The sequence below is a fragment of the Neobacillus citreus genome (genome assembly GCF_018343545.2).
Lineage (GTDB): Bacteria > Bacillota > Bacilli > Bacillales > Cytobacillaceae > Neobacillus > Neobacillus citreus.
Genome location: NZ_JAGYPE020000001.1, coordinates 293601 through 349469 on the forward strand (window position 1 = coordinate 293601; position 55869 = coordinate 349469).

General features: G+C 40.2%; 44 protein-coding genes and 1 pseudogene (1 of these 45 cut by a window edge). 11 read left to right on the forward strand and 34 right to left on the reverse strand.

The window, feature by feature from the left end:
* Positions 1–1258, forward strand: partial view of an erythromycin esterase family protein gene (locus KHB02_RS01405; RefSeq protein ID WP_213140560.1) — the 3' portion only. The gene continues 8 nt to the left of window position 1, outside the view; only the last 1258 of its 1266 coding nucleotides appear in the window; its start codon lies beyond the left edge, outside the window; the stop codon is at positions 1256–1258.
* Positions 1259–1303: 45 nt separating this feature from the next.
* On the opposite strand, the gene kduD is transcribed toward KHB02_RS01405, so the two are convergent.
* The 14 genes from kduD to KHB02_RS01475 all read right to left on the reverse strand — a co-directional run bounded on the left by kduD (position 1304) and on the right by KHB02_RS01475 (position 17500).
* Positions 1304–2086, reverse strand: a complete 783-nt coding sequence (gene kduD, locus KHB02_RS01410; protein ID WP_213140561.1) for a 2-dehydro-3-deoxy-D-gluconate 5-dehydrogenase KduD — start codon at positions 2084–2086, stop codon at positions 1304–1306.
* Positions 2087–2130: 44 nt separating this feature from the next.
* The gene (gene kduI / locus KHB02_RS01415; protein WP_213140562.1) at positions 2131–2961 is read right to left on the reverse strand and encodes a 5-dehydro-4-deoxy-D-glucuronate isomerase; all 831 of its coding nucleotides are present in this window, start codon (positions 2959–2961) and stop codon (positions 2131–2133) included.
* A gap of 267 nt (positions 2962–3228) precedes the next feature.
* Entirely contained in the window at positions 3229–4044 is an 816-nt protein-coding gene (locus KHB02_RS01420; RefSeq protein ID WP_213140563.1) for a sulfite exporter TauE/SafE family protein, read from the reverse strand.
* A 62-nt stretch (positions 4045–4106) separates the two neighbouring features.
* On the reverse strand, positions 4107–5678 hold the full coding sequence (locus KHB02_RS01425) for a class I adenylate-forming enzyme family protein (protein WP_213140564.1): 1572 nt from the start codon (positions 5676–5678) through the stop codon (positions 4107–4109).
* A gap of 28 nt (positions 5679–5706) precedes the next feature.
* Positions 5707–6879, reverse strand: coding sequence for an acyl-CoA dehydrogenase family protein (locus KHB02_RS01430; protein WP_213140565.1), 1173 nt, complete (start codon positions 6877–6879; stop codon positions 5707–5709).
* A gap of 158 nt (positions 6880–7037) precedes the next feature.
* Positions 7038–7946, reverse strand: coding sequence for a LysR family transcriptional regulator (locus tag KHB02_RS01435; RefSeq protein ID WP_213140566.1), 909 nt, complete (start codon positions 7944–7946; stop codon positions 7038–7040).
* A 103-nt stretch (positions 7947–8049) separates the two neighbouring features.
* Positions 8050–9285 (reverse strand): MFS transporter, encoded by a 1236-nt coding sequence (locus tag KHB02_RS01440; RefSeq protein ID WP_213140567.1) that lies wholly within the window; start codon positions 9283–9285, stop codon positions 8050–8052.
* A 326-nt stretch (positions 9286–9611) separates the two neighbouring features.
* Positions 9612–11603 carry an alkyl/aryl-sulfatase gene (locus KHB02_RS01445; protein ID WP_213140568.1) on the reverse strand — a complete coding sequence of 664 codons (1992 nt, stop codon included), beginning with the start codon at positions 11601–11603 and terminating at the stop codon, positions 9612–9614.
* A gap of 205 nt (positions 11604–11808) precedes the next feature.
* Complete coding sequence (locus KHB02_RS01450; RefSeq protein ID WP_213140569.1) at positions 11809–12924, reverse strand: M20 metallopeptidase family protein; 1116 nt, start codon at positions 12922–12924, stop codon at positions 11809–11811.
* A gap of 102 nt (positions 12925–13026) precedes the next feature.
* Positions 13027–14448 (reverse strand): amino acid permease, encoded by a 1422-nt coding sequence (locus KHB02_RS01455; RefSeq protein WP_213140570.1) that lies wholly within the window; start codon positions 14446–14448, stop codon positions 13027–13029.
* Positions 14449–14625: 177 nt separating this feature from the next.
* Positions 14626–15270, reverse strand: a complete 645-nt coding sequence (locus KHB02_RS01460) for a GntR family transcriptional regulator (protein WP_213140571.1) — start codon at positions 15268–15270, stop codon at positions 14626–14628.
* 90 nt (positions 15271–15360) lie between these two features.
* Positions 15361–15684, reverse strand: coding sequence for a hypothetical protein (locus tag KHB02_RS01465; protein ID WP_241113653.1), 324 nt, complete (start codon positions 15682–15684; stop codon positions 15361–15363).
* Between the two features lie 58 nt (positions 15685–15742).
* The gene (locus tag KHB02_RS01470) at positions 15743–16711 is read right to left on the reverse strand and encodes an NAD(P)H-dependent flavin oxidoreductase (protein WP_213140572.1); all 969 of its coding nucleotides are present in this window, start codon (positions 16709–16711) and stop codon (positions 15743–15745) included.
* 63 nt (positions 16712–16774) lie between these two features.
* Positions 16775–17500: a metallophosphoesterase gene (locus tag KHB02_RS01475; protein ID WP_213140573.1), complete on the reverse strand. Its 726-nt coding sequence runs from the start codon at positions 17498–17500 to the stop codon at positions 16775–16777.
* 669 nt (positions 17501–18169) lie between these two features.
* Between KHB02_RS01475 and KHB02_RS01480 the strand changes: the two genes are divergently transcribed.
* The 3 genes from KHB02_RS01480 to KHB02_RS01490 are packed head-to-tail and all read left to right on the forward strand — an operon-like array spanning position 18170 to position 20061.
* A complete protein-coding gene (locus KHB02_RS01480) occupies positions 18170–18370 on the forward strand; it encodes a PLD nuclease N-terminal domain-containing protein (protein WP_213140574.1) in 201 nt (66 codons plus the stop codon).
* A 30-nt stretch (positions 18371–18400) separates the two neighbouring features.
* Positions 18401–19306 (forward strand): ABC transporter ATP-binding protein, encoded by a 906-nt coding sequence (locus KHB02_RS01485; RefSeq protein ID WP_213140575.1) that lies wholly within the window; start codon positions 18401–18403, stop codon positions 19304–19306.
* Entirely contained in the window at positions 19303–20061 is a 759-nt protein-coding gene (locus tag KHB02_RS01490; RefSeq protein WP_213140576.1) for an ABC transporter permease, read from the forward strand. Before KHB02_RS01485 ends, KHB02_RS01490 begins: the two co-directional genes overlap by 4 nt.
* A gap of 81 nt (positions 20062–20142) precedes the next feature.
* Here KHB02_RS01490 and KHB02_RS01495 read toward each other — a convergent pair whose 3' ends face one another.
* Positions 20143–20580 carry a universal stress protein gene (locus KHB02_RS01495; protein WP_213140577.1) on the reverse strand — a complete coding sequence of 146 codons (438 nt, stop codon included), beginning with the start codon at positions 20578–20580 and terminating at the stop codon, positions 20143–20145.
* 200 nt (positions 20581–20780) lie between these two features.
* On the opposite strand from KHB02_RS01495, the gene KHB02_RS01500 reads away from it, so the two are divergent.
* Both KHB02_RS01500 and KHB02_RS01505 read left to right on the forward strand, forming a co-directional pair.
* Entirely contained in the window at positions 20781–22538 is a 1758-nt protein-coding gene (locus KHB02_RS01500) for a glycoside hydrolase family 27 protein (protein ID WP_213140578.1), read from the forward strand.
* 481 nt (positions 22539–23019) lie between these two features.
* Positions 23020–23694, forward strand: a complete 675-nt coding sequence (locus KHB02_RS01505; protein WP_213140580.1) for a YetF domain-containing protein — start codon at positions 23020–23022, stop codon at positions 23692–23694.
* A gap of 119 nt (positions 23695–23813) precedes the next feature.
* Here KHB02_RS01505 and KHB02_RS01510 read toward each other — a convergent pair whose 3' ends face one another.
* The 6 genes from KHB02_RS01510 to KHB02_RS01535 form a co-directional block, all read right to left on the reverse strand.
* Complete coding sequence (locus tag KHB02_RS01510) at positions 23814–24107, reverse strand: Dabb family protein (protein ID WP_213140581.1); 294 nt, start codon at positions 24105–24107, stop codon at positions 23814–23816.
* Complete coding sequence (locus KHB02_RS01515) at positions 24107–25369, reverse strand: flavin-dependent oxidoreductase (RefSeq protein WP_213140582.1); 1263 nt, start codon at positions 25367–25369, stop codon at positions 24107–24109. The genes KHB02_RS01510 and KHB02_RS01515 overlap by 1 nt, the downstream gene beginning before the upstream one ends.
* 137 nt (positions 25370–25506) lie before the next feature.
* Positions 25507–25794: a putative quinol monooxygenase gene (locus KHB02_RS01520; protein ID WP_213140583.1), complete on the reverse strand. Its 288-nt coding sequence runs from the start codon at positions 25792–25794 to the stop codon at positions 25507–25509.
* Between the two features lie 276 nt (positions 25795–26070).
* A complete protein-coding gene (locus KHB02_RS01525) occupies positions 26071–27267 on the reverse strand; it encodes a DUF3880 domain-containing protein (RefSeq protein ID WP_420848055.1) in 1197 nt (398 codons plus the stop codon).
* The gene (locus tag KHB02_RS01530) at positions 27268–28455 is read right to left on the reverse strand and encodes a DUF3880 domain-containing protein (RefSeq protein WP_213140584.1); all 1188 of its coding nucleotides are present in this window, start codon (positions 28453–28455) and stop codon (positions 27268–27270) included.
* Between the two features lie 25 nt (positions 28456–28480).
* Complete coding sequence (locus KHB02_RS01535; RefSeq protein WP_213140585.1) at positions 28481–30454, reverse strand: DUF3880 domain-containing protein; 1974 nt, start codon at positions 30452–30454, stop codon at positions 28481–28483.
* A gap of 285 nt (positions 30455–30739) precedes the next feature.
* Here KHB02_RS01535 and KHB02_RS01540 point away from each other — a divergent pair, with 285 nt between their 5' ends.
* Positions 30740–31351, forward strand: coding sequence for a polysaccharide deacetylase family protein (locus KHB02_RS01540; RefSeq protein WP_213140586.1), 612 nt, complete (start codon positions 30740–30742; stop codon positions 31349–31351).
* A gap of 143 nt (positions 31352–31494) precedes the next feature.
* A complete protein-coding gene (locus KHB02_RS01545) occupies positions 31495–32022 on the forward strand; it encodes a lytic transglycosylase domain-containing protein (RefSeq protein ID WP_241113655.1) in 528 nt (175 codons plus the stop codon).
* A 45-nt stretch (positions 32023–32067) separates the two neighbouring features.
* Here KHB02_RS01545 and KHB02_RS01550 read toward each other — a convergent pair whose 3' ends face one another.
* Positions 32068–32856, reverse strand: a complete 789-nt coding sequence (locus KHB02_RS01550; RefSeq protein WP_213140588.1) for a sulfite exporter TauE/SafE family protein — start codon at positions 32854–32856, stop codon at positions 32068–32070.
* Between the two features lie 210 nt (positions 32857–33066).
* Positions 33067–34923 carry a C40 family peptidase gene (locus KHB02_RS01555; RefSeq protein WP_241113656.1) on the reverse strand — a complete coding sequence of 619 codons (1857 nt, stop codon included), beginning with the start codon at positions 34921–34923 and terminating at the stop codon, positions 33067–33069.
* A gap of 123 nt (positions 34924–35046) precedes the next feature.
* Between KHB02_RS01555 and KHB02_RS01560 the strand changes: the two genes are divergently transcribed.
* Positions 35047–39804, forward strand: a complete 4758-nt coding sequence (locus KHB02_RS01560) for a LysM peptidoglycan-binding domain-containing protein (protein ID WP_213140589.1) — start codon at positions 35047–35049, stop codon at positions 39802–39804.
* Positions 39805–39942: 138 nt separating this feature from the next.
* Here the strand turns inward: KHB02_RS01560 and KHB02_RS01565 are convergent, their stop codons facing one another.
* The 3 genes from KHB02_RS01565 to KHB02_RS01575 all read right to left on the reverse strand — a co-directional run bounded on the left by KHB02_RS01565 (position 39943) and on the right by KHB02_RS01575 (position 41631).
* Complete coding sequence (locus tag KHB02_RS01565) at positions 39943–40080, reverse strand: hypothetical protein (RefSeq protein ID WP_213140590.1); 138 nt, start codon at positions 40078–40080, stop codon at positions 39943–39945.
* 90 nt (positions 40081–40170) lie between these two features.
* Positions 40171–40314 (reverse strand): hypothetical protein, encoded by a 144-nt coding sequence (locus KHB02_RS01570; RefSeq protein WP_213140591.1) that lies wholly within the window; start codon positions 40312–40314, stop codon positions 40171–40173.
* Positions 40315–40527: 213 nt separating this feature from the next.
* The gene (locus tag KHB02_RS01575; RefSeq protein WP_213140592.1) at positions 40528–41631 is read right to left on the reverse strand and encodes an AI-2E family transporter; all 1104 of its coding nucleotides are present in this window, start codon (positions 41629–41631) and stop codon (positions 40528–40530) included.
* Positions 41632–42172: 541 nt separating this feature from the next.
* Here KHB02_RS01575 and KHB02_RS01580 point away from each other — a divergent pair.
* Positions 42173–42643 carry a hypothetical protein gene (locus tag KHB02_RS01580; protein ID WP_213140593.1) on the forward strand — a complete coding sequence of 157 codons (471 nt, stop codon included), beginning with the start codon at positions 42173–42175 and terminating at the stop codon, positions 42641–42643.
* Between the two features lie 196 nt (positions 42644–42839).
* On the opposite strand, the gene KHB02_RS01585 is transcribed toward KHB02_RS01580, so the two are convergent.
* The 3 genes and pseudogenes from KHB02_RS01585 to KHB02_RS01595 form a co-directional block, all read right to left on the reverse strand.
* Positions 42840–45236, reverse strand: a complete 2397-nt coding sequence (locus tag KHB02_RS01585; protein WP_213140594.1) for a M14 family zinc carboxypeptidase — start codon at positions 45234–45236, stop codon at positions 42840–42842.
* Between the two features lie 296 nt (positions 45237–45532).
* Positions 45533–45640: pseudogene (locus KHB02_RS01590) on the reverse strand (hypothetical protein); the annotation flags it as partial.
* A gap of 293 nt (positions 45641–45933) precedes the next feature.
* Positions 45934–49539, reverse strand: coding sequence for a bifunctional 2',3'-cyclic-nucleotide 2'-phosphodiesterase/3'-nucleotidase (locus KHB02_RS01595; RefSeq protein WP_213140595.1), 3606 nt, complete (start codon positions 49537–49539; stop codon positions 45934–45936).
* A 212-nt stretch (positions 49540–49751) separates the two neighbouring features.
* On the opposite strand from KHB02_RS01595, the gene KHB02_RS01600 reads away from it, so the two are divergent.
* Positions 49752–49952, forward strand: coding sequence for a hypothetical protein (locus tag KHB02_RS01600; protein WP_213140596.1), 201 nt, complete (start codon positions 49752–49754; stop codon positions 49950–49952).
* A gap of 65 nt (positions 49953–50017) precedes the next feature.
* Here the strand turns inward: KHB02_RS01600 and KHB02_RS01605 are convergent, their stop codons facing one another.
* The 5 genes from KHB02_RS01605 to KHB02_RS01625 form a co-directional block, all read right to left on the reverse strand.
* Positions 50018–50590 (reverse strand): hypothetical protein, encoded by a 573-nt coding sequence (locus tag KHB02_RS01605; RefSeq protein ID WP_213140597.1) that lies wholly within the window; start codon positions 50588–50590, stop codon positions 50018–50020.
* Between the two features lie 235 nt (positions 50591–50825).
* A complete protein-coding gene (locus KHB02_RS01610; protein ID WP_213140598.1) occupies positions 50826–53909 on the reverse strand; it encodes an MMPL family transporter in 3084 nt (1027 codons plus the stop codon).
* Between the two features lie 181 nt (positions 53910–54090).
* Positions 54091–54621 (reverse strand): TetR/AcrR family transcriptional regulator, encoded by a 531-nt coding sequence (locus tag KHB02_RS01615; protein ID WP_213140599.1) that lies wholly within the window; start codon positions 54619–54621, stop codon positions 54091–54093.
* A 167-nt stretch (positions 54622–54788) separates the two neighbouring features.
* Complete coding sequence (locus KHB02_RS01620) at positions 54789–55415, reverse strand: fumarylacetoacetate hydrolase family protein (protein ID WP_213140600.1); 627 nt, start codon at positions 55413–55415, stop codon at positions 54789–54791.
* Between the two features lie 67 nt (positions 55416–55482).
* Positions 55483–55869, reverse strand: a 387-nt coding sequence (locus KHB02_RS01625; protein ID WP_241113657.1) for a glutaminase, incomplete at its 5' end; no start/stop codon positions are given.

Genomic DNA, 55869 nt, shown 5'->3' on the forward strand with positions numbered 1-55869 from the left:
AAACCAAATTCAAGCCATTAAAAATCACACCATTCCACTAAAAGAGGTGAATGACTTCCAGCCTTTAATAGAGGAAATCAATCACCAGAAATATGTATTATTAGGAGAATCCTCACACGGGACTTCTGAATTCTATAAGATTCGGTCGGAGCTTACAAAAAAGTTAATCCAAGAAAAAGGATTCACTTTTATTGCAGTTGAAGGTGATTGGCCGGCCTGCCAACAGGTTAACCGCTATATCAAAGGTTATGATAACGAATATACCAATGCCCGCGAGGTATTAGCCGCGTTTAACCGCTGGCCGACATGGATGTGGGCAAATGAAGAAATTATTAGGTTGATTGAATGGTTAAAGGACTACAATCATAACCTGCCAACAGACCGACGGATTGGCTTTTATGGAGTCGATGTTTATAGCTTATGGGAATCAATGGACGAAATCATTAAATATCTTGAAAAAACAAATCCTTCAAGCGTCGAAGCAGCAAAAAAGGCATTCGCCTGCTTTGAACCCTTTAATCGCGAGGGGCAAATGTACGGGGTATCGGCTTCCTTTTATGCAGAAGACTGCCATGATGAGGTCATTAACCTTCTGACAGATATTGTGACAAACAAAAAGAAATATTCAAGCTCCGAAGAAGGCCAATTAAACCTGGAAGTTAACGCAATCGTCACAGCTAACGCCGAAAACTATTACCGGACGATGGTCGTAAATGATAATGAGTCTTGGAATATCCGCGACAGGCATATGGTGGAGGTCATTACCAAAATCGGTTCCTATAATGGTAAAAACGCAAAAGGCATCATTTGGGAGCACAATACCCATGTCGGTGACGCACGAGCGACGGACATGGCGGATGAAGGACTTGTGAATGTTGGGCAGCTATTAAGGGAACAGGAAGGACAGGAAAATGTCTATATTGTCGGATTTGGCACCCATCGCGGGACCGTTATTGCAGCAGATTCATGGGGTGTAGATTTTAAAAGAATGATTGTTCCTCCCGCCCAAAAAGGTAGCTGGGAGGACCTGATGCACGAAGCCGGAAATCACGACAAGCTGATTCTTTTCAACGAAACCATTCGGCAGCATTTTTCCAGCAGGATTGGCCACCGTGCAATCGGAGTTGTTTACGATCCCAGGTATGAACACTTTGGAAACTATGTACCATCAGTAATAGCGGAACGATATGACGCCTTTATCTATATAGATTCTACAACCGCACTTGAGCCGCTCGCGGTCGAAACAGTGTTTGTATAATAAAAAGCCGCTCACAACTGAGCGGCTCTTTATATAGTCTCGATATTATCTTGCTAACCAGCCGCCATCAATCGCCAGGATATGGCCATTCATATAATTAGAGGCGTCACTTGCAAGGAATACTACTACGCCCATCAAGTCAGATGGGTCTGCCCAACGTGCGGCCGGGATGCGGGAGAGAATCTCGGCGTTGCGTTTTTCATCCGCCCGAATTGGCGCTGTGTTGTCTGTCGCAATATATCCTGGTGCAATCGCATTAATTTGAATATTATATTCTGCAAGTTCGTTGGCAAACGCCTTCGTCAGACCGGCAACAGCATGTTTGCTGGCTGTATAAGGAGGAACGAACTTGCCTCCCTGGAATGACAGCATGGAGGCAATATTGATAATCTTTCCGGATCTTTGCTTCACCATGACCTTTGCCACTTCCTGACTGAGCAAGTAGATGGAATTAAGATTGATTTCCATTACGGCATCCCAATCCTCTTCCTTATACTCGAGGATAGGAGCACGGCGGATAGTACCGGCGTTATTCACCAGAATATCAATCCTGCCATATTCATTCATACATTCTGCAGCTGCCTGCTTAACCTTTGCCCTGTCGCTTAAGTCCGCCTGGAAAAAGACCGCACGCTGTCCAGTTTCTTCGATTAGCTTCTTTGTTTCATTCCAATCCTCACTGCGGGACACCACAAAAAGATCTGCCCCGGCTTTTGCAAGGGCAACGGCGTATGCCTGACCAAGTCCCTTGTTGCCCCCTGTAACGATGGCGACTTTTCCTGCTAGATTGAAAAAATCAAGGGAAAAGGATCTTAGATTATTCGTCATGTCATTAGCCTCCGCTTTTTTATATTTTCATACTGCCGTAAAAACTAGCGCAAATCTTCCATTTTCACAAAATCCATATCAGTGTAGGTGATATTTTCACCGCACATCCCCCAAATAAATGTATAGTTACTTGTGGCTGTACCTGTATGAATAGACCAGCTAGGAGAAATGGCCGCCTGCTCGTTTTTCAACACTAAGTGTCTTGTTTCATCCGGTTTACCCATAAAGTGGAAAACTCGTGTTTCAGATTCCATATCAAAGTACAGGTAGACTTCCATTCTCCGTTCATGGGTGTGGCATGGCATGGTATTCCAAACACTGCCCGGCGCAAGCATCGTCAATCCCATTTGCAGCTGGCAGGACTCGCAAACATTCGGGTGGACATACTGATAAATTTTCCGTTCATTTAATGTGCCACGCTCGCCCGTTTCAAGGGGAACAATCTTGTTAATATCAATTTTGACTGTAGGATAGGTATGATGTGCTGGAGTCGAGTTGATATAGAATTTGGCCGGATTGTTTGCATCATTGGAACGGAACAGGACTTCCTTTGTTCCCTTGCCGACATACAGGCCATCTCTTCCCTGCATCTCATATTCCACGCCATCCAGAATAACCGCACCATCGCCGCCGATGTTGATAATTCCCAGCTCACGGCGTTCAAGGAAATACTCCACGCCAAGCTCTTTATCCAATTTGATTGTCAATTCTTGCTCAGCAGGAGTGACCCCTCCAAAAATCATCCGGTCATTATGTGTATAGGTTAAGTGGACCTGCCCAAGCTCAAATAGGGTTTCCACTAAAAACTCCCTTCTTAATTCTTCCGTTGTGTATTTCTTCATATCCTCAGGGTGAATTGCATAACGAGTTTCCATTATTCATTACTCCTTCATGAAAAATTTATTGTTTCAAAACCTGCCGACTATTTGCCGGCAGGTTTTGTCAAACGCGGATTCTTCCTACTGTCAAGTTGATTTGCAAACGTTAACATTTACCGTTTATCTATAGTCTATCAAAACTAGTAATATATGTAAACCATTATTGTTAACGTTAACATTTTTCGATTATGTCAATAGAATTCCTTGCAAAACAAAAAAGAAGCCACCAAAAAATTTGACAGCTCCTAAAGTTTGATTTCCAAATTAGTTTAAGTACATTCGGAATCCAATGATGATAAGCAATACGGATAACATTTGAAGGACCACTTTACCTGGTATTTTTTGTGACAAAATTACCCCAAGCTGAGCACCGACCATAACGCCCAATCCTCCCCAGATGATCGTCATCCAATCAAAACTGCCATAATAAAGATGAAGAAGAACGCCTGCTGATGAGTATATGCATAAGGAAAAGATGGATGTTGATGTTGCCTGGTGAGTAGATACATGAAACAGATAAATTAAAATTGGAACCAGCAGCCAGCCCCCGCCAATTCCCAAATAGCTTGAGAGAATCCCCATTATGAAACCTAAAGGAAGCAGCCATTTTGACTGAACAAGAGGAATATCTACTGATTCAATCTCTGCTTTATGTAAAGAAAGACCCTCCCTTTCTCCCTCTAAAATAGCTAGTTTTCTCTTTAATGGAACCGAGGAATTTTTCATCATTAAAAATATGCCCAGACAAACTAGAATACTCGCAAAAAGAATATAGAAAAAGTTCGAAGAGTATAATTGCAGCAGCCAAAAACCGATAAATGAACCAGGTAATGCTGCAAATGCAAGTGTCATTCCCATCCGATAATTTATCTGTCCTTTTCTAGCATACCCTACAACGCCGGATATCGCATTGATTAGGACAATTACCAAACCTGAACCAGCTGCAACCTCAGGTTTTAAATGAAAAACCATTAATAGCACCGGTACAAAAATAAACCCGCCGCCGGCGCCTACAATGGTTCCGTATCCTCCAGCAATGATTCCAATTAGGAGAAGCAGCAGGCCTGTTGAGATATCCATATTTATGCCTCCTTTAAGAATGAAAACTGGGAATAAAAACATATTCCCAGTTTTCATACTATTTAAATGGTTAGTAAACCTTGGGCATACATTTTCTTCAATTCTTTCTTATCAATCTTTCCAATTGGCGTAAGTGGGAACTGCTCCTGGAGATAAACCACTTTCGGCACCATATACTTTGAAGTGCGCTCCTTACAGAACTGAATAATATCCTCCTCTGTACAGCTGCTTCCTGCTCTTGGTGACACAATGACACAGACCGCTTCACCCCAATCCTGATGGGGAACACCAATACACGCACTCATGGCTACTGCCGGATGCTGATTGACGACCCGTTCAACTTCTGAGGAATAGACATTCATGCCCCCGGAAATGATCATATCCTTCTTCCGGTCGACAATATAAAGGTATCCATTTTCATCCCACTTGCCGATATCTCCCGTGTAGAACCAGCCATCACGAATGGCTTCCTTGGTCTGCTCCGGCCTTTGGTAGTAGCCTACCAGCATGGAAGGTGATTTTACAATAATCTCTCCCATCTCGTTTTGTCCCACATCATGGCCGTTATCGTCAATTACTCGAACTTCAGTAAACAAGCACGGTTTGCCGCAGCTTTTCAAAACTTCCTGGTTATGGTGATAAGCCCAAACATGAGCGCTTTTCGATAATCTGGAAATAACGATATTACACTCTGTCATACCGTATTGCTGGCGCATAATCGGCCCAAACACTTCGAAGGCTTCCTTAAGTCGCTTGGGTGAAATGGGTGAAGCACCATAAAAGATATTGCGCATGGAACTGACATCATATTCCATGGTTTTCACCTGGTCGAGAAGTCTGTACAGCATGGTCGGGACCACAAATGTAGTAGTAATCTGATATCTTTTAATGGCCTTGATAAAATGTTCTGCATCAAAAGCACGCATGACATAAACATGGACCCCGGAAATCAGGGCTCTCCACAGCAGGGAGCCGCCCGCATGAACGATTGGTGTACTTAACAGCAACCGGTCACGGTCATCTATTGGATCCTCCATCGCAGCAGAAAGGATGCCCGCAGCCAAACCTGCCTGGGAATGCATAACGCCCTTCGGTGTACCTGTTGTCCCGCCAGTGTAAGAAAGAAGCGCGATATCTTCCCCTGCCGATACATGGAAATCCAAATCCTTTTTTTCCACAGGCCATTCGAATTTCATATATTTTTCTGGATAGTCGACACCAAAACCTGGAAGCCCAATCACATGAACATTCGGATCATTTGCCTCCTCCAAGTATTCGAGAATGGTCGTAACATGAGGCTTTGTTGCCATGATCACTAATTTCGGTTTTGCTTCCCGCAAAATAAAGCCAACTTCCCTTGTTCCCAGCTTTTCGCCGAGCGGGACTAAGGTTGCGCCAAGCCGCTGGACAGCAAGCCCAAAGATAACCGCTTCTAAGCTATTGGAAATAAGGGTAGCGATATGGGTCCCCCTTCTGGCACCTAAATTGTGTAGATAGGTTGATACAAGCTCTATTTTTTCTAACAGTTCCCGATAGGTTATCGTTTCCTCAGACGGCAGTAGGGTGACTGCTGGGAGTTCTGCGAATCTCCTTAATCCCTTAAGGAGCAATGCCTGAAAAGTCGTCTGCTGCATAATAAGTGGTCCCTCCTTAAAAATTGAATTAATCCTTCAAAAGTTCCTTGGCAATTGTATTTTTTTGAATTTCCGAAGTTCCGGTCAGGATCCGGTACATCCGCGAGCTTCTGTACATTTTTTCAACCGGGTGCCCTTTCACCAAGCCTTGGGAGCCGAATATTTGGATGGCCTTATCGGCGACACGGTTGTTTACTTCTGATGCAAACAGCTTTGCCATGGAAGCCCCTGCCCGCTCTTCTTCCCCCCGGTCGATTTTTTCAACTACATCGTAAACCATACTTCTTGCCGCATAGATTTCCGTGGCCATTTCCGCCAACATGTGCTGGATTGCCTGAAATTCACTAATTGGGCGGCCGAATTGAACCCTCTTTTTGGCCTGTTCCACTGCTAAATCAAGAAGGTGCTGAGCCATTCCTACGAAACTGGCAGCATGAGAGGCGCGATTCGTATTGATTCTCTTTAAGCCTAGCAACAAGCCTCTTCCAGGTGCACCGATAATATTCGAGGCAGGCACCCGACACTGATTGAAAAGTAATTCAGCATGAATTCGTTCTCCTGAAATCGGGACTTGGATGTTTCCGAGTTCAAAACCGTCATTAAGCGGTGTCTTTTTATCAACTAGGAAAGCTGTAATTCTAGGTTTCTCGTCTTCTACTAATTCTTTTGCTATGACAATCGCAAAATCAGCATAAGGGGCAGCGCTAATAAAATGCTTTTTCCCTGTTAATATGTAGTCATCTCCGTCTCTAACTGCCGTTGTTTCAATGGCAAACGCATCTGAACCGGCATTAGGTTCTGTCAGTGCGAAACAGCATCCGATATCTCCGGCAACTACCGGGATGACGTATTTTTCAATTTGCTCTTTTGTAAAGCTTTCGAGCATCTGGCCGATTCGGAGCGGTCCGCCGATTTCTCCAAGTACCTGGCCCCATAAAACAGCACCGGATCGGGCTAATTCCTCTTTCAACAGGCAAAGCCCTTTTAAGCTGATCTCCTGGCCTCCATATACCCTTGGCAGGTTAATTCCATAGAATCCTAATTCTATTGATCTTTTTCTGACCCACTTAATTGCCTCCATCGGGATGTCTTCTTCCGCATTCAGGCACTGCTCTTGTTCATATGGAAGTAATTCATTTTGGATGAAATTGCGCAATTCTTCATGAAGTGATTTCAAGTCTTCTCCCACAGTCATTAACATTTACGTCCCTTCTTTCAGAAAAAATTTAACTTAATATTTTAAATCTTAAATTAATTATATTTATAAATTATTTTTAAGTAAAATAACCATTTATTATATTTACTTAAATAAAAATTATATAAAATATAAAAAAATAGCTCCCTATTTTTAATAGGAAACTAATATTTTAAGGTCGTAGTGTATACTTCAAGACATTTAATAAACTCTTTAGCTGCTTTAGAAAAGTGCTGTTTCTTTGAGCGCACATATCCTAGTTCCATTAAATCATGATGAAAATTCGTCAATGGAATTGGCACAAGCTCACCGCTAAGGTAATACGGGTCGCTGTTAATCCCGATTTCATAAGAAAGGGTAATCGCCAAGCCTTCCGCAACTGTTTTCTTAATCACTTCTGTATTATTGGTTAAAAACAAAACATCCAGTTCTCCGTATTTTGCGAAAAAATCATCGAGATAAGCTTTCATATTAGGCCCATTGTAAAAAACCAGCGTTTGATCCTGCAGTTCTTGTGGTGTGATACTTTTTTTGCCGGCTAAGGGGGAGTTCCTGCCTACAGTTACAACCACCTTTGCTTCCATCAGTTTGCAAAACTCCAGTTCGTCCTCTCTAGGGTTTTCTTTAGGCATATTTAACAACCCGATGTCTATTTTATTTTGAAGAACATCGTGGATAATTTCTTGGCCGCCTTTTTCATCAATGACAATTCTTACTTCGGGATACTTTTTCTTAAATAAAGCCAACGATTTGGGCAGGACTGTCAGAAACAGGCCCTGTGTAGAGGATAGGCGCAATTCTTTTTCAATTGTGTCCGAATGTGCTTGGGCGCTGTCCTTCATTTCCTCAAGCTTACTCATTACCTCATAGGCTTTTTGTATGATGTCCATGCCTTCTTCAGTCGGAATCGTCCCCAATCTCGACCGTTTGAAAATCTTGATTCCTAATTCTTTTTCAAGGCTCGTAATCGCCATACTGATACCGGCCTGGGAAATATGAAGACTTTCCGAGGCGGTAGAAATCGAACGTGTTTCGGCAACTTTAATGATATATTCCAATTGTTCAATATTCATGGATGATTCCCCTTCTGTTTCTCTTTCTAGAATCATACCGCGAATTGTAAGCCCATTCAATCAAAGAGTTTAAGCATAGCCTGATGGATTTGGCTTAATAGAATTAAATAGCCGCCGTTTCATTTTCAACTTCCTTTGATGATTGTGAAGCATTATTTTTAATCGAAATGACAATAACCATAGCTAGTAGCGCTGAAATGACTAAAAACCAGAAAGCCGCATTATAGGAGCCTTTAAATAAACTAATGATCAAGCCAATTGCTGTTGGAGAAACCGCGCCGGCAATTTGACCTGCAAAAGTGACAACACCAGAGACCGAACCGGTAAGTTCCTTTGGTGAATATTTGATAATAATCGTATAAAGAACGGTTCCAAAAAACGAAAGAGCGATGGAATTTAACGTAAGATACGTAATAAACTGTGCGACTGACGTAGCATTTGCCATAAAGTATAAGAAAATTGCACATAAAAGTGCACCGGCAGCGGCCAAGTATTTCTCACGGCCGACCATCAATTTATCCAGTACCAATCCGCTCACATTAAACATAAAGAACCCAAGAATGTAAGGGATAGCCAGTAAACTGCCGGCATGAACTAAATCCACTCCTTTTTCCTTTACCAGGTAGATTGGCATCCATGTAATCAATCCATAGTTAATAATATTAAATAAAAATTTAAAAGAGATGAGTTTCCATATGTTATCTATTTTTAATAACTGCTTTAAAGGAACCTTTTTTCGCGCTTGGATGACGTTTGTTTTCTGTACTTTTTTAGGCTTTAAGATAAACCAAAATCCAATAGCAACAATCATCCCCAAAATACCTGCGACAGAAAACATGCCTCTCCATCCAAATGCAGCAATCATCGCAGCAGCAAGGGCTGTACCTAGGATTCCACCTATATTTTGCGCAGATAGGAAAAAGGAATTGGCCCGGCCGCGTTCTTCTTGAGGAAAGTTATCCCGGATGGTTGACATACTGGCCGGATAAAAAGGGCCCTCTCCCAATCCGAAAATGAATCGAATGAATAATAAAGATACAAAGGACCAAGCGAATCCAGTCATTAAGGTAAACAAAGACCAGCCAAACAGGGATAATGTAATCATGACTCTCGCACCGTACTTGTCCGTCATCCATCCGCCAAGCGGCTGCATGAGCGAGTAACTGATGAAAAATATACTGATCAACAAACCAGTCTGAGAGGTATTTAGGTGAAACTCATCGCCAATTGGGATTACCGCAACGTTAATGGCGACACGGTCAAAAAAGCTTAAAACCATTCCTACAAATAAAAGACCGCTTATGATTATTTTCCGTTTTTTACTAGCATACATCTCCATTTCCACTCACTCCATTTTAAGTTCAGTTTAAAATACAACATTAGCAAACCTGCAGCCCACAATTCACTAAAACCGAGGCCGATAGGAAGCGTTTTCAATTTATAAATAATGTCTAGCTAGTTCAACAAAGTTGATACGTCTGATTGATTATGCCAGTTTAATAGTTGGAAATATTCTTAATCTTGGGATTAATTTTATCATAAAATAAATTTAAGAAAATTAAGTAATTATTATGATGATATAAATTAAATTGATAGATAATCATTCAATCAAATTTGAGTTAGGCCGGTTCCGCATAGATTTGGAACCGGCACATATATAAATATTTATGGTGTCACGATATTTACCTTAGGATCAAATTTATCCAGTAAAGATAAAAATTCTTTAAATTGTCCCTTGTTTCCAGTAACGGATACCTTTCCGGAAGCCTCCATTTTATCCAAATCTTCTTTTCCTAGAGCGATTAGATAGAATGTTACTCGATCTACTACTAACGTGGCATCAGGCTCTGATGCCGTTTGACCTTTCTTATAATTGACAACAGAGTTTCCTAAGGTAATCGTATAGTTTGTTTTTAAATCTCTGAACGACACATTAAAAGTCATATATTTGCCTTCTGCCTTCGTTCCGTTTAACTTAATCGAGACTAAGTTTAGGAAATCATCCATCGGCATGTTCAGAAGCGTATCTAGATTCATCATGCCGCCTGAGCCTTTCGATTCTGCCACTCCATTTCTTAGCTCCTGGGCCCCTGTCAGGTAAAAGTTTCTCCAAACAGAGGATTCTGCCATATATCCTAACTGTTCGTATGCTTTGGCAAGTAAATCCTTTGCTTCCTTATTATTGGGGTCTGCCATCACCACATGCTTTAACACTTGTGCCACCCAGCGGTATTCACCTTTGGCATAATCATGTTTTGCTTGTTTAAGAACATTTTTTTCGCCGCCCATGTATTCAACATATTTAGCCCCCGCTTCTTCCTGCGGCAACGGGTCCAAATCGGAAGGGTTTCCGCTGAAATAGCCTAAATAATAGTTATAAACCGCCTTCACATTATGCTTTAGCGTCCCGTAATAACCACGATTCGCCCAAACCTTGTCGAGGCTTTCTGGCAGCTTAATTTTTTTGGCAATTTCATCCGCGGTGTAGCCTAAATTCGCCATATGGATGGTTTGGTCATGAATGTATTTATACAAATCACGCTGGTTTTTAAGTTGTTCGAACACACGATCTTTACCCCATGTTGGCCAGGAATGGGCGGTCACCATGACGTCGATATCTTCACTACCATATAGATCGATTGTTGCATCAAGAGCCTCTACCCATTTTAAAGTATCCCTAGTCTTGGCACCTCTTAACGTGTAGATATTGTGCAAGGTATGTCCTGTATTTTCTGCTACCACCAGTGTTTTATAATCTTTAATATAGTAGTGCATTTCAGCAGGTGCTTCCGTGTTTGGTGTTAATAGAAACGAAAAAGTAATCCCGTCTATTACCATTGTTTGTACAGGATCCTTTATTTCTGCGGTTGGTGGCATATAACTAAAAGTTCCGTTGCTTAATCCTGGTCCAATACCGGACGTGACAAAACCTTGCTCATTGGCAGGCAAGAGATTACCAAACATATACCCCGCCCGGCGGGACATGATGGTGCCTAAAAGAACGTTTTCACTTAGTGCCTCTTTATTGAATCCGTCCGGTACAATAATGGGAACTTTTTTTGGATCGGCAGCATATTGGGCTACCCCTTTAATTCCTCCGAAGTGGTCAACATGGCTATGACTTATGACAATAGCGCTTACTGGTTTTTTAGGACGATGTTGAAAATAAAGTTCCATTGCCGCTTTAGCTGTTTCCACGGTTGAGAGCGTATCCAAAACAATTAATCCTGTTTTTCCCTCGACAATGGTAAGAACAGATAAGTCTTGTCCACGAACTTGATAGACTCCGTCGACGACTTTAAACAAGCCGGAAATATTTTGTAATTGGGCTTGTCTCCATAAACTTGGGTTAACCGTATGTGCCGCCGGGACATCCTCTTTTATAAATGAATACTGATTGCTGTCCCAGATCACATTCCCAGCTGGATTCTTTATTGGATCCATTTGTAAAGGCGCAATAAATCCTTTATGAGCATCTTCAAAATCTTGCCTGTTTGAAAAATCCAACTGGTTGTACACTGCCTTATTGGCCAGGATGGTAGTGCTAGATGCAGGCATCGGCTTACTTGTGTCAGCACTTGTATTAGTTGAACCTAGCAATAACATAAAAGCAACTGGAACCAATACCGTCCCTCTCATAAACGACTTTTTCTCCAATTTGTTATAACCTCCCCTTGAAAGTATCCTTCCTTCTAGCTGTTACCTTAGTTTTTGAAATTATCTAAATTCATTTTATAATTAAAATATTTTTAAGTAAATTTACTATTATTGATGGTAACTTCAGTTTTGTTTATATAAAAATTAAAAAAGGGGCCCAAACTATTTAAATTTGGGACACCCTCTAAATTATTCTTGTTAAATTTTACAAATCCGCTAAACCTTTGAAAAGTTCTACACCTGTCTCGATGAGATCATCACGGAAGTTATACTCATAGCTGTGCAGGTTCGGATAATCTTCTCCGTTGCCAATATAAGTATAGGCTCCCTTTGTGAGTTTTGTGTAATGACCAAAATCTTCGGAACCGCGGAACGCTTCCTCTAGCTCAATCAAATCGAATCCTTTATCTTTACAAACCTGACGAATCTTATCGGAGCTTTCTTTGTCATTCGCTGTTTCCGGGAATTCATCTTGGTATTCAAAGCTTACCTTTAGACCATACTTCTCCGCTTCCGCAATCGCCACGTCCTCAAGCTTCTTCTGAAGTTTATCCATTTCTTCTTCGTAAAGGGCACGGATTGTCATTCTAAGCACACCTTTGCTGGCGTTAACACCGAACGCTTTGGCACCGATATCCACTTGGACAATCGTGCATAGAACAATACCTTTGTTCACAGCAGGATCAATGAATCCAGGAATGGCATCGATGACCTTGGCAATCGCAAAGGATGGATTGATTCCCTTCTCCGGTTCGCTGGCATGAGAAGGTACACCCTCCATATGTATGCTCATTCCCTTGGATGCACAATGGGCTGTTCCGTCAATGACTAATACGGAATTGTGTTTAAAACCGCTCATATTATGCCAAGCAAAAATTTCATCAATGTTATTTTCCTCGATAAAAACAGCACACTCTGCTGCACCGTCACCTGTTTCCTCCGCATGCTGGAATAAGAAGTAAACGTTGTTGTCGCAGCCCTTCTGATCAATTTCCAACGCAAATCCAGCAAGGGTTGCGGAGTGCCCGTCATGCCCGCATTTGTGTGACACTCCAGGAATTTGCGAACCGTATGGAAGATTAATAGTTTCCTCTATCGGGAGGGCATCAAAGTCCGCACGGAAGGCAACGTTTCTTTTTCCTACATTAGAGTGATAGATGGCATAGAACCAACGGCCCCGATCAACGATTTCAAGCTTTGTGTTTGCTTGTAGGAAATCAATTAAATGTTGTTTCGTCCATACTTCATAATTGGATAATTCAGGATGTGCATGTAGTTCATGACGAAGCTGCACCGCCAATTCAAGGTTTTTCTTTTCCAATCTGTTTCTCTCCTCTCCATTTAAGGACGAATCCCTAGTTTACATAGTAGCAACTAGGGACCCGCCCTTACACATTACTAATATGAAAATTTGTGAGATTCATTATTTTATTTCTGTTTCTTTAATGTGGGCCTCTAAGAAAGGCTTATAGTCCGGATCTTTCAGTTTTCCTTTTTTATACAAGATGATACCAATAATGGCGTACAAGACTAGCATTGGTGCGCCGATATAGAATGAAAATCTTGTATCAGGACTATAGGCCGTATAAGCGGCGATCGCAACTAATGCGATTAAACAAATAATGGTTGGAAGTGGATAAATATTCGTTTTGAACTTTAATTTGTCCACTGAGCCGCCATTTGCCACCAGCCATTTTCTGAATTTATAGTGAGAAAGAAAACTACCGAACCAGCCAAGTAACGTATTGAAACCAGCGATGGAAATTAACCAAACAAACACCTTATCCGGTGAAACGAAGTTTGTAATCAGAGAAACTTGCCCAAGAAACAATGTTAGGATAACCGCATTCATCGGGATCCCGCGTTTATTTACTTTACCCAAAGCTTTTGGAGCCTTTCCTTCTTTTGACAAGGCGACCAGCGTTCTGCTGATGGCATAAATCATCGAATTTGCCGCAGATGCGAGTGAAGTCAGAATGACAATATTCATAATCGCAGCAGCGCCGGGAATTCCTGCCAAACTAAACAGACCAGCATAGCCATTGTTTAAAACGCTTACTTGTTTGTAAGGAACGACCAATCCCATGACCGTCACGGTACCAACGTAAAAAAGCAATACCCGGAAGAAAATAGTATTGATGGCTTTAGGTACATTTTTTTGAGGATTTTCTGTTTCTCCAGATGCAGTAATAACGGTTTCAACCCCAAGATATGACCAGATTACGCCAGTCATCATCAAAATAACTGCTGCGAACCCGTTAGGGAACATGGACATGTCTGTCCAGTTGGATAATCCAATAAATCCTTGATGTCCAATCAAACCAAAAATCATTAACACACCAACAATTAAGAAGATAATAATTGCAACAACCTTGATGCCGGCAAACCAGTATTCTGCTTCCCCGTATGATTTTACATCGATTAAATTCAAGGCCAAGATCAGTAAAGAAATGATGATACAGAAGACAGTAGGAGAAACACTAGGGAAAAATTGATTTAGAATCATTCCTCCCCCAACGATTTCAGCGCCAAGGCCGAGGAATCCGTTGATGGATAAATTCCAGCCTACCATAAATCCCAATACAGGATGAACAAATAGGCCCGAATAGGATGTATAGGCGCCCGGAACTGGCATGAAGGTAGACATTTCGCCTAGACCTTTCATTAAAACAAACACTAAAAGCCCTATCACTAAATAGGCAATCGGGCCGCCTAGGGCGCCTGCCTTCGAAACGACATTACCAGAAGCGAGGAACAGACCTGTACCGATTGTTCCGCCAATGGAAATCATCGTAATATGCCGTTGTTTTAAGCCGCGTTGAAGGTCATTGGTGTTATTTGCCATAGATTAATTTCCCCTTTTTTTTAATTTACTAGTTTAATAAAATAAACCCCTTTCAATTTAAATACCTTTTCAAATATTCAGTTATTTGTATACTTTATATTATATATTTTATTTTTAACTGTCAATAAAAAAAAGATTCTGTCGAATAATCGAACAAAATCTTTCGGGTTTTTCTTCTTATAGTGGCAGGTTTTCTACCTTTTTAGGGTTCCAATGGACTTCTTTCAATAATCTTTCCAATTCAGCCGTATCTTTACTTTTAAAAAGCTCCAGCATTTTTCGATGCTCATTATTGGTTTGCAATAGTTTTTCTTTCAAGCCGTCCTGTGAGCCGGCTTCCCCTAAATTTTTCAAAAATTTCTTTTCCCATTGAAGCAAAAGGTTGACTAAGCTTTTGTTGGGACAAACGGATAAATAGACACCATGAAAGGCTTCCTGCATTTTATCATACATTCGATAATTCTCGGTATTCAGCGCCAAATCAATGCTCTGTATATAGAAATCCATTTCACTCAAGTGCTTCTCGGTTAAAAGCGGTGCAGCCAAGGAAGCAGCGAGACCATCCAATGCTCCGATGATAAAATAGGTTTCTTCAGCCTCTTCTTTTGTAAGACTTTTTATCACAAAACCTTTCCTTGGTACATTGTCAATCAGCCCCTCCGACGCTAGTTGGATGAGTGCTTCCCTTACTGGGGTCCTGCTGACTTGAAGGCTTTCACAAATATTGTTTTCATTTAACTTTGCCCCTGCAAGCAATTTCCCACTGTTGATTTGATCCACAATATAATTATAAACATGGTCTTTCAGTGATAAATATTCCATAATTAGCTTCTCCAATACATTCTTTATTATATATATTGTATATAAACCTGCGGAATAAGAAAAGACCCACGCTTTCCGCCCAGGTCTATCTCAAAGTACCAGCACATATTGAATTTGATTAGAAGAGATGGGTGTAATGGCCGCAATCCGATAGCCGATACTTAAAAGCTGCGATAAAGTTTCTGCACAGTTGAGTCGGGGAGGCTCAATCGGGGCGTGAAAGCTTTTATAAAGCTGCAGGAATTGATTATTATTTGTACAATGAAGCAGGAGAACATGTTTACCTGTCCATGCCTGCCCGATGATGGGGTGTATTTGCACTTCATTCATGTTTCTCATATTGAACACCTTTTCTAGTTGATACAATAGATTATGATTGATATCCAGTCCATTGTTCGCAATATGGATATTCAATAAAAAAAACTGACTCCAAAAGTTGAGTCAGTTTTTCCACCTCTATTTTATCCTGCCATCAAACAACAACCAGACCAAGTCTCTCTTTCGCCGCCATATACTCCAGATAAAGTTTGTCAACGAATTCTCCAGCACCGCTAACTTTATTAATGACGCCAATTCCTTGGCCAGAACCCCAAATTTCCTTCCATGCCTTAGGTTTCGAACTGCCGTCTGAAAAACTCATCTGAGACGGATCACTTTCAGGGAGCGCATTAGGATCTAACCCTGCCGCACGTATGGATGGAGCCAAATAGTTTCCTGGAACACCTGTGAACAGACTGCTATAGACAATATCGTCAGATGTGGAATCTACAATTGCCTGCTTATACTCTTCTACAGCATTAGCTTCGTGAGTGGCAATAAATGGCGAACCAATGTAAGCAAAATCAGCCCCCATCGCTTGAGCGGCGAGTACAGCACTGCCGGTAGCAATAGAACCTGCCAAAGCAACCGGACCATCGTACCATTCACGGATTTCCTGAACTAAGGCAAACGGGCTCTTCACGCCGGCATGACCACCGGCACCTGCGGCAACTGCAATCAACCCATCCGCACCTTTGTCAACTGCCTTGTGTGCGAATGTATTATTAATAATATCGTGCAGCACAATACCTCCGTAACTATGTATTTCGGTATTTACTTCTTCACGTGCCCCAAGGGACGTAATAATGATAGGAACCTTATACTTCTTACACATTTCCACATCATGTTCTAGCCGATTATTGGACTTGTGGACAATTTGATTGATCGCAAATGGGGCTGCCGGCCGCTCTGGATGACGGGCGTTATATGCCGCGAGCTCCTCCGTGATTTCGTGCAGCCATTCATCAAGAAGTGATGCCGGTCTTGCATTCAACGCCGGCATGGAACCAACTATGCCTGCTTTACATTGGGCAATAACCAGCTTGGGATTACTAATAATAAAAAGTGGTGAACCAATTACGGGTAAACGCAAGTCCTTCAGTACTGTTGGGATATTGGACATTTTTTCTTGTCCCTCCATTCAAATTTTTAACATTCTACTAAATTTTAATTCTCCAAATAATGTTTATTTTCCTTCTTTTATTTTTAAAACAGATTCCGTCTCAAAACTTCCATCCTTTATGATTAATGCGTTTAACTGGCCGTCGAAGGCACAGCCTCCATCGATTCCGATTACCCGGTTTAGACCAAAATAAACATTGTTTTGTTTATGGATTCTTCTTGTCGGGGTATGGCCAAAAATGACCGTTTCCGGATGCTGATATTCGTAAATAAATTCATCCCGAATATTTAGAAACTCCACTTTTGTCGTTTTTTCAAGCCCTTTTTTCGGATGGATTCCTGCATGGACAAAAACAAAATCCTGTTCCTTGATAAATAAAGGGAGAGATTGCAAAAAAGAAATTTGCGAAGAAAAATGAGCTTGGATAATGTTTCTTATGTCATTTTCCTTTTTCATGTCATTCAGCAATTCTGAGTATTCAACCCGATCCATACCAAGTCTATGTAAACAGCTATTTATCGTCGCTATTCCGCCAACCCTGCCATAATAAAAGATAATTTCTTTTTCATCTAGCCATTGCAAAAACATATCATCATGGTTGCCCAGCAAAGCAGTTGCCCCTTGACTGCACCATTCTTGTACTCTATCAAGTACAGCCATACTGTCGTGGCCTGTATCGACATAGTCCCCTATAAAAAGAACCTCTTCCGGTTGTGCATTAGTTTTTGTCAACAATTGATCCAGCTCTGCTGCACAGCCATGAATATCAGAAATCACAATTTTTCTCAAGGTTTCACCTCATAAAAATTGACTTGTCCATTACATCTATAACAATTTAAGTTCAATAACAAGTATGGAAATTCCTTTGATAATCTTATTTTTATACGCACTTACATAAAAAAAGAGCCCCTAAGATACTCGGGGCCCCGCAGAATGATGTTCTATGTGAGCTTTTTGCTTCAGTAATCTAAGTTTCTGGTTTCTTGTTAACAATCTCCAGAATGCTACCTTGAATACCATGTAAACCCCTCCCTCTAACCAATCATTTTCTTAAAAAATTTTTTATCGATTTCCTCCGACATTCCTTCACGTTTTTTATTGTAACAAACTTCGCAGGTTATTAAAATTTAAAAATTCCGACTACTTAAACCCTTTTTTTACAAATTAATTCCTTATTCTATGTGGGACCTTCAACATAAGAATGAAAAAAACAAGAACTTTGTATGTGAGTGTCGAAATATACAACAAAGAAATTGATAAAATATGTCAATAGTGTGAAAGGAATATTCAGCATTCACTGAAAGTTCTTGTCATAATTTCTCTAAGAGTCAGAAAATTGTACTAATTCCTCTGAAATTCCAGCATCTTTTTCGGTAAATTATAATTAATAGCACTTTACATAATTTTCTATTTCAAGATTATGATTTTAATAGATGAATAGTAAAGGAGGCGAACCAAATGGAATTTTCAGATCTGAACTGGGCTTTAGTCGCACCGCTTATTGGGATCCAACTTCTTCTAATCATTATTGCATTGGTCGATCTTTCAAAAGTCGAGCATACAAATGGCCCGAAATGGATGTGGGTGCTCATCACTCTTTTTATAAGTATTCTTGGCCCAATTTTATACTTCATCTTTGGCAAAAAACATTCATCATAACTAGCTTCCTTAAAAAGGGGTGTGTAAAAAATGAATATTATGGAAGTCAAGTCGTTGACCAAGGCATTCGGCAAGCATATGGCCGTAAATGACCTGTCCTTTTCCATTGAGGAAGGCCGCTGTGTGGCGATGATTGGTCCGAACGGTGCAGGAAAAACCACGACGTTGGAAATGGTCGCTGGACTGCAAAAACCAACAGACGGAACCATTACATTTCTTGGTGTTGAAAAAACTGATTTTCGAGAGCACATCGGATATTTGCCCCAGCAACCGGTATTTTTCCCATGGATGAATGCTGTTGAGTACCTTGTTTTTATGGGGGAGCTCTCTGGTTTATCCAAGACCAAGGCAGCAAAGCGCGCTGTGGAGTTACTTGAACTTGCGGGAATTGCCGGTGCCAAGAAACGTAAGATTGGCGGTTACTCTGGGGGAATGAAGCAACGGCTTGGAATCGCCCAGGCATTGATTAACAAACCAAAACTGCTAATGCTTGACGAGCCTGTTTCCGCATTGGATCCCGTCGGACGCCGGGAAATTCTTGAGATGATGAAAATGTTGAAGGAGAACATGACGATTCTGTTTTCAACCCATATTCTCCATGATGCAGAGGAAGTTTGTGATGATGTGCTCATAATCCATAATGGCAAACTGGCCATCACTGGTTCTCTTCCCGATCTACGCAAAAATTATCAGGAAGACGTCATTATTATTTCCGCGGCTGAAAACCTGGAAGGCTGGGCCCGCAGCCTTGAATCATGGGATGTAATCACAAAGGTCATCTCCAAAAATGAAACAGTGGAGATTTTTATCAAGGATGTTTTATTAGCAAGAAGCCTGATTCTCGCTGAAATTACCGAAAAGCACCTTCCTATCACGAGCTTTACAGTAGGGAAAACCACACTTGAGGACCTATTCATGAAGGTGGTGGGAAAATGAAAACGTGGTTTGTTTTATTTCGAAAAGAATGGCTGGAAATGAGCCGAAATTATAAAGTAATCTGGATTCCTTTGGTCTTTATGTTATTCGGGCTTATGCAGCCAGTATCAAGCTACTATATGCCAGAAATCATGAACAACGCCAGCAACCTTCCGAAAGGTACAGTCATTAAAATACCTTTGCCTTCTAGTGGCGAAGTCCTTGCACAGACACTGGGACAGTTCAACCAAATGGGCGTACTCATCCTCGTGCTTGCTTTCATGGGGATCGTGGCCGCCGAACGGAGAAGCGGGGTCATGAAAACCATCCTAGTTAAGCCGGTAAGGTTTGCCTCCTATATCACAGCAAAATGGGTAAGTGCGCTGCTCCTTAGTGCGGGGTCAATCATTCTTGGCATGCTCTCAGCATGGTATTATACAGAGCTATTGATTGATGATTTCCCGTTTATCAATCTAGTAAAGGGAACCGGGCTTTATTTCATATGGATTTTATTTTTGCTTACATTCACGGTTTTCCTCAGCAGCCGTTTGAAAAGCAGCGGTCTTGCAGCCGCTTTTGCGCTTGTTTTCAGCATTCTTTTGTCTTTGTTGACCTCTCTTCTCGATAAATGGATGGAATGGAGCCCAGCACAGCTGACAAATGCCGCTTCCTCTCTATTGACAGCAGGAAAAGTAGAAGGTCCCTTCCTTCTCCCGCTTGGTATTACTTTTGCCCTGGTACTCCTTTTCCTTTATCTGGCATCCGTCCGTAAATAAAGCTATCATTTTTTACACACCAATTTTACTTGTTAAGTTTAGAAAAAGGTTGTCCTCATGGTTAAGGACAACCTCTTGTTATTATTTTACGATCAGAACAGGACAAGTTGCTTTTTGTACAACATAATGGCTTACACTTCCCAAGAACAATTCCTTCAGCCCGCTTAATCCTCTGCTTCCCATGACAATAAAATCGGCATCATTCTTTCTAACAAAATCGATAATGGTTCCTGCAGGGTCCCCTTCCAACACAAATGTTCTTGTCTTATTTGGAAGCTTAAGCAGCTCTTGGTTTATTTCTTCGCGGATCGGTTCGATCGCTTTAAGCTGTTCCTCACGCCGATCTTGTATCGGAACTGCATAATGGTAAGCTAGCTGAATTTCCGGTTGAATAACCATGACAACATATAATTCAATTTTTTCGTCTTGCTTTACTAGATTCATTGCCATTTTTAAAGCTTTTTTGCTTAATTCGGAATGATCGTAAGGAACCGCGATTCTTGAATAATCAGTCAGCATTTACTTATCCCCCTCATTTTGGTATAAATACCATTTATTCACTTTTATTATATAACTTTTTCACTCTTCCGATCGTGGGTGAATTAGAACATTATGTGAATTTTTTCATATATTGCTGGAACATATTGTTCATTAAAATATAGACTTTTCTGTATTATGATAGATTTATTAATACCTATCTGCTTATAGGGGAAATGTCTATGCTTAAGAAAATTATTACAACTTTATTATCATTCTCATTTTTACTTTGTGGAAATTTTCCCGTATCCATTTTTTACATGGAAGAGGCAAAAGCTTCTTCCTTTAATAGTTTAGGCGACCGGCCATTTATGGGCTGGAGCAGCTGGAGCTCAATCCGGAAAAAACCGACGGAGCAAAACATCAAAGATGCCGCCGATGTAATGGCTGCAAAATTCAAGTCGCACGGATACCAATATGTTAACTTGGATGATTACTATATGCTTGATTGGACCACCACCGTTGATAAATATGGCCGGTGGGTAGTAGATCCAAAGAAATTTCCAAGCGGGATGAAAGCACTTGGAGATTATATCCACCACAAAGGCTTAAAGTTTGGTCTCTATGTTACCCTAGGTATTCCACAAGGCGCGGTGGATCAAAACACGCCGATTGAGGGAACGCTCTATCATGCTAAAGATATTGTGGACCTCCGTAAAGGGCAAAAAGTGAATTTTAACTTCAAAAATATGTATGCCATTGATTTTTCCAAGCCGGGGGCACAGGAGTATATTGATTCGTGGGCTCAGCTATTTGCTTCTTACGGGGTGGATTATCTAAAAATTGATGGTGTCCGCAACCAGGATATTCAAGATGTCGAGGCCTGGGCAAAGGCGTTGAAGAAAACTGGAAGACCGATACATGTGGAGCTGTCCAATAATCTTGATATCAAACATGCTTCAACATGGAAAGAATTATCGAATGGCTGGCGGACCGATCACGACGTAGAGGCATATGGAAAGCCAACTCTCACAAATTGGAAAAAGGTGTCTAGAAGGTTTGATGATGCCGCAGAGTGGCACAAGCATGCTGGTCCGGGCGGGTGGAACGATTTTGATTCACTCAATGTGGCAAACGGGGGTAAAGACGGCCTGACAGAGGAGGAAAAACGATCTTATGTATCTCTCTGGGCGATTGCATCATCCCAGTTTGTGATTGGGAATGACTTAACGAAGCTAGACGATTATGGGATCAGCTTGTTGACAAATGACGAAATTATTGGGGCCAACCAAAGTGGAGTGGCAGGGAAACGTTTATACAAAACCGCTGCCTCTCAAGTATTCTATCAAAAACTACCAGACGGTTCTTACAATATCGTACTCTTTAATACCGGACCATCCTCACAAAACGCAAGTGTGAAATGGGCAGATTTGGGAGTTGAGGGATCAGCAATGGTGCATGATATGTGGAGCCATCAGGATTTAAGCAGCATGGATTCAGGATTCACCACAGAACTTTCCAGTCATGCTTCTCGTATGGTTCATGTAATTCCCACTTCCTTGAGTGGAAACCGATATACTCCCTATGATGTAAAAATATCGTCGGTACCTGCTGCCCCAGATTGGGTAATGGTTGACAGGAAAGATCAAAATTCCGTTACGATTACTTGGAATCCCGTATATGGAGCAGAATCCTATACCGTTTATCGTAAAACCATCAATAGATTTGGATTCAGCAGCGGCTATACACTTATTGCAGCAAATCTAACAGAACCCAATTTTGAAGATAAAACCGCTACATTCCGTGCCGGCGGCAGTTATTCGTATGTGGTAACCGGAAAGAATGCTATTGGAGAAAGTGCAAAGTCTCCGAAAGCTCAATCAGACAGCCAATCCTTCGTGCTTGTTGCCATTCCAATGATGTTATTTTTTACTGTTATCATCTTATTAAAACTCTTTAGTACGATAAGGGACAAATATCAATTATATAGAACAGCTTGATCTCAATACTAAAAGCCGCACTATAAATGGTGCGGCTTTTATTTATGATGTTGCTACTCGATGGTTTAATTTTAAAATTCCACTTCTTCGCCTAAAATTTTTATCTTCGTTCCGTCTAATATTAACCGATCTTCCTCAGCTGCTACCATTAGTTCAACGCATTCAATAAACTCAAGTGGACTTACTTTCATTCCATACACCTCTTTTAGTGTTTTTTTCATAAATCCCTTGCACCCAAATCCTCTTCGCGTCACCAATAAAGCGCTTACATTGTATTTAAAACCCAATTTCTACATTTTATTAACGTGTTTATATTTTAATTCTGTAAAATTTTTCTATTTCCTCTATTTTAGTTTAAATTTTCTAAAATTAAATTGTTCTAAACAAAACTAGTTCAATTGCCCTAATATCATGAATTACTCGTTTAGGAAATAGCCCCGATGTCCATAACAATACAGTATGAATAAATTGGAGGCAGCTCATGAGTTACGTGGATATTATTCTTGAACTGGTAATTGGATACATTGCCCTTTTTATTACGGTGAAATTTTTAGGAAAAACCCAATTAAGTCAAATTACTCCATTCGATTTTATTTCAGCATTAGTCCTAGGCGATTTATTAAGTAGTGCCGTCTTTGATGAAGGTGCTGGCATTTTGAAAGTCCTTCTAGCTATTGGTGTGTGGGGATTCCTTATTTATTTTACCGAAATGCTTACACAGAAATCGCGAAAATTACGCGTGTTTTTTGAGGGCAAGCCTTCGATGATTATTAACAGAGGGAAAATTGACTGGCGAGAAATGAAAAAGAACCGGTTAGATTTGGACCAATTAAAGCAAATGCTGCGTTCCAAAGACGTTTTTTCTCTCGAAGAGGTAGAGTATGCCATTTTTGAAAACAGCGGCGGAATTAGTATCCTAAAAAAACCAGAAGCGGATACTCCAACATGCAAGGATTTAAAAATCAAAGCGGAACAGAAAACAATTCCACTTACCATTATCAGTGACGGCGAAATTTTAGAAGAGAACCTTAAACAAGCCGGGTTAGATGAGAATTGGCTTTATAAGGAATTGGATAAAGGCGGGGTTAAAAATCCGAAGGAAGTCTGTTATGCTGAATGGCAAACGGGGAAGCCGCTTTATTTTCAAAAATATTGATACTATTTTTAGAAAAAGGACCTCTAGGGGTCCTTTAAATATATTTATCACAAATTATAATTTTGTTTACTTAAATACTAAAACGCGTTTAAGTATTAAAGCGTAATGTTAAAAAAATATTAAAATTCAAAATCAACGACAATGATGTCTTCGACCCCAATTTCCTGTAAATAGGCGAAAACCTCTTGGTGCGCCGGATGTGGTCCATAGTTTTCCAAGGACGTTCTGTCCTCAAATCGTACCGTTAATCCAATTTCAAAACCTTTGCTCCTATTTGAAAAATTAATTCCTTGCTGTATATCCATAATACCGGGAATCACTTCTTTTAGCAGCAGGGTCCTGCTAATTGCCTCTTGCTTTTGTTCTATAGTTGTCTCTGGTGAGAATTTCAGTAATACAATATGTTCTACCATTACTGTTTCCCCGCCTTGCTGTTTAATTTTTCGCGATCAAAACCGGCAATTTGCTTGTATTGATTGGCGATATCCTGTAATTCCTGCTGGGAAATGACATCACTTAATTCGTCAAAACCATTAGGTGCGCGGTCTTCGACGATTTGCATGACCACTTCAGGACCATTTTTCCGGTTTGCCATAACAATATTTGCAGTTGGTTCTAATCTGGCTTCTTCATATGCCTTCAATGCCTGTTCTGCAGTCGGGTGTGTTAAAATGGCCTCTCCCAGGGCATCTGCATCCAAAATCGCCTGTGAAGCACCATTGGAGCCGATTGGATACATAGGATGGGCTGCATCTCCAAGCAACGTGATACGTCCGAATGTCCAAGCGGGAAGCGGGTCACGGTCGACCATTGGGAACTCATACACTGCCTCTGTTTCCTCTATTAACTGAGGAACATTCAGCCAGCCAAAATCCCAGGCTGCAAATTGCGGAGCAAACTTTTCCTTATCAATTTTCTTATTCCAGTCCGCACGGTCAGGCATTTCGTCTTCAATTGCCAATTCTGCAATCCAGTTAACTAAAGAGCCCCCTTTTGCTGCGGTTTCGGGACAAACTGGATAGGCGACAAACTTTTGATCTTGGTAACCCGCCATAATCATTGATCTTCCGGTCAAAAATGGATCAGCTTCGGTAATTCCACGCCATAAGATCCGTCCGCTGAATTTTGGCAAACCTTCATTTGGATAAAACGTTTTTCGGACCACCGAGTGGATGCCATCGGCGGCAATCATCATGTCCGCACTGTAAGGGCCAAGAGACTCTCCTGTTTTACGATTGATAAATCGAGCCGTTACCGTATCTCCAACCTGTTCAAACGATTGTAAATGATGCCCGGTTAAAACGGCATCCTCCCCTAATTTTTGAATGACGGCATTTAACAGCAGCATTTGCAGGCGTCCGCGGTGAATCGAATATTGCGGCCAATGGTAGCCGGCAGCTTTGCCACGTGGTTCCTGCCAAATTTTCTTGCCGAATTTGTTAACATACATGAGCTCGGCGGTTTGCAGGCCAGTTTTTTCAAGTTCATCTGCGAGGCCTAGCTCGGTGAGGACCCTGACAGCATGAGGCAAAAGGTTAATCCCGACTCCCAGCGCTCTTATCGTTTCGACACTCTCGAAAACGCGGACAGACACTCCGGCCTGATTAAGTTTAAGTGCCGTTACAAGGCCGCCGATTCCGCCGCCGACAATGAGTGCGGTTTTTATCTCTGACATTGCGTTCCCTCCTATAAAAATACCGCTTTAGTATTTTGATATTTCTTAATTATTGCAACAAAATAAAAATATATCAATATATTTGTTCACCAGCCTGTACATACAAAAGACCCACTTAAAAGTGGGCCCGCAATGGATTATATTAATACTTTATAAATATTCATATCTGTACTTTCTCGTCTTTTCCTAAGTTCTGGCACAATTCTCCGAACGTGTTCACTATTATCGTGCTGTCTCAAAGCCTCTTCATCTTCCCATTCCTCGATTGTTGCGAAAATGGTCGGGTCGTTAATATCACCATGAAGCGTATACATGAAGCAGCCTTTTTCTTTTCTCGATTCGGTAATCACTTCACTCGCCAATTTAAGATATTCCTCAACATTTACGTCCGGTTTTAATTTAGATTTGCAGACAACTCTTATCATGTAATTAGCTCCCTTTTTATAAAAATTCTCACTAATTTTAGGCTTATATTTGATTTTAGCATTTTTTAATAATAATAGTTATCTACTTCTTTTGGGTTCAGTTGTAATTATTTTAGGTCAAAAATGATCATGACTGAAAACTAATCGCCTGTAATTTTTAGCTTCAATTTTGATTGACCCCCGATTTCTCTCTATTTCCTATTGGATGGCCTAATTATGATGGGAATTCCTTAATTTTTTCTTAATAAAATGATGCATGAGAACCGTCCCCATGCATCATTTTTTTCTTATTTTTATTAGTTGATTTTCTAATAATGTGTCCGTGTCTAGTAGGTTTAGAGTTTTTAATTCTTCAATAGAAATGGCAAATTCTTTAGATATTTTGTATAAGGTGTCTCCTTTTTGGACTTTGTAGGTTTCGTATCCATTAAAGGAATGAAAGAATGATATTTCTCCTTTCTCTTTTGCTGCATGTGCCCTATTTTTTGGGAGGATGCCGTTTTCCATTAATGAATTGATGATTTGATGTGCCCTAAAGGTATAGGAGTGTGCTTCAACTGATTTTTGGGCCTGTCTTTGGATTTCAACCCGTTGTTCTGATTGATTCAGGTAGAATTTCACTTTCTGAATCGTTTCTTCCGGAGTCAGAGAGACTTCTAAATCTTTCCCTGGTACGAAATTTCGCCTGACTCCTGGCGTATCCATGGTAAGCAGAAAGCCGCCCGACCCTAATATTTCGTAGGTCCGTTGGGTCAATAAATCAGGATAATTTTGCAAACCTAAGATAATTTTCGAGGAACTGTATACTTTATTTGCCTCCTTATAGTTTAGAAAACCGTGAATCCAGTCCTTCGGAATTTTTACGCCTAAATAATCATCCATCCTGTCCCAATTTGCTCCCCAAAAATCAATCCGAACATTCGCCTTAAGAAGCGGCTTAATTAAAATTTCTAACGACTGATGGCGAAAATGATCTGGATACTTTTCTAAAATATCTGGATACGCATTCGCAACGATTGCAATCTCTGCTTCAAACTCTGGATGGCAGCTAATTGGATGGTGAAGGCTCTCCTCAAAGCCAAAATCTAAATGCTCCGAAGGAATACCTAATTGTTTATACGTGTCTGCCTTGTCAGGGCTTAATGTAAAAACAAAGTCAGGCTGAATCGTTTTTACTAATGGAATGGACCAAACGTCGGTATAAGCGGGGTCTTCTACTGCCCAATAGACTAACGGAAGGTTATACTTTGCCATCTGTTCACGGATGGTGATTTGTTTATCCTTTGTATGTTCCTCTCCCCAACCAATGGTAATGGCGAAATCGGGCCGAAAACTTTCAATCATATTAGATAGACCTTCCCTATTGATTGGACCCGAAATAAGAATGTCATGTCCGTGGGCTGTAAACCCCTTTGTTAGATTATTACTCCAGATTTCCCCACTTTCTATAAAAAGAATTCGCACCTTTTTCACCTATTTCTTTTTAATTTTTAAAAAATCATTCACGTTGATGATATCTGATTGGAGGCCATTTAATTTCTTGATTTCTTCCACACTAACCCCGAATTTTCTTGAGATGCTCCACAATGTATCCTTTGGCTGGATGGTATATATTTCATAGTTTTCCTTTAATGTATCCACATAGTGGATGAATTTCCCTGACCCCGAACTTTCCGAGTCTTTTGGAAGAATGCCTGCCCCGATAAGTGTTTCGATGATAAATTCAGCCCGATGCTTGTACGAGTATTTTTCAACCGATTTCATTCCAGCAGCTTTAATTTTCTTTACTTCTTCAGGATGACTTAAATAGTATTTTACAAGATCAATGGTTTCTTTAGCTGAATTGCTGACTAACAAATCTTGGCCGGGAGTAAATAATCTCCTAATCTCAGATGTATCATTTGTAAGCAAAAGACCGCCCGAACCAAGCACTTCATACGTCCGCTGGGTTACCTGGGTATCATGATTCTGGACCCCTAGAATGATGTTTGCCGAACTGTACACCTTATTCGCTTCTGTATAGGGTAGAAACCCATGAATCCATTCCTCGGGTATCTTCTTGCCAAGGATATGGTCCATTTGATCCCAATAACGTCCCCAAAAATCAATTCTTATATTTTCTTCCAAAAATGGAGAAAGAAGATCCTTGAGCGCTTTAAAACGGTAGTGATCCGGCCTTTTTTCATAGAGCATTGGATAACCATTTGCCACAACGGCAATGGACACTTGATACGTATCATCTGAATTGTCGGGATAATGAACATCTGAATGATAGCCGAAATCCAAGTGCTCTGAAGGAATCTTTAAGTCCCTGTAAAACGCCACTCTTGGGGGACAAATGGTAAATACAAAATCTGGTTCAATCGTCTTAATGAGAGGAAGTGAAAAAGTCAGCGTATAGCCAGGGTCTTCTGTTGCCCAATACACATGAGGAATGTTTGTTGAAGTGACATGCTTTCTAATCCACAATTGTTTTTCCTCTGTATGCTCGGTGGTATGCCCCATTGTAAATATTAAATCGGGTTGAAAGGTTGAGAGCATGTCAGGAATACTTGCCTCAGTCAACGGACCTGAGACCATGACAGTATGCCCAGCATCACGAAAGCCGTTCGGCAGACCATAAATCCACATTGGATTACTTTCTAAAAACAATATTCGCATTCTCAAACCCTCCCCTTTAAAAATTTTAGTCCCATAGCATGTCACTTACTTTTACTAATTGATAGCCTTGTTTTTTGAGTTCCGGTATCACAAGCTCCATCGCCTCTGCTGTTGGTTTTCCATTTAAATGTGCTAAGACAATGTCATTACCCGTAAGGTTTGAAAAAATCCGTTGATAAATAAACTCTGCCGTTGGTTCCTTCCAGTCAAGAGTGTCAATGCTCCAATAGATGGTAAACGGAAGGGTCATTTCACCCGCTGCTTCCAGAAGGTTTTTATTCCAATAGCCAAATGGCGGCCGCAATAATGGGCACCCTTTAGTTCCAAGAACTTTTTCAAAACTAGCTGAAGTAGACTGTAATTCTGCTTGAATCTCATGTTTCGATTGTTTTGTTAAATCTGGGTGGCTATACGAATGATTGGCTATTTCATGTCCGTCTGAAATCATTCTTTTAGCGAGCTGCGGGTATTTTTCTATCCATGCACCGGTTAAAAACATCGTTGATTTTACATTGTATTTTTTTAAAACATTTAGGATGTTCTCAGTATTTTCGGCACTGTCACCTGCATCAAATGTTAAAGCAATCATGTTATCATCTTTTAAACCTTTCGATATAAAAACCGAAGGCATTTTGTGGGAGTTGGTATAATCCTTTTCAATCTTTAACGATTGGCCGGCATAAATAAAATCTGAAGTTAATTGGTTATCCTGTTTGAGCTTTTCTAGTGAAATACCAAACTCCTTGGAAATCTTAGCTAATGTTTCTCCATGGCAGATTGTATATAGGTCATATTTTTCATAATTGAGATTCTTTCGTACTCTAATTTTTAGAGGCAGGCCGGTATCGATGATATCGGTGGTCAGGCTATTTAATTCCTTTAACCTAGCAATGGGAACTCCAAACTCTCTTGAAATAAGGGACAAGGTATCCCCATTTTGAACTTTATAGATTTCAAATTCGCCCTGTTGAAAAGTTGTCCTATTTTCCATTTTAAGAGTGTAAGTACTTTTCCCTTTGCTGAAGATTCCTTCTTTCTCCAAAACCTCTACCATAAATTTAGCTCTTTCTTTATAAGAATGTTTACGGACAGCTTCAAGGCCGGCTTGGCGAATTCTCTCTCTTTCTTCAGGGTGCTGAAGAAGATGGGTCACGATTTCGAGTGTTTCTTCAGGTGATGATGATGTCAGTAACTCTCTTCCTGACTTGAAAAGCCGATTAATTTCCGGTGTGTTATTCGTAATAAATAGGCCACCTGACCCTAGGACTTCATACGTTCGCTGCGTCAATTGTGTTTGCAGGTTTTGCAGCCCAATGGTGATATCAGAGGAACTATACACTTTATTTGCATTCGTGTAATCAATATAGCCACGGATCCATTCCTTAGGGATCTCCACTCCCAAATGCGGACCCATGCTTTCCCAATTGTTCCCGTAGAAATTAATTTGAATATTGTTTTCAAGTAATGGTGTAATCAAGCTTTTCATCGACTGATGCCGAAAATGACTTGGAAAATAGGATAGCTTTTTTGGGTATCCATTGGCTACGATTGAAACTGGCGCATAATAGTTCGGGTCGACATCCACTTGGTGATGTACTTTAGGATGGTAGCCGAAATCCAGATGTTCGGCAGGAATTCCTAGTCCCCGGTAGTAAGGAACCCGTTCCCGGCAAATAGTGAAAACAAAGTCCGGATGGGTTCTCCGAATATAAGGAATAGTAAAGATTTGTGTCGATGTCGGGTCTTCTGTAGCCCAGTACACATGAGGAATATTGCTATTTATGGTGCTTTCGTAAATTTTCTTCTGCTTTTCCACAGCGGTGTTTTCTGGCCCCCACCCCATCGTGATGATTAAGTTAGGCTGAAATTCGGAAATAAGTTTGCCAATATCGAGATTGTTGATTGGACCGGAAATTTTCACTTCGTGCCCTGCATCTATAAAGCCATTCGGTAATCCGTGAATCCACATGGGATGACTTTCTAAGAATAAAACGCGCATTATTTTCCTCCCACTCCCCTTTTGTTGCTGTTTGTCCATCATTTTTTTAAGCAGATTTATAAATAAACACACAAATCCAATATTTGTAGAATCTAAAAGCATAGTATGCATTTTTTTGAAAAATGCATAGAAAGATTGCCCAATACGGGAAGAAATGAAATGTTTTTTCAGAAAAGCAAGTTGGTTAGGAAGCCACCAATCTATTCATATCATGACATTAATACATGCGTTTTTTATTATTTCAACATATATTAAATAATGATTAAATAAGCAAAGGAGACCACCATGGAGGATAATAAAAACTCGTTTCCCCTATATCATGGCAGCGAATCAATTCCTAAGATTTCTTTTATGGTAAATGTGGCATGGGGAAATAAATATTTAATAGACTTATTGGAATTGTTGAAAGAAAAAAATATTAGCCTTACTTTTTTTCTTGAGGGGAGATGGGTTGAAAATTTTCCTGAATTGGCACTCATGGTTAGAAATGCGAAACATGAGATTGGCAACCACGCCTATTCTCATCAGGATATGAGTACTATATCAACAGAAGAAATTCAAATGGAGATTACGAAAACCAATGAAATCATCAATAGAATACTAGGGGTTAGTCCTAAATATTTTACTCCGCCTTATGGGTCTTTTGATCAAAGAACGATTGACCATGCAGCGCAGCATACTATGACAACCATCATGTGGTCATTAGATACGATCGATTGGCGAATTGAAAATCCTAATGAGATTGTTGAGAACATAGCCCCAATCCTTAAGAATGGCGATATCATTTTAATGCACCCAACTAACTCCTCTTTAAAAGCACTTCCAGTTTTGATAGAAAAAGCTGCAGAAAAGAATCTCCAAATTGTTAATATTTCCGAGTTGCTGAAGACGAAGTGAATTTTTTTAAATTTGGTAGAAAGGAGCCTGATTTTAATTAGATGAAAGATAAGGAGAATAAAAAATACCAATTATATATAGTGAACCCCTCAGACACACTTTGGGGAATATCGAAAAAATTCGGTGTTACCATAGGAGAGCTAATGAAATTAAATAATCTAACTTCCGAAGAAATATATTATGATCATGTCCTAAAAATCCAAGAGATTGTCGAAGATGATGTGTTTTTGAACAAAACGATGAATGAGGTAATCCCTGATCAAATTCCCGGCGGGAACCAGGCCAAAAGGTGGGCTAAAGCTATCTTGGAATCGGCTCAAAAGCACCAAGTTCCTTTTCAGATTCTCTACAGCATCATGGTCACGGAAAGCCGAGGAAATCCCAATCTAGTATCTAATCGGGGAGCAATTGGATTAATGCAATTGCAAATTGAAACTGCGAATTTCCTTGGGGTTAACCCCTGTATTCCTGAGGAGTCCATTGATGGCGCTGCACGTTATTTAAAATCCCTCTTTGCAGAGTTCCATGATTGGCCCTTTGCCATTGCAGCCTATAATTGTGGTCCAGATCGAGTAAAAAAATACAAAGGAGTCCCGCCAATAGAAGAAACACAGAATTATGTAAAAAGTGTTCTTTCATATTGCAGCGCTATTAATTGGGATGATTATTAGAAAGCTTGTTAAATAAAATGAGGGGTGAATAGCCCCTCTAATCTATTAGGCTCCCAATTTCAGCATGACAAGCATGTAAACTGATGAAAGAATAGTTATGATGGCGATGACCATTTTTAATTGGTGAAGCGGCACTTTCGTGGCAAAACGTGCGCCTGTTACGATCCCGACAATTGTCCCTATCAGACTAGCCATAATTAACGAGGATGTATTTATCATACTTGCATGGGCGAAATATCCAAATATAGACGGAATGGCAATGACGACGGAGTTTAGGAGACTGACCCCTACTGCTACCCTGATGTTGACCCCAAGACTTGCTAATAACGGCACTAGTAAAATAGGACCGCCCGCTCCTGTCAATGAGCAAATGGCAGATGTAAGGAAACCGAGCAAAACAACCATTAATGAAGAATCGAGAATTTTCGAATGGTTATTGCCATTTAATGAATTTGTGTTTTCTTTATTTTTCTTTAATAAAATGGATAATCCCGCTAACAAGACAAAAACATAAAGAAGGAGTTTTGCCAGGAAATCCGGTATCATCACATTAATTTGCACACCCAAAAAAGCGCCGGGCAGACTGCCAATACTCAAATAAAGTGCCAATTTTAAATCCATATTTTTAGATTTCCAGTAGGAATAGGCACCGATGATGCCTGAGACTGAAAAGGATAAGAAACTAAGTGCAAGGGAATCATGCACGGGCATTTTTAAAACACCTACATAAATCAAAGGCAGGAGGAAACCAGAAATCCCCGACAACCCTAATAAAATTCCGATGATTAAATTGGAACCAATAACAAAACTCAATAGAAATAAATTAGTGAACATATTTACGACCTCAAATCCGCCAATATTCCATTTGGCGAAAAATTAAATATTTGCCCTTATGGCAAGTTCCTTTAGAGCTGCTTGCTTTCATATTTTATTTTCCTTCATCTTGAGTAAGAACTTTTCTGTTTCCATTAATATTTTACCATTAAACAAAACAAAGGACGGTTCTCGTGCATCAAATTGATGCATGAGAACCGTCCCCGTGCCTCAATATACCCTTTTAGCACCTACATAATATTTCGCCCAGTACCCAGTATCTAATGGGTAGGCTGCGATCCCCTTTGATGTGGTGGCGGAAACAAATTGGTTGTCCCCTATGTAAAATCCTACATGTGAAATGGTTCCAGGTGTGTTAACAGCGAAGAACACCAAATCTCCAGGCTGTAAATGAGACCGGTCAATGGCTGTTCCTGTTTTAAAAAGTCCTCCAGAAGTATTGCGGGACATGTTTACACCATGCTGATTGAACATGTAAAAGACAAATCCCGAACAATCAAAGCCATTAGGTGTCACACCACCCCACTTGTAAGGAACACCGCGATAATTAGCTGTATCTCTGACTATTTCTTTCTTAATAACCGCGTGGTTAATGGCGGTATTTGTAGCTTCATTGATTGTCCCTGTCACAGGAAGACTGTAATCTGCCTGAAAGGTTTTGATTGCCTGTGTTGTGGTGGCATCATAGCTTCCAGTCATAGTTGGAACGGTATAGTAGCCGAGTATCTGCAGATTCTTTTGAACCGGTGCCAAATCGAGACCAGGAGCTGCAGATGGCCCAGGAGGAGCCGATGCTGTTGCAGGTGCAGGCGCCGTCACTGTACCGCCTCCTCCAGTGTCCTTGGCTGCTGATGCCGTCGGAATCGTTAGTCCCTGGCCGACATGAAGATTATCGCTCGTTAATTGATTGGCTTGTTTTAAATGATTGACTGTAAGATTGTAGCGCTTTGCAATGGAAAATAAAGTATCCCCTGGTACTACAGTATACGTTGTTTCCCCGAGATTGGAGGAAGCCGTTGGTTCCGTTGAAACTGTTGGGGCTGTAACACCCACTGGCCCGTTTGGAATGATTAGGGTTTGTCCGATGTGTAACAAATCAGTTGGCAATTGATTGGCTATTCGCAATGTATCTAAACTTACTTTAAATTTCGCAGAAATTCCCCATAAAGTGTCTCCTGCGGCGACGGTGTATTGAACATTCGCTGGTTCCTGCAATGGTGCTGATTCATGGGGACGTTCGGATACAGGCTTTTGAACTTCATTAGCAGTTTGGGGGATTGATAAAATTTGTCCAACTCTGAGGAAATCGGATGTTAATTGATTGGTGCTTTTCAGCACTTCAACAGTCGTACCAAACCGTTTTGCAATAACAGACAAACTGTCACCCGAAACAACCGTATATGTTGAAACAGTTGGGTTTTGGGGTGGTACATGAGTTCCCTCTTGGGCCTGTCCATTTGTCGGTCCGCTACCTATTAAAACGGGAATAATCAGTGTTTGCCCAAGAAATGTGGCATCACTATTCAGATTATTTGCCTGCTTGATACCCTCAACTGTCGTTCCATATTTTTTGGCAAGAACAGTTAAATAATCCCCTGTACCTACTGTGTGAAATGCCTTGGGTATGATTAAAAGTTGATTGACACTCAAACTATCAGAAGTCAGGTGGTTTGCTCTCTTGATATTATCAACAGTCGTTCCAAACTTAACGGATAATCCCCATAGAGTATCTCCGGCTGAAACGTGATAATAGATAGAGTCCGCGTGCGCCATCTGTGCAGGAGTGTTTCCGTTGGAATCCTCCGCATGTGCTGTTGAATGATGTGTCAGCGGAATCGAGGCTGCTGCCACTCCGCCGAGAATGACCTTGATCATTGTTACTTTTAAATAAGGGTACCTCTCCTTTAAAAGCTGTTTAGCCAACGAAGTAATATCTTTCCTATCCCTCTGAATTGCCCCCAATTCACCTGCAAACTCCGTCAATTGGCTATCAAGATGGACAATCAATTCATACTCATCTCGACTAGAAGCAAGTCTTCTTAATTCATATCTTTGAAAATTCTCCATGCGTTAAAAAACTCCTTTGCCTTAAATCTTTATTTAAGGTGAGGCATGGGGACGGTTCTTATGCATCAAAATGATGCATAAGAACCGTCCCCATGTTTCATTTTATTAAATGGAGGTGGTTAAGTGGAGATTAAAAGATATGAGTTGCTTCAAGAACGAGGCAGGTTTACGTTAGTGGTTTACCTCGATTCTTATTTGGAGGAGTTTTCGAATGAGCTGGGACCCTCGGATTTCAGAAGAAAAACTCTCCAAGTACAAATCAATCATTTGATCAGGGAAAGATTCCCTTATTTAAATATTAATGCGGCCAAGGTTATGGCCGGCTCACTCTTGGTAACGACTATTTATTTTGGTTCCAACGTTACGAGGGCAGGTGCAGAAACTACAATCGCCTGCCAGACTCAGCAAACCGGGCAATACGATGTGTATAAAGTTCAGGCCAGTGACAGTTTATATTCAATTGCAAGGAAGTTTAATGTAACAGTCTCGGCTATTAAAACTACAAATCATTTAACTTCCGACACCATTTATGTAGGCCAGGTATTAAACCTGCCTTTTTATACATATACCGTCGTTGCAGGCGACACTTTATATTCGATTTCGAGGAAGTTTAACACGACCGTGGATAGCATTCGTTCTTATAATCAGCTTCCGAGCGATTTCCTTTCGATAGGACAAAAAATTAGGATTCCAAGGATTGTTGAGCAAACAACAGCTGCTACACCAGCACCAATGCCAACACCTGCTCCGGAACCCGCGCCTGCTCCAGCACCTGCCCCGACGGTGGAAAACACCACAACTACTACGAGTACATATCAAGTTGCAGCAGGTGATACCTTATATCAAATAGCAAAAAAATTCGCCACTACCGTGGACGCAATCAAAAAACTAAACAATTTAACAACTGATAGCATTTATGTCGGGCAAGTCTTAATAGTATCGCAGACACAAACCGTTCAAAGCCCGGAACCAGTGCAGACGCAGACTCCGCCTACTACAGTAACCACCACAACCTATACAGTGGCAGCAGGCGACTCTTTATCACTTATTGCCAAGCGATTTAACACGACTGTGGACCAAATTAAAACAGCAAATAAATTAACAAGCGATTTGATATATGTCGGTCAAATCCTAACAATCCCGGCTGGAAGCACTGCACCCACCGATACAACAGCACCGGCAGCACCACTACTAAACCAAATCAGTACAATTACTTCGATCAACCAAGCAAGCGTACCCATATCAGGTTCTGTAGAAGCAAACGCAACCGTCTATCTAACACTATCAGATGGAATAAATTCACCAAAGTTATTTCAACTAAAAGCTGATGCCAGCGGCAGGTTTGAAACAAAAGTGGACACTTCCAGCTCACCAGACGGAACGATTACCATTACCGCTGTCGCAGCCGACCAGGCAGGAAACCGGAGTCTGGAAAGCCGATTAATTGTCACGAAAGATACCATTATCAATGAACCTGTCCTGGACAGTACCGTAAAGGTAACGATTGAGAATGTAAAAAATTACACCTTTTTTGGAGTAACTGACCCTGGATCCTTCGTGGATTTGACCGTTTCAGACGGTGTCCATCCAAATGTAACGATGAGAGCAATTGCCAATGAAATAGGCGAATTTCGTGCAAATGCCGATTTGATTTCTTTAAATGACGGGCAATTAGCCGTCACCGCACGGGCTATCGATCCATCTGGAAACATTAGCGCCATTAGACAAACCACAATTACAAAGGACACTAGCCTGGATGCGCCGCTGATCGGAAATGCGAAAATAATTAACAGCCAAACAGCTACAAATTATTCGATATTCGGGACTGCCCGGCCGGGGTCAAAAGTGGACCTATCTGTTTCAGATTGGACTTTAGGCAATACCATCACAACAACTGCTGTTGCGAATGCCAACGGCGAATTTATTGCTAATGTGGATGTAACTGCCCTGAGGGATGGTGCCCTCATCATTTCGGCTGTGCAAACAAGCCCAACGGGAATCAAAAGCCCTGCTGGAAAAATGACTGTTGACAAAGATACAAGTGCTCCCCTTGCACCAATTTTAAATAATAACAATTTTATTAATCAGGAAAACAAGAGCTCATTTTTGCTAAACGGAACTGGCGAACCAAATGCACAGGTGAACATCAAAGCCTTCGATGGTACAGGCAAGAGCGTTGAGTCAATCGGACAGGTGAATGAAACTGGCGGATACACCATTTATGCAGACCTGTCCAGCTTAAATGATGGCGATATCCGATTCGAAATCACCCAAGTCGACCAAGCCGGAAATAGGAGCCCATTTGCCGTCAAGACGCTGAACAAAGATACACTTGGTCCTGCTCGTATCCAATTTAGCCAGCCTCCAAGTATTTATAGCGGAAACGTCAACACCTATAAACTAAGTGGTACTGTTGAACCGCTGATTACACTGGACTTGACCATTTCTGATGTTTTAACCAGCATGGTTAAAACCACTGTAACAGATTCGCAAGGCAATTTTTCTTTGCCCATTGATGTTAGCGGCCTGAAGGATGGGGATATTACAGTAGCCGTTCTGGCCACTGACGCTGCCGGGAACAGGAGCCAGCTTCAGCCTTTGACCATAACAAAGGATACAACTGCACCGGAAGTGCCAGTAGCAACCGTGGCACCATATGTTAATCTGTTAAATCAGAATCAATTTTCTGTGAGTGGTTCTTCTGTGGAAGAAGGTGCTTCGGTTAAGATTACCGTTAGCGATGGGACCACCAATATAGCCAAAACCGCCATGATTTCAAACGGCAAATTTAATCTTAACTTTGATGTAGCCAGTTTGAAAGATGGAACCTTAACGCTGGAAATCATGCTGACAGACAAAGCAGGAAATGCAAGTATCGTTCAAACTTCAACGGTTATAAAAGATACCGTTGTTCCAAATCCAGTCGTATCCAAAAACGGCTTTGGGTTTGAAAATAAACGTCCGATCTATACGATGCTTGGCTCAGCAGAACCCTATTCTATCGTTTATGCAACCATTCGCAACACAAATGGTGCAGAGTTAATGAGCACGTCTGGGACAGCGGACGCGGAAGGTTTTTATACTTTAAAATTCTATCTTGACCAAACAGATATGACCGGCGCTGCGGCGGCTTCTGTATATCAAACGGACTTTGCAGGAAATATCAGCACCTTAGCCACGGTTCCACTATACAGCCATACCGCTGCAGCTGGCGAAAGCCTATTTATGATTGCGAAACGCTATAACACCACCGTTGACGCGTTAATGGCACTAAATCAGCTTACCAATAATGCCATACAGCCGAATCAGTTGTTACGATTACCTGTAACAGCGAGTGAAGTGGTCAATCTCGGCTATATGTATTTTGGCAATACCCAGGATTACGTTTCGATGGTGAACCAAACAGCCAGCTCCGTTAATACCGTGTCGCCGAGTTATTTTGATATCAATGCGAATGGTACCTTGAAATTGACCTATAGCTTGGACCCAGCCTTTATTTCAGCAATGCATTTGCAAGGAATCCGCGTGGTCCCATTTTTAAGCAATCATTGGGATCGAAACATCGGCCGGGCCATGCTCGCCAATAAAGAGCTGGCTGCCCAGCAGATTGCCGATGCCATTGCCCGCTATAACTTGGACGGTGTCAATGTGGATATCGAAAATGTCACGGAAGTGGACCGGGCCAACTATACGGAATTTGTTCGGTTACTGCGGGAAAAGATTCCAGCTTGGAAGGAAGTTTCAGTGGCAGTTGCGGCAAATCCAAATGGCTGGACAACAGGCTGGCACGGCTCGTATGACTATAACAGCTTAGCAAAATATGCCGACTACTTAATGATCATGAGTTACGACGAAAGCTACCCCGGTGGAGCAGCAGGTCCTGTAGCCAGCAACCCTTGGGTAGAAAGGTCGGTTCAATATGCCTTCAATCAAAATGTCGCAGCTGATAAAATTGTCCTCGGCATCGCCCAATACGGACGATATTGGATTCAGGGGCAAACCTATGGAGGCTTTGGAATTTCAAATTGGCAGGTAGAACAATTAATAAAACAATATAACGGAACGGTTATTTTTGATGAAGTAAGCAAAACGCCAAAAGCGATTGTTACCATCAGAGAAGGAGATCCTAAGCCGGTTGTTGGGGGAACTACTTTGACTGCCGGTACCTATACCATCTGGTACGAAAACGAGGAATCGATTCGTCAAAAATTACTGCTGATTAGTAAATATAATTTGCGCGGTGTTGGAAACTGGAGTATCGGACAGGAGAACAAAGAGGTTTGGAATAGTTATGCGACTACCCTTCCGACAACCGTGGCAGTAACTCAGGCTCCTCCACCTATAGAAGCGGCCGCTCCGCCTGCTCCATCGTATATATCGTATACAGTTGTTGCGGGCGATAATTTATATTCACTTGCCCTTCGATACAATACAACTGTCAGCCAAATTAAAGAAATCAACAATTTGACTACCGACACTCTTTATATTGGCCAGACATTAACATTACCGAACACAACCGGCACGAATACAACACCCGCACCTACGCCGGCGCCTGCTGCAACCACCACTACTGTAACCTATACGGTAGCGGCGGGCGATTCTTTATCCGTCATTGCAAATCGGTATAATACGACGGTGGCAGCCATTAAAGAAGAAAACCAGTTAACAACTGATACGATTTACGTAGGACAAACCTTAAAAATCACGACAACAAACACTACACAAGTGAATGCAACAGTCATAACGTACAAAGTGGTATCCGGTGATTCCTTATCCGCCATTGCGATGCGGTATAACACCACCGTCATCGCTATTAAAGAACTAAACGGCTTAACAACAGATACCATTTATGTGGGACAAACTTTAAAAATCCCAGGATGAGACTTAGGGACGGTTCTTGTGCATCGCAGGCATGATGCACGAGAACCGTCCCCATGTTTCACTGCCTTCATGAGCTTTGCACAAAAAAACCTATAGAGTGACTTTTTTCAAAATGTCCACTCTACAGGTTCCTTGTTACTACTTCAGGTCCTTGCTGTATTCCGTCATCTGCACGCCGTTTTTATCGTCGTAGGCAATTAATACTAAGCCTAATTCATGTTCAAGCTGCTTTATCTTTTCCTTCTCATTTTCTGTGATATTGGCTATTTGATACATTATCCCACTCCTTGTTTAAAAGAATCATGGGATTATTATCACCTGATCTATTGGGATTATACGATACAAACAGTTAACATAAAGTTATAATCAATTAGTATTTTCGCTATTCTTTACGTTTAACTCGATAATATTTACCAGCTCCTCAATAATATCGTTTAACCTCATCATGCTTGTGTCTTTATTAAGGATTTGAGAAGTTTTATAAAGCAAAATTTCCTCTTGATCACTCATAAAAAAAGCCTCCATTCGATGTTAGTTCCCTAACGCCATTCCCTACTTATATATGTAATTTACACCTATTATACATCAGACCACCTTTATATGTAAATTACATATATAAAATATTCCTGAAACACAGGGACGGTTCTTGTGTCTCATTTTCTGACACACGAGAACCGTCCCCGTGTTTCACCCCTGTTTCAAAAAGGAACCTGTGTCTAAGACTCAAGTTCCCTCTACGATCTTATTTGCAGCTTTTCTCGCTCTCAAAAATCGGACTAGGTTTAAAACAATTACTTTTGAAACAGCGTAGGTTGGGACAGCCAAGACCATTCCAAGTACTCCTGCCAGATTGCCTGCAGCCAATAGAATAATGATGATCGTGGCCGGGTGTGTATCCAATGACTTGCCTAGGATCATCGGGGATAGGAAGTTCCCTTCTATTTGCTGAGCGACAAGGATGACGACGATAACCAATAAAGCTTTCGTTGGTGACTCAAACAAAGCAACAAGAACAGCGGGGGCACCGCCAATAATTGGGCCTACATAAGGAATAATGTTGGTAAAGGCAACAATTATCGCCAAGATTAACGCATACGGCAAGTCAATAATTAAATAACCGATAAAAGACAAGGTTCCCACTGCCAGGGCGACCATAACCTGCCCCTGGATGTAGGCAGACAATGTCTCCCCTGTTTCTTTTAAAATCTTTAGGCCTTCATCTCTGTAACCTGCCGGAAAAAATTTTGAAACAGCTTTTGGAAAATTATGACCATCCTTAAACATGTAAAATAATAGAAATGGTACTGTAACAAGAATAATAGCTAGATTAGTGACCATTCCAAACAAACCCAATAGTGCGTTCGTCAGTGTTTTAGGCAATGTATTTGCATATTCCATTAACCGTTGCTGGACTGTATCAATAATTTCACTTTGGGTATCCCGAAAGCTTTTAAACTCTGAAGACTTAACCATATTTTTTAAAAACTCAGTAGTCTCATGAGCAAAGACAGGCAAATTATTGGCAAGGTCGGTCGCTTGTTTAGACACAATCGGAACCAAGCTGCTAATCGCCAACACAATTAGGCCAATAAACCCGACATATATGATAAGGATTGAGGCTATTCTTGGCAGCTTTTTACGTTCGAGAAAATTCACTAACGGATTTAAAAGGAAATAAAGAAATCCAGTGATCAAAATTGGAAAGAAAACCGTTGAGAAAAAGACTCCTATTGGCTTAAACATAAAGGTGATTTTTGTTGAAACGAAAATAATCGATAAAATAAGCAAAATTTGAATGAGCCAGAATTGTAATTTTGATTTTGACACGGTTTGTACCCCTTGCCTCTATATTTGGGTTAAAGTATATCAAAGTATTGGAATAATATACAGTATATTCATATTGATTTTAATAGTTTTTCTATGTTCTTTTTAAAAATTATGCTGATATAGGATCAACGACTCTATTTATCGCAGAAACTGCTCAAAAAATTACAGATATGAAACCCTTCTTAATGAGCATTGGCTGGCTTCCTGCTGCAACTGGGGCGCATAGTGACTCAATTTTTTAATAAAATAGCAGGTTTCCGGAAAATGATGGATTAAAAATCGTAACGTTTCCTTATTTAATAGCTTATTTCCTTTATATTTCATTGTCATCGCATAGATATACTTCTAACCAAAATACATGTTCTTCCCATAATGAAATCATATCTCCCGCCCCTTCCTTAGTTGCCCCTCACAGTAAATGTTATTGCTGGGCCGATAAGAAATGAACCATAGGGTTTAGAAAAATTCATTATTCCACCACATAAACAACCACAAAAAGGAAAAAATAGAAATATCAATATTTTTAAGGGAGAATATTTTCTTGAAAAAAGCAGATAAAACACTGATAATTTTCATGGCCATTTTACCCTGGCTTAGCATTTCGTTATTGGGCAGGAAAACACTTAAAAGGTTTCTGCCAGGTGGCATTTTTATGAGCTTATATCTGATTGCAGAAGGAAGATTTGCGGAAAAGAAAAAATGGTGGTGGTTCCCTTATTCAGTCAAACCCAATGTTTTAGCAGAATTACCGTTAATATTGGGACCTTTCTTGGTTGGCTCCCTATGGATTTTAAAATTCACCTATGGAAAGTTTAATCTATACCTTTTGGTTAATATCATTATTGACTCCATTTTTACTTTCATTGGTTTGAATTGGTTAAAGAAAATAGGATATGTCTCTTTAGTAAGACTAAATAAATTCCAACTATCCCTCGTATTTCTAATAAAATCATTCGTACTGTATGGATTTCAAGTTGTCTATGAAAAATGCTTCCCTCAAAATGAAACATAGGGACGGTCCAAGATCACTGAGAAATTCCCCCCTGTCCCGGGTTATTAAAGACAAAATGACCTTTAAAAATGGCTAAAATGTCTTTAACAAGGCTTATTATAGACAAAATTATATAAATTTTTCAACCTGAACATATCCTGACCCTACATAATAAAAAGGCCTGACACCTATTTTGCGCCAGGCCTTCACTTTATTCTTATTTTTCAAAAATGGCATTGGATAATAGTCGGAACAAGTAATCTGTATGATCACGGAAGCCGGCTTCTAATCCAATCAACGTTACGTCTTTATCCTGCTCTTTCACAATAACAGCCTGGCCCTTTGCTTCCGCTTTTTTATTAATCCAATGGCCAGCCATAAAGAAATCATCTTCGCTTCCTAAACTAGCAATTACTTCATCATTCCCTGTACCAGTATACCAAACGGGACGGTAAACAAAACCAAGATCATCCTTGCCGTACCCGGCAGATACCCCAGTTCCCGAATAATTTACCTTTACGATTCCGTTACTGTTAGAGCCGGCGGCATTAATGGTATCATCAGTAAGTCCTAGGGTTTTGGTTGCGCTCGATGCCCCTGCACCGACCGCAATATACTTTCCACCTTTACTTACAAAATCAGAAACATTGTTTTTAAAAGAATCAAACTGGCTGGCTGCCTGGAAGCCAAATTCTTTATTGGCAGCAGATAATCTTTCAGGTAAGTAGATGAGACTTTCTGTTCCGCTATAGACAAATACATCAAATCCACTTAAACCATTTTCAGCAACTTCTACAGGCGTCACTTCTGTTACAGCAAAACCAAGTCGTTTAAGGGCCAGCTTTGTACCGCTGTGGGACTGTTGTTTTCCCATGCCGCCGTCCTTTAAGATTGCGACTTTTATGCTCGATAGTTTAGCGCCATTTGCTGGTACCTTTTCAGTGCTTCCCACTTGGATGCCAGATGCCTTGACCGCTGCAGCAATTTGATTAGCTGCTGCCTCTACATAAAAGTCACCTTTTTCATCACGCTTCACAGATACGCCTTGCTGAAGTAGTGTATTTACTAGATTAACAGCTTTTACAGAAGTATTCGGTATAACAAAAGGTCCTTTTCCGGTAACCGCACCTTGATCTGTAACCTGATTAACCTTAGTTGTAACTACATTCACATCATTTTCCGTTGAAATAGCTTCAAAGCCCCAAAGCTCCGGTAAACTCCATGCTGAAATGTCATACATCGCTGGTGTATCGTTCGAGATGTCCTCTCCATCCCATAGCATCGTGTTAGCTAAACCGGCCTTGGCCTGATCCATTTTTACAATATAGGTTCCTTTTGGATAGTTTTTTCCATCAGCAGTAAAATCTTTTGCTGCCTGAACCACTTCAATATCGTTTTTCAGCAAATGATTAACGGCTTTATCCGTTACAGTCGGATCCTGTTCATTAACCGACAGGATATAAGCTTTTGGGAAGAAGCCGTCCTTATGGAACGGATGGTCAAAGTTGATACCACGTTTAAACATTTCAATTTGATCGGTAATCATCGCTTGCTTATTCTCCGTAGCAAATTTCAGTGCACCCATAATGGCATCATACTGCCAGCGAACACCATCCCAATCGTTGGTTGGTGCTTCTAATGTATGACCATAAGCACCATGGTACATCGCATACATCGGAGTAAAAATTGGCGGATAGTCATCCCAACCTGCAGCATCATCGCGCTGTGGAACATAAACACCTTCCATGCTCTGATAAAGTGTCCCTTTAAAACTAGCTTTATCGCCCATGATGTTGGCTTCCATTGCTTCAGCCTGCTGATAGGCCCATTTGTTATACAAATCATATTCATAGTTTGGATTATGCGGTGGTGTACAAGGTTCGATTAAGCCTTGATGGTTTGGAGCATAATTTTTCACATAACCATGTGTGTCAAGGAATACCATTGGATTCCATTCTTTAATCAACTCAACCGTTTCCTGCGTTTCCGGCTGTGATTGCGTGATAAAATCACGGTTTAAATCAATTCCTTCACCGTTAAAACGGGTAGCATTGACACGACCATCAGGATTTTGGACAACATTAAAAATTAGTATATTGTTAGCTAAAATATCTTTTGTCTCTTGATCATCCTGTGTCGCAAAGCGTTCAATTAACTGAAGAACTGCATCGCTTCCTACAAACTCTGTTCCATGTATTGAACCATTGATCATAATCGGAACTTTAAAATCCGGGTTGGCGGCAATCCAGTCTTGAGCCTTGCTTGGATTTTTAAACATTTGTTTCCGTAATGCTTGTATTTTACCAAATTTTCCTTGTGTGGTTGGGTCTGCAATGGTGACAACATAAAGAGGATTCCCGTCTGCTGATGTTCCACGGACTTCAACCTTCACACGGTTGGATTGTTTCTCAATATCTTTTAGCTTCGTGCCGATTTGCGAGAACTTAACAAAATCATAGTTCTCACTATTAAACTTGCTTCCATCTTGTTCTTCATATGTATTAACGTTTGTCCACTTTTGCCCCTCAGCATAACCAGCTGAAAATGGAACAGTAGACACTAGACTAATAATCAACAAGCTTGCTGCGGCTTTTTTCTTTTTGTTCTTTTTCATTGATTTACCCCCTAATTATGTATATTTACTATCTTTATTGCATTTTTATTCTATTATCAATAAATAAAAATAACATCCTACTATTTTCCTGAATTGTAAGTGGATGGAGTGGGATTTAGTATCTATTATTATGAAACAGGCGTTTCCGCTGCTTAGCACCGCTAATGTTTGAGCAAGGAGGGGGTAATTTCATAATTAACCACTAAGAAAAAAAGAAGCCTAAGTCTAAGACTCAAGCTCCATCTACTGTATTATTCGCCGCTTTTCTTGCTCTATGCGCCAATACAACTTATTTAATGATAAAAATAGTAAATCCTCGAGTGATCTAAAAACATACCAACAATACTTCTGACGGTTATATTTTCTCTGACACCTTTAATCCCTGGACGCAGGCAGCAAATTCCTCACAATTAAATCAGGCCTTGATCACTGGATTCCTGTCTCAAATATCAATCATTCAAACCAATCATTATTGTGAAAATAATCCATCCCCTTGTAATCATCGCCATGCATAATAGGTAAGTTAATATATAGAAGAGTATAAATAATCGTAGTTAAATAGATAGATAAAAAGATAGTTTCCATTCCAAACACCTCATTAGTCTTTAAAAATTATAGATCAATCAGGATTAAAAAACAGTCAAAAAAAGCTTGGTCTAGGAACTCCTAAACCAAGACTTTTTTGAGTTTATTCATTTTATTGTGCAATAGCCAATGGAATTAATTGTTTAATGCGCTCTTCCGCTTTATATTCAAATGGTTTCGGAAGTGTTTTTACAAAATTAACAGTTGCCTGAAGATCTTCTGGGCCAACTTCTAAATCTGTTGCAAGATCTTTAATACCATATTTGACATTACCGTACATATAGTTGTTAACAACCACTGTATATTCTTTATTTTTGTCAATCCTTGAACCATCCGGCAAGAAGATATCTGCGACTTTACCTGTATTTCCATCCCATGTGTACTTAAAACCGGCAACATGAAAATCTAATCTGTATGTTTGTGTCCCATCTGTCTCAGTAAACGGAGTAATTTGGTTATTTAGAACCGTTTCCAAATCTGAACCGCTAAGCTTTACTTTATTTAACACATTGCCGAAAGGCTGGATTGAGAAAAGGTCGCCAAACGTTACTGTCCCCGCATCAAGATTTGCCCGGACACCGCCGCCATTCATTAAAGCAAAATCCGTATTCATTTCGGCCTTCATTCCATCCGCAATCATATTTCCAAGTGCAAAATCGCCTGTTACTGCACTAGGATAAGCTTTATCTAAAGTTGTTTTAGACTCCCCAACTTCTTCTGCTTTAATTGGAGCAATCTTTTCCTCATACTTTTGCATGATCGCAGATACCTCTGGGTCGGGTTGGTAATCTTTTTGGAATACCGTTACAATCTCTGCTTTCTTGTCCACAATGTCCCCGCTTACTGGGTCAAGTTCAAGATCGACATCGGAAAAAGCAGAGCCATATGAATAAGCCTGAACGATAAGCTTGTTATCTACTACTTTATTAACCCCGACATGGTTATGAGCAGCAAAAATAACGTCTACCTCATCATCGATATTTTCAGCAATTTTTGAAGCATCATAGGAATCTGAATTACCTGTTTGGGTTGTTGGATTATGCGCGAGCACCACAATCGCTTTAATACCTTGCTTCTCTAATTCAGCCGCATATTTGTTTATGGCTTCTGCTTCATCAGTGATTTGAAGATTTTCGTTTCCTTTAGAAACAATCATATTAGGTGTTTCTTGTGTCACGACACCGATAAATCCAATCTTTTTGCCGCCAATTTCTTTTATTGCATAAGGTTCGGTAATTAATTTTCCGGTTGAATTATCATACACGTTCGCTGCTACTACCGGGAAATCCATCCCTTTATAACCAGGACTACCTTTTGGATGGTCACCGCCATGGATCATGCGCTGTAATTCTGCGATTCCTTCATCAAATTCATGGTTCCCTAGTGTACCAACATCAAAATGCATCGCATTCATCACTTCAACCGTCGGCTCATCTTGGAAAAGTGCGGAGATAAGCGGGCTTCCGCCAATCATATCACCTGAATGAACTAAAAAAGTATTAGGGTTTGTTGCTTTACGAACTTTCATCGCCGCAGCTGTGTACTTCATATTACCTGCTAGCTCTGTTCCAACTTTTGTACTTGTATCAAGCTGCCCATGTAAATCGTTTAAACCTAGTAATTGTACTTTTATCGGACTTAGATTTAACTTGAAGATTCCAAAACCCTTGTCATCTGTTTTGTTTGTATAAGTGATATTGCTGCCTTGGTTAATATAGCCTTCTGCATTAGGAGATGTAGTAAACGTAACATTAACACCGCCATCGATTGGAGCAATCGACCAATTGTTATCAGCAGTAGGCATAATCTCTTTCATTTCAGAGATATAATCCATTAAGATTTGACGGTTCTCATCAGCAGAGTCGACTACTAGTTCACTTCCTTTTAGACCCGGGAAGTTACCGCCGCCACCTGCACGGTAGTTGTTTGTCACAACAATAAAATCTTGATTTGGTTCCACCGGTTGGCCGTTATAAGTCAAATTAATAACACGGCTTGCATCTGGATTAATCATTTTTCCAGTTGAATCGTACTTTGCAGGTTTTGTTATATCGATTTGATAGTGTACACCGTCAATGACATCAAAGTTATAACCAGGGAACGTCGGGTTTAATAGGGGCTGCTCGTCCGTTTTTGCCGGATCAATCTGATTGAATTTCCCGGCAGACATTTCAATCCATTCTTTAACCACTGAGCCTTTTACCTTTATCGCCTTTAACGTGTTGTCATAAAGGTATAAATCGCTAGCGCTTCGGATGGTCAAATCCCCTTTTTTAATTTCGGTATATTCTGCAGGCCCATTCCCGCCGGCCTTGAATGGGGCTCCCGCAGAAAGGATTGGCACATCTTTATATTCTGGTTTACTTTGAGCGATGTACTTTTCGGCATACCATTTTTGAGCATTCGTTACAACTTGAATAGAAGGATCATCCTGAACTAATGAAAAGTAACTGTGGATATCATCAGTTGTTTTACCGATTGGTGTATTTACATAGTTAACGGTTGCCTCGTGATCGGCTTTTAACAGATCGGAAATAGTTGGATCAGGCTTAACAGTGCTCTCTGTTTTCGTCTTACCGGTAGCAGAATCCTTTACATCCTTATAGGTCTCACGGGTGGAGGATTGCGAATTAACCACAGACCATTTGCCTTTTTCTTTCTTCAGCTGAAGATCGATTAGTCCTAAGGAACCGCCGCCGTAACCTGCTTGGACTGCAGGAACACCATTAATGGTACCCTTTGCGTTATCCACTCCTGGTAAAGGTTTTTTGTCAGCACCTAAAAACGAACTATCGAGAGCTGCTTCCGACTTAGCAGGGAACAACTTATGAGTATGAGAAAAAGTAATGGCGTCTATGCCAGGTACTTCACTTAATGAGTAAATCACATTTTCCGTACTTGCCTTATCACTGTTAAATCCAGAATGCGTCAAAGCGATGACGATATCAGCCCCTTGTTCTCTCATCTGTGGGACGAATTTTTTTGCCGTTTCAACAATATTTTTGGCAATGACATTACCGTCTAAATTGGATTGATCCCAGTCACTAATTTGTGGAGGAACGAATCCGATATAACCAATTTTAATCACATGGGTTTTACCACTCTCATCGATTACCTTTTTATTGATAATGCGAAATGGAGTATATTTATTAATATCATTTTCTGGATTTTGATCATGATCATCCATATATACATTTGCATTTATAACGGGAAAGTTGGCATCATCATATACTTCATCTAGAAAGTCCAAGCCGTAATTGAATTCATGGTTTCCGAGTGTAGCCATATCGTAACCCATTTTGTTCATGGCTTTAATGGCAGGATGTAGTTCACCCTCTTTTATTGGTTCAATTTTTGCTTTGTAAGTTCCTAGAGGAGTACCTTGGATTAAGTCTCCATTGTCTACTAAAATACTATTTTTCACTTCTTGTCTTGCTTGTTTTACGAGTGTGGCAGTCTTGGATAAACCTACCTTCTCATAAGGGGCATCCTTAAAATAATCATAAGCTAATAGATTTGTATGAATATCAGTCGTTTCCATGAGACGCAAATTTACAAAGTCTTTATTGGATTGCTTTGATAAAACGTTTACTGGTATATTTTTATTTTGTAATTCTGCTGCATTCACTTGTGAGGAAAGCAGCGGCACTGCCATTATGGTCAAGGCTAAAGAAGCTGAAAGTATTCTTTTCGGCCCAAATGTTTTTCTTTTTTTCATTCTAAATCACCTTTCTTGTGAAAGTAGTTTTTGAACAGATTTTACTAGACTTACAGTTAGTAGTTTAACAAGCTAATATTTATTTCTTGTATTTATTGTGTTAATTAAGTGTAAATCTGCGCTCTTTACAAAAATTTTACATAGGATTTATAGGGTTTTATTCATTTTTGGCAAATTCTATACATAAGAAACCTAAAAGGGGGAATTCGTTCATGAAACGTAAAAGAACCTATTTTATGATTGAAGATTTGGTGTTTGAAGTTGAGAAACCGGAAATTCCGGTAAAACATATAAAAAAAACACAGATTAAAATTGAAAATGAGGAATATAAAGAATTACGAAAAGAATTCAATGAAGATGTTTATCATATTGTAAAGACACCTGATGGGTGGGTAATTTCAGAAAAAGAGTAACATAAGTTATTTTTTTCCACACACAAAAAAACCTAGATAATTCATCATTATCTAGGTACTCTTTCTTAGAGAATATCTCGTTTTAAAGAATTTTTAAGCAGTTTAATTTCTCCATTTGGTTTAGGAAATTCACTAATGTTTTCATATTTTTCGTCCCTATTTGGATTGGTTGAATCTTCAAGCACATATTCCTTAAACGAACAGCTAAATAGTTTACGCGCGATTCTTCCTTTTTCTCCAATTAGGTTGAACCAGCTTTGCCTAACATAAAAAGGGTTCGTTAATATTCTATCAATAATAAAAGAAATGCTGTCCTTTTCTTCCTCTGATGTAAATTTTATTTTTGAAGAAAGGGCTAAGATAAAATAGTTTTTTGACTTATCTACTTCCAGTAATTGAAGATGGTACCTCTCACGCTGCTTTTCATTGAAGTCCTTTAGTACCATTTCGATACTTTTATCAATATCTATTTCAAATTTACCCGCATCTCTCCAGCACGATACTCGTGGATCAAATAAAGACAGTGTTAGTATATAATATGCTGCATAGTTTTTGTGATCAAATACTTCATTGCGTTTTTTTTCATCTTCCGGTACTACAATAAATTTTTTATAGTCTGCAAAAAAATGATCCATCATATCATACACCTTCTTTCAAACCTTAATAGAATGGTTGAAAACAGTTTTTCTCCTTATCTTTCTACATATCTTTTATATTTCTTTTTTAAAACTTAAATTCCTGCTTATTATTACATAAATCCACATTAAGCATGGTTTTTACTAAAAAAGTCCTATCACCTGATCAAAAAATGTCGTAATAAGGGTTACAAAATGATCCCGATAGCATTTGCCATCGGGACCCTCTACCTACTTATTAAATTACTTTTTCCTCCAAGCTCAATTCATCTTCCTTTTTACGAGAAAATAAATGGGCAAGGGCCTCTGGCAGGGCAATCATCGCTGGCAAAAAGACCGGAAGCAGGATAAAGCATAGGACGACAAGACCTGTGATGACGGCTATTGCCAATTCACCCAAGAGGATAATTCCGGATGGCATTAGTGTAGCAAAGGTGCCACCGAGTATAATGACTGCCGATATAATGACTCCACCTGTATGTCTGGAAGCCAAAACGATTGCCTCTTTTGGCGACAGCTGTTGATATTCCTTATAGCGCATCATTAAGAATATGCTATAGTCCACTCCCAAGGCTACAATGATGATGAAAGAGAAGAATGGAACAAAGGAAGAAATACCGGCATATCCCAGCCAATCTATGAAAATATAGTTAATGATAAACATTGCAGTATAATAGGCTCCTAAAAGGGACGCAGTGATGAAAACTGGTGTCCAGAACGAACGTATGACTAAGAACAAGACAAGTAATACTCCGATAATGACGATCGTGGTTGCTTTATTCAAGTCACGGCTCAAGATATCGTTCATATCATTCGTTGTGGCGCTTGGTCCTGACACACCCGACATGGCATGTGAAAGATTTGTGCCTTTTAGTCCATTGGAAACAGCTTTATTGATCTTATTGATCGTGTTTAAAGCATCTTTAGAATAAGGGTCATTCTCTAACACAATCGTCATCTTCGTAATTTTTCGATCATTGGACATGAACACGTCTAATGATTTTTTAAAGTTTTCATCCGTCAATGCTTCCTTCGGGATAAAGAAGGTTTTACTTGTATTAAACTGTGTTAAGAAACCATTCGTCTTTCCTAAACCGGCAGAAATTTGCTGTAAACCACCGTTTACTTCTGATAGCTTTTGTCCAAACGTACTGAATCCATTGAGACCTGCTACAAGCTGCTGCTGACCTGACTTCATCTGGCCAAGTCCATTGGTAACACTATTCATATTAGTTACGATTGTACCTATTCCCGACGAAGCTTTCCCTAGGCCATCTTCCAGCTTTTTCAAACCATCCGCCATCTGGGATAAGCCGCTGCTCATGCTGGCAAGATTATTATTTGCTGTAGCGAAACCAGCCGTTACTGCATTATAATTTTCATTTAATGTGTTGATTCCTTCAGGTGTAATTTGACTTAAAGACGATGATACCTGATCAATTGTTTGCTTTAGTGCTAGGTAATTGGTGTCATTACTCGAATTTGAATAACTGCTGCCTAAAGCATCCACCATGGTCTGCATTTGCGTGAGTGCGCTTTTTACACCAAGCAGTGCCTGTGCTGCACCTTGGTAGTGGGTTCCCATCTCAGCGTAGCCAGCCTGCATTTTTCCATAATTATCTGCTAACACCGCTACTCCACTGCTCATCTTTGACAAATTCGTTTGGATGGCAGCAATGCCGCTCATAATCGTTTGGGAGTTGCTTGATCCACCATCTATTCCGGATTGGATTTGCTTTAATCCATTTGTTAGTGCGGTCATACCTTCTTGAAGCTTTGCTGTACCATCCACCATTTGGTTAACCTGTGAAAAGTCCGCAGAACCCAATTTTTCTTGAGCAAGCTTCAAGCCATCATTTATTTGATCCACACCATCTTGAGTTTTTGAAATACCATCCGTTACAGACCCCATTTGACTGTCGACGTAAAAACCAGCAATTGGTTCTCCTTGAGGTTGTGTTGCTGAAGAAACCTGCTTAACCCCATTAATACTCTTGAGTCTCTCGGTCAAGTCATCAATGACGGCAAGTGACTCATTATTATCTAGTGTTTTATTATTTTCAATGACAACAGTAGCTGGCATTGCCTGGCCTTTGCCAAAATGTTCCGCCACAATATTAAATCCTTTGGAAGAAGGATATTTATTACCAAGTTCTCCAATGGTATCAAAGTTGAGCTTTTCCTGATGTAAATACACCATTGGCCCTATGATCAAAAGTAATACAACGACTGTTATAATAGGATGCTTTGTTCCAAAGGAGGATGTTTTCCCCCAGAACTTGTTTTCCTTATGGCCCAATACATTCTTTGAAGGCCAGAAGAGCTTCTTGCCCAAAACTTTCATAATGAATGGTGTTAAGGTCAAAATTTCAAGCAATAGTATGGTTACACCTATGACGACAACCACACCGGATTTATAAATTGGTGATTCGGCAAAAACGAGAGCAAGAAACGCGATAAATACCGTTAGAATACTATACGCAATCGTTTTACCCGCCGTTTTATAGGTGATTACGATGGAATCATCAATCGAGTTATCATGGGATAGTTCCTCCCTAAATCGATTGAAAAGAAGGATGTTGTAATCTGTACCGATACCAAAAAGAATGAGTATAAGAAGCATTTGGGTCAGACTCGTTATCGGAAACCCTGCTTTATCAATTAATTGAGCGGCGATTCCCATCGAACATAAATAGGAAAAGGCTACTGCTATTAAGGAAATAAAAGGTGTAACTACTGACCTGAATGCAAGGATAAGGACAACTAAAATAAAAATAACGGTCAATGCCGCACTCTTCTCGACTCCTGCTTGTGATGCCTTCAAATAATCATTATTGATAAAATCTTCACCGCTAAGATAATATTCAACAGGTACTTTACTAAGCTTGCTGTCTAGTTGTTTTTTGATATCATCAATTTCTCTTGCTTTCTTATCGAGCTTGAAGCTCACCATCAGTGTGGTACCATCTTTAGAAATTAAAGAGCTTTTTGCTTCAGGTATACTGAAAGGATCAATCATGTCTGCAATACCCAGCTCTGAGCTGTCATCGCTTATGGCCTTTACAGCATCACCAATTTTTTTCATGTCATCATTAGAAATTTTATGTTTATCGTAAAAAACGATAATGTTGTTTGTACCTTTAGTGGTCTCCATCTTTTTCAGGATCTGGTCTGCGATGGCTGAAGGACTGTCATTACTCGTTCCTTGCTGTCCTTTTTGTCGCAATATGGCATTGATATCCGGTTGAATGGCCGTAAGCAATATGGTCGCAATTAACCAAATGGCAAATATTGCCCAACGTCTTTTTATGATTGTTTTCACCTTGCAGCTCCCTCCCATGTTGTTTTTTAATGCTTAAGTTCCCTGTTCGTTTCTCCCGGAAAGTATAAAACATCAAAAAATCCTTTTTCACAATAGTCACTATAGCAAGGTGGAAAGATGGGTTCAAAGAGCAAAAAAGAACGAGCGTGTTAAAATAATACATTTAAAGTAATTTGTATTATTAATTCATCACCTGATTAAAGATTTCGAACAACTCGTCTTTCTGGTAATTATATTCTTTACTCATCCAATTCTGTAAAATGGTCATAAATGAAGTGGCATATAAGTCACAAATGACATCAGGATACTTCGACTGATTGATCTTTTTAGAAATGGGATCGTTTTCTGTTTTGGAATGTTCCCGTATAATATCACTTGCAATTTTCACCATGCTTTTGAATAAAATATGTCCATCAGACCCTAATAAAGTATTTTCAAATAACACAGAATTTTTTTCTACATAATCAACAAGTAATTTAAATGGGTCAGCATTCGATTTTTTATTCAAATGAATAATCTCTTCAGATAAATGATAAATAAAATCTTTGAGTAAACTGTATTTATCTTCATAATAACGATAAAACGTGGTGCGATGAATTAAGGCATCATCACATATTTCCTGAATCGTGATGGACGAAAATCGTTTCGTTTGCAGAACATGAATAAAGCTTTGGATGATTTGGCGTCTCGTGCGTTCGGTTGTATAGTTCATAGTGCACATTCCTTATATTCATTTTTTGAGGATAATCGAATACTAGCGAAATCTATTGTACGGTTATATTTCAATAGATAACAAGACAAGAATAGTCCTACTCCATGCGCAGGCTTAAAAAACTGTCAAAAAAGGCCCAAGGTGTTCCTTAGAGCCTGTTAAGTAATTTAATTTAGTTTTATAATACTTTCACCAAGAACCGAAGTTCCCCAAAGTAATGATAAATGATCTTTGTCCCTTACTGGTCCAACGCCTTCAGGAGTACCCGTAAAGATTAAATCTCCTTCCCCTAATCCAAAGTTTAGGGCGATGAAATCAATTATGGTCTGCAAATCAAAGATCATATTTTTTATGTTCCCTTGCTGTACCGTTTTCCCATTTATAAGAAGAGAAAAATCGGTCTTCATCATTTCTTCTTTCCCTGGAAAGAAGATGAATTTGCTCACAATAGCTGAGTTCGGAAACCCTTTTGCCAATAGCCATGGCTGGCCTTTTTTCTTAAGTTCACTCTGAACATCCCGTAAGGTAAAGTCGATGCCAATGGCCATACTGTCGACTATTTCCTCTACTCTCATCCCTTTTTCATAGGATTTTCCTATCCTTATCACTATTTCTGTTTCAAAATGGATAGAACCTCGATTTCCAGGCAGTAAAATTTCCTGACCAACAGCTTCCGCCAAGGCATGAGTAGGTTTGGAAAAAATAATCGGAGAAGTCGGCACTTCATTTTGCAGTTCCTTAGCATGCTCAGCGTAGTTTCGACCGACGCAGTAGATATTAGAAATCTTATTCATGACAATCCCTCATTTTATAGTAATTATTAAAACTTACTCTTACATCAACTATACAACAAGGAATCGCTTAAAACATGCTCAACCGATATTTTCTTGACAAAATTTCTAGTAGTTTAAGTCCAGCCACACTGTTCCCTTTTTCATCCAAAGCGGGACCGAAAATGCCAATACCAAATTTACCAGGTACAGACCCCATGATCCCGCCTGATACCCCACTTTTAGCCGGGATGCCTATTTTTATGGCGAATTCACCGGAAGCATTATACATTCCGCACGTAACCATAAATGTTTTGCAAATTCTCGCTACATCGTCAGGCATAATTCTTTTTCCGTTAAGTGGATCAACGCCATCCATTGCAAAAATCATCCCAATTCTTGCTAAATCCAAACAATTCATTTCTACCGCACACTGTTTGGTGTATAAATCTAATAATGTTTCAACATCCTCAGTAAT

Excerpts from the sequence above, each read along its gene's own strand:
- kduD (WP_213140561.1), bottom strand. The coding sequence starts at position 2,086 with ATGACGAATAATCTAAGATCCTTTTCCCTTGATTTTTTCAATCTAGCA.
- kduI (WP_213140562.1), bottom strand. The coding sequence starts at position 2,961 with ATGGAAACTCGTTATGCAATTCACCCTGAGGATATGAAGAAATACACA.
- KHB02_RS01420 (WP_213140563.1), bottom strand. The coding sequence starts at position 4,044 with ATGGATATCTCAACAGGCCTGCTGCTTCTCCTAATTGGAATCATTGCT.
- KHB02_RS01425 (WP_213140564.1), bottom strand. The coding sequence starts at position 5,678 with ATGCAGCAGACGACTTTTCAGGCATTGCTCCTTAAGGGATTAAGGAGA.
- KHB02_RS01430 (WP_213140565.1), bottom strand. The coding sequence starts at position 6,879 with ATGTTAATGACTGTGGGAGAAGACTTGAAATCACTTCATGAAGAATTG.
- KHB02_RS01435 (WP_213140566.1), bottom strand. The coding sequence starts at position 7,946 with ATGAATATTGAACAATTGGAATATATCATTAAAGTTGCCGAAACACGT.
- KHB02_RS01440 (WP_213140567.1), bottom strand. The coding sequence starts at position 9,285 with ATGGAGATGTATGCTAGTAAAAAACGGAAAATAATCATAAGCGGTCTT.
- KHB02_RS01455 (WP_213140570.1), bottom strand. The coding sequence starts at position 14,448 with ATGGCAAATAACACCAATGACCTTCAACGCGGCTTAAAACAACGGCAT.
- KHB02_RS01460 (WP_213140571.1), bottom strand. The coding sequence starts at position 15,270 with ATGGAATATTTATCACTGAAAGACCATGTTTATAATTATATTGTGGAT.
- KHB02_RS01470 (WP_213140572.1), bottom strand. The coding sequence starts at position 16,711 with ATGTCCAATATCCCAACAGTACTGAAGGACTTGCGTTTACCCGTAATT.
- KHB02_RS01480 (WP_213140574.1), top strand. The coding sequence starts at position 18,170 with ATGGAATTTTCAGATCTGAACTGGGCTTTAGTCGCACCGCTTATTGGG.
- KHB02_RS01485 (WP_213140575.1), top strand. The coding sequence starts at position 18,401 with ATGAATATTATGGAAGTCAAGTCGTTGACCAAGGCATTCGGCAAGCAT.
- KHB02_RS01490 (WP_213140576.1), top strand. The coding sequence starts at position 19,303 with ATGAAAACGTGGTTTGTTTTATTTCGAAAAGAATGGCTGGAAATGAGC.
- KHB02_RS01495 (WP_213140577.1), bottom strand. The coding sequence starts at position 20,580 with ATGCTGACTGATTATTCAAGAATCGCGGTTCCTTACGATCATTCCGAA.
- KHB02_RS01500 (WP_213140578.1), top strand. The coding sequence starts at position 20,781 with ATGCTTAAGAAAATTATTACAACTTTATTATCATTCTCATTTTTACTT.
- KHB02_RS01505 (WP_213140580.1), top strand. The coding sequence starts at position 23,020 with ATGAGTTACGTGGATATTATTCTTGAACTGGTAATTGGATACATTGCC.
- KHB02_RS01510 (WP_213140581.1), bottom strand. The coding sequence starts at position 24,107 with ATGGTAGAACATATTGTATTACTGAAATTCTCACCAGAGACAACTATA.
- KHB02_RS01515 (WP_213140582.1), bottom strand. The coding sequence starts at position 25,369 with ATGTCAGAGATAAAAACCGCACTCATTGTCGGCGGCGGAATCGGCGGC.
- KHB02_RS01520 (WP_213140583.1), bottom strand. The coding sequence starts at position 25,794 with ATGATAAGAGTTGTCTGCAAATCTAAATTAAAACCGGACGTAAATGTT.
- KHB02_RS01530 (WP_213140584.1), bottom strand. The coding sequence starts at position 28,455 with ATGCGAATATTGTTTTTAGAAAGTAATCCAATGTGGATTTATGGTCTG.
- KHB02_RS01535 (WP_213140585.1), bottom strand. The coding sequence starts at position 30,454 with ATGCGCGTTTTATTCTTAGAAAGTCATCCCATGTGGATTCACGGATTA.
- KHB02_RS01540 (WP_213140586.1), top strand. The coding sequence starts at position 30,740 with ATGGAGGATAATAAAAACTCGTTTCCCCTATATCATGGCAGCGAATCA.
- KHB02_RS01545 (WP_241113655.1), top strand. The coding sequence starts at position 31,495 with ATGAAATTAAATAATCTAACTTCCGAAGAAATATATTATGATCATGTC.
- KHB02_RS01550 (WP_213140588.1), bottom strand. The coding sequence starts at position 32,856 with ATGTTCACTAATTTATTTCTATTGAGTTTTGTTATTGGTTCCAATTTA.
- KHB02_RS01555 (WP_241113656.1), bottom strand. The coding sequence starts at position 34,923 with ATGGAGAATTTTCAAAGATATGAATTAAGAAGACTTGCTTCTAGTCGA.
- KHB02_RS01565 (WP_213140590.1), bottom strand. The coding sequence starts at position 40,080 with ATGTATCAAATAGCCAATATCACAGAAAATGAGAAGGAAAAGATAAAG.
- KHB02_RS01570 (WP_213140591.1), bottom strand. The coding sequence starts at position 40,314 with ATGAGTGATCAAGAGGAAATTTTGCTTTATAAAACTTCTCAAATCCTT.
- KHB02_RS01585 (WP_213140594.1), bottom strand. The coding sequence starts at position 45,236 with ATGAAAAAGAACAAAAAGAAAAAAGCCGCAGCAAGCTTGTTGATTATT.
- KHB02_RS01595 (WP_213140595.1), bottom strand. The coding sequence starts at position 49,539 with ATGAAAAAAAGAAAAACATTTGGGCCGAAAAGAATACTTTCAGCTTCT.
- KHB02_RS01600 (WP_213140596.1), top strand. The coding sequence starts at position 49,752 with ATGAAACGTAAAAGAACCTATTTTATGATTGAAGATTTGGTGTTTGAA.
- KHB02_RS01605 (WP_213140597.1), bottom strand. The coding sequence starts at position 50,590 with ATGATGGATCATTTTTTTGCAGACTATAAAAAATTTATTGTAGTACCG.
- KHB02_RS01615 (WP_213140599.1), bottom strand. The coding sequence starts at position 54,621 with ATGAACTATACAACCGAACGCACGAGACGCCAAATCATCCAAAGCTTT.
- KHB02_RS01620 (WP_213140600.1), bottom strand. The coding sequence starts at position 55,415 with ATGAATAAGATTTCTAATATCTACTGCGTCGGTCGAAACTACGCTGAG.